Below are 57,671 nucleotides of genomic sequence, written 5' to 3'. Positions count from 1 at the left end.
GCTGCAGGCTCGCCGATGACTTCACAGATCCGCGCCCACAGGCCACGGAAGGCACGGAATTTCGCGATCTGGTTGAACTGGTCGTCAGAGGCGGTCAGCCGCACCGACAACTGGTCGATGGCCTGTTTCGGCGTCAGGCCCGCGTCGGTGAGAAGCCGGATGTAGTCGACCCCGGCCGCCAGGGTGTAGGCGATCTCCTGCGAATCGGACCCGCCCTGGTTGGAAAAAGCGGCACCGTCAACCATGATGGCCCGGATGTCACCCCCACGTGCGGCGGCCTGCTCGGCCAGCTGCACGGCCTGGTCGGTGGTGACAGTCGCACTGCCGTCAACCAGCGAGGTCAGCGGAGTGGCGCCGAAATCGACGGTGCATCTGTCACCGCAGCCCTGCGCGTCAATGACCGACAGCAGGCTGGCGGCGGACTCGGCCAGGCCGGGACCGGCCTTCAGCCGCACCGGAACATATTCCAGCAGCACCTTGTCCAGCAGCGCGGGAATATCGGCGGCACCCAATACTCCCGTGGTGTCGATGACGGCGCAGGTGGTGCCGTTCATCAACGCCTGCAACATGTTCTTGTTCGACTCTGTGGCGTTGTCGCACCCGAGTCCACCGAAGGTCTCGGTGACTCCCCATCCGGCGGCATCGGCGTCTTTGACCTCATGCCCGCGCACAAACGGGAACACGCCGGGTGCGGCGAGCTCGTCCAGATCATCGGCGCGGGTGTACAGGGGTCGGACATCAATACCGTCGTAGGTGGTCTTGATGAGTTTTTTCCACACATCAAGGGGAATCTCGGCGACGTCTGTCCGGCGCACCCGGGCGAATACTCCTGCCACCGCCTTGTACCAGTTCTGGTACCTGGCGTCGAAATCTTCTGGCAGGGCCACGGCCGGCGCATCAGCGGTCTGCGTCATAGCGGTCCTCTTCCTCTCCTCTTGGATCAGTTGGCATCGACAATCGCTCCCACCCGGGGCCGGGAGAAATCCGGGGCAATCCCAAGATCCCGTCCATGGCCGGTACGGACAACCGGTGGCATCGGTACGGTCCGCGCAGCTCTCCTCGACTGCGCGCCCACGGGCCTGACACACTGACGGGAACCTGCCGGGGCAGGTGTCCTTCGGTGTGCCAACCCGGATGCCGCGGTGCCGGTAGAAACGGTAGCGGCACAGCATCCAAGAAGCAGTGCCGGTCCACCCCGGGCGGTGCGTTTGATCGTGTTGTTGTGCAGTTGGGCAATCCGCATAATCGCCCGGGCCACAGCAGCCCGGCCGGGAATTTTTTCCGCACAGGGAAAAACCGGCGGGAGCCACACCCGAACATTCGTGCGGACACCACGTTTGTGACCCGGGGGACGCCTCCACGCCCCGCCGATAGTCACACCACGCTTTCCATGATAAACCCCTTCAGGCCTTGGCTGGGGACACATCGGGCACTAATCTCGTGCGGCCGTGACCTGCACCCGCGTGTTCGCAGTAACGTAATCACCCGGGACCCGATGGTCGGCTGCGGTGATCCGGCCGGCGGCGGTGCGGCAAGGGTCGTCGGCCGGGGTGGGCTACAGTGTCCAACCGTGACAGAAAACACCCGTCCCGGCCTGAGGGATTTTTTCCGCCAGATGGCCGTCGATGCGGCCCGGTCGTTTGCCGCCATGTCGCGGCTGAAACAAACCGCCACGATTGTGCTTGTCGGTGGAATCGTTGTGGCGGTTACCGTCACCGACACCCCGGGCCTTGGCCGCATCCGCGACTGGTCGGATGCCACCGGCAGCTGGTTTCCGGTGCTGTTTTTCTTCGCCTACATCGCCCTGACCCAACTGCCGGTACCCCGCACCATTTTCACCCTGTCGGCCGGCATCCTGTTCGGCCCCGTGGCGGGAATCATGATCGCACTGGCGGCGACAACGATTTCGGCGGCCGTGTCTTTGACACTGGTACGCCATGTTCTCGGTGAATGGATGAAACCGCACCTGACCCACCCGGCGGTGGCCACCATCAACGACCGGTTGAAAAAACGCGGCTGGCTGTCGGTTGCCTCCCTGCGGATGATTGCCGCGGTGCCGTTTTCGATCCTGAACTACACCGCCGCACTGACCAGTGTCCCGGTGGGCATGTTCACCGCCGCCACCCTGGTGGGGTCGGCACCGGGCACCATTGCCACCGTTATCTTCGGTGACGCTTTGACCGGACGGTCGAATCCGGCGGTGCTGCTGGTAACGGTGGTGCTGTTCACCATCGGCAGCCTGGGGCTGCTGCTGGACAACAAGCTGCCGGTCTAGCCCGCGCCGGCACCACCGCCGGCCCTCCCACCGGTACGGGCACACCACCCCCGCCCCGGCCCGTCTGTCATTTGTGGGTACACCGCATATCCGCCGGGGGCCGGGGGCGGCGCACGGTAAACCATCGTCTGTGACCGGCATGGTCGCAGCGGTGACATGCCCGGTAAACCCGTCGTACCCGGCACCGGGCAGGCGCAACAATCCTCCACCCGTATCGGATACATCCCCCCTTTTTCCGCACACCCGCCCGTAGTCAAGCCTTAAGAGTAGACTTTAGACGGCCTATCCGGTGGCTGGATGCTTCACCGCAGCCAGCACACCGTCTTCCCTGGTTATTTTCACCCCGTCCGCAAAGGTTTTCATGGCTGTTTTCGCTCTCCACATCCGCTACAGAGGTGACACCCCCCGCCGCGCGGAATTCGTGTCCCGCTCGGCGGAGGCTTTGTCCACCCTGGATGGCGTCGGTTCTTTCGAACATCTTGATGTGGAGAATATCCGTGCCCTGGTGGCCACCCCGCGGGCTGTGGTCGACACAACGATGGTGCTTCTCAGCGACGGGGACTGGGCGGTCGGAATCGGACACGGGGCGAGCGCGGAAACGGCCGTGGCCAAGGCAACTTCCTGCCTGACGAAAAAAGCCAAACCTGGAACGGTGGCCGCGGCCGTGGATGCGGCCGGCGGAGTCGGCCCCGCCGATATTGTGGCCGTATTCATGCTGATTGCCCAGATTCTCACCCGGCGCACCCCGGAGGGGCGGGAAGCCACCTCATTCATGCGCCGTGGCTACTCACAGATCGAAGCCGCGGAAGAACTCGGTATCTCCAAGCAGGCGATGTCCCAGCGGCTGCAGGCTGCGGCATGGCAGGCCGAAAACGCCGGTTGGCAGTTGGCCGTCAACCTTCTCACGCGCCTCGATGAGGCCACCGCGTCCCCGCCACCGCGGTAGAACCCACTGTTGCGGTCACACAGTTCACTGCCCGCCGCCCGCTCCACCGGGAGGGCGCGCCCTTTTCCGCATCGGCTGCCGCGCCCACAGATTCGAAGCGGTTCCCTACCGCCGGGTTTGTCTACACCACGTGGAAGGTGCCTTCCGCCGGGAAGTACAGCAGTGTCGCGCCAATCCCCTGCTTCGGCATCAACAGATAAATGATGGCCGCCACGACGGCCAGCAACGGCACAACCACCAGCGCAGCAATCCCGGCGCCTCCCGTCGATGATACGTCCGGTGCCGGTTCAACCCGTGGTGTTTCGGTGCCGCCACCCGGCTGCCGGTTCGGACCGGGGCGGTTGTCGTTGGTGTCCCGGCCCCCACCACCGGCAGTCGGCTGTGTCACCACCTCTGCCCGGGCATCCACATTCTGCGATGACACTGCTCCCGGTGTGCTGCCGCCGTTTTTCTGCTGCATCACTGGAAATGAGGCATACCCGTCGGCCCAGAAATGCACTCCGTAATGGTTTGTCCCGCCGCCAAACATCTCGTCGTAGGAAACGGTGCGGGTGCATTCGATGCGGCTGTTGGGTTGGAAGGGCTTATTCTCGGGAAACGACAGCAGCACACTGTGCACATCAGCGCCGCCGGTGTCGTGACGTCGTCTGTGCACAAGCTGCGGCACCACCCCACCGATGCTGGAAGGCTGGCAGGACACATGGTCCATCACGCGGGTGGGACCGACCATAATGTCTGTGGGATCAGGGGTGTCCTCCCGGGGCATCCAGCCGGCGTCATACAACTGGATTGTCGGCAGGCTGGCATTTCCGGTGTTTCTCACCGTGTAGGTGACAGTGGCGGACCGGGGGTTGTCGAATTGAAACTTCTTTGACCCGTTGATGGAAACATCACCGGCAATCTGAGCGAAAGCCACATCCCGGCAGTCATGGCCTGCACCGGAGGTCAGGCTGAAGCCGCCCTTGGTGCCGCACGACAACGTGTCCCGGTCCCTGATCAGTGCCACCGGATCGGTGACCGTGTACAGTGCCGTCACGTAGGCGGCCCGGGTGGTGTTGGGCGCAATGCCGTTGATCTCGTTCTTCCTGACTATCAGCAGGCCTGATGCGGGGTCGGTGACGACACGGGGTTCGTCGACCAGGCTGTCGTCTTTGTTTTCCAGCGGGGTAACCGACAGTGCCGTAATGGCAGTGCCGGGAAGCGTCGTTGCGGTAAAACCCAGATCCCCGGGCCGCAACGTCTCCCGGTAGTCAAAGTTTCTGACGTTGACCAACCATGTCACCGCAATCTTCTGGTCTTTGGCCCCTGTCACCACCACCGGCGCATGGCGGCTGTCACCTTGACCCTTATTGGTGATCTGTGAGACGAAGACGGATGGACCGGGCTGGCGGGCGTAAACAGTCGACTCCGCATCAAGCAAGGCCGGCGGTTCGTCGGCCACATGTCTTTTGAAAAACTTGCTGCGGATTCTCGCCGCGCTTTTCGTCTGGGAGCGATTGCCCTGCCACAGAGGTTCACTACCATTGCCGTATGCGCAGGTCACCGCTTGCCCGGGCAGCAGGCCAGTCGAGCCGAAAGTGACGGAAAAACCCTTGCCGTCGACGCTTTTTTCGGCTGTGGCCCCGTTATCGCATGTCAACGACTCCGGGATACGATTGGCCACCTCTGTGTCATTGCGCCCGTTGACGACCTGGAGATCATAATCGTGGACGATCATGTCACCAAGGGTGCTTTCACCGGTATTGCGGACAGTCCAGCCGAACCAGACACGTTGGTGGGGGGCCACCGAAAAGGGGGATCCGGGCGTGTTGGCCGCGCGCCCTGGTTGACCCTCGATTGTCGAGATCGTCCGGTGGAAACTGGCTTGTTGGAGAGCCATTGCCAGACAGGCGCTCGTCGCGCTGCCGGAATCGGTGGCCGCTGAGACAAACAAGCCGCTGTGTGGTTTGTTGTTGCACTGGCGGTGATCAGCCCCGGGAACCTTGTCCACCCGGGCGGTCACACGAACTATCGCCCGGCCGGACGAGTTCCCGGCAATGGTGTTGAGTCCCCTGGTTGTCTGCCAGATCCCTGCCGGTGTTTTGTTCAGGGGGATCTCGTCGTCGACCAGCCGGTTGCCGCCCACGGGGTTCACCGGGCTGAGCGTGACCGAGGTGACCTCGATACCGTCGGCAATTCCGGATACATCAACCGATACCGTTGTCGGGGTGTGGCTGTAGCGGGGACTGGTGTTGGACACCTCCAGGGTGAATTCGGCCGCGATTTTTTGCCCCTCGCGTCCGTCCAGCACCCGATTGTCAGGCGCCGGTCCCGTGGTGAGGGTGGAGACAAAGCGGGAGGCGTCCTGTTTTTTGAACAGGGTTGACACGCTTTTGGATACGGTGTCCTGGTTGGCCGCCAGCCTCTGCCCTTGCTCGGGCACCACTGTCGCGGTGACAGCGAACAGCCGGCGGGCATAATCGACCGTGTATTCCATCTCGTTGAGGTCAACATTGTTCAGGACACAGGTTACTGTGCCCCGGTGCCCGAGCGTGTCATTGTTGTCGAGGGTGATCGCCGCGGTTGTGTTGTCGTCTTCAACGGTGACGGTCACGGGAAGATCCTTGTCCCCCTTCTTCCCGTCCCGGGATGCTGCCGTGCATGTCAGGCCGGTTAAATCCAGCTTGGCCCGCCGCTCGGGGATTCCTGCGGCACCCGTCACCACCGCTTGGTCGACCAGGGTGAAATCCTTCAGCGGCGAGGACCCGGTGTTGACAATCGTGTAGGTGAAAATCCACCGTTTTCCGGCCGTTGCCGACAATGACCACTTCATCGTCGGTTCGAAGGTCGGCCACCGTGCGGGTGAGAGTCATTTTGGGAAACCTGATGCTGGTGCACACCGGGGAGCTTTCGTCATCGCCGACAAACCCCCGCGCCCTGACACCGTTGCCGTCACCGTCGCACCACCGCTTCAATTCTTTGGTGGCTTCCTCAAGTTTGGTGATCGTGTAGGTCACGGTCACAACCGCCGATGCCGTTTCCCCCGCGGGAACTTCACGGATCACACCGGCAGGTACCGTCTACCGCGTCCCCGCGCCGTTGTTTGTTGCCTTATGTGATCCCGGGGTGATCAGCTTTGTGCCGCTGACCCGGTCAGAGGAAAAAACCACCCGGGAAGCCTTCACCCCGTTGACCGGGGTAATGATCTGCCCGACTGATTCGGGTGCGGCCGCAGCGGGTGAATTGTTGCGCCAAACCAAGGTGGAGGCCACCGTGAAGGTCTGTCCTTCAGCGACAGCGGTCCGGTACGACTGGTTGCTGTTGAGTATCTGGACCACCGCCGGGCCGTCGGCCGGGGACGCGGCCCGGACCGGGGTGATAAACCCGGCCACCGTTGCGCAGACGGCGAGCGTGGCCACCACGGTGCAGGCCAGGAGATGGTGTGCTGTTGTTGTCTTCACGGTTGTCGGGTTTTTTCCATTCACGAAAAATTAATCGTCAAATCAGCAATTTCCAGGATAAACCCCCCCGGGGCCGGCACACCCAGCTCGGCTACCGCGATTGTGCGGCCGCGCGGGTGTGGGGCGGGGCAGACCGGTGGCGGCCCCGCAGGTGACAACACCCGTCTTTTTCCACCGCCGGTGACAGCCTGCCCCGCTGGGTGACGGGGTGTTCACCCTTCTTTACCAGCCCTGTCACCCGTGGTGTGACGCGGCTGCCGGCACACGGTCCGGGCAACCGGCGGAGGTCGGCCGGAATTGGTGCTGTGCGGCAGGGCTGGTGCCGGACACGACAGTCAGGGATGGCAAAAACCCGCAGGGCACCGTTTCGGCCCTGCGGGTGGGGATGGAACACGGGGTGGTATGCCCCGGCAGCGCTGTCAGCGTTCAGGGGTTGACATGGCCGCCGGTTGCCGGATGATGTTCCGGGATGTCGATGTCACCGTCGGTTGCCGGCGGTGCGGCATCCAGCTCGGGTGTGGTTGCCGCAGCGGAACCGGGCATCGGACGAGGTGTCGGAATCTCCGGGTCGTCGATGGGTTTGTTGGCCACGGCGTTGGCGGCGGCGACGGCTTTGGCGATTTCCGGGTCGGTCTCGGTGGAAAACCAGTCGGAGGTGTCTTCTTCCTTGGCCAGCTCGATTTCCTCCTCGGTGGGTGCCGCCGGCTCGTAGCGGAACACCCCGTCATCGTCTTTGCCGGCCAGCGCCTGGGCGAACTGCTCCAGCGAATCGCCGAATTGGCTGGGAATGATCCACGTTTTGTTGGCGTCGCCTTCGGCCATTTTCGGAAGTTTCTCCAGGTACTGGTAGGCCAGCACCTCCGGGGTGATCTGGGCGGCTTTGATGGCGGCGTTGACTTTCTGGATTGAGCGGGCCTCACCCTGGGCGCGCAGGAACTTGGCGGCACGTTCACCTTCGGCGCGCAGAATCTCGCCCTGGCGTTCGGCTTCAGCGGCCAAAATAGCGGCCGATTTTTCACCTTCCGCCGACAGCACCCGGGCCTGTTTGTCGCCCTCGGCCGTTTTGATGTCGGCTTCCCGCTGGCCTTCCGCCTGCAGGATCATCGCCCGCTTTTCACGTTCGGCCTTCATCTGCATCTCCATCGCCTGCTGGATCGAGGCCGGCGGGTCAATGGCTTTCAGTTCCACCCGCGAGATGCGCAGACCCCATTTGGTGGTGGCGGCATCGAGTTCGCCGCGCAGCCTGCGGTTGATCATCTCCCGGGAGGTCAGTGTGTCTTCCAGGGTCATGCCACCGACCACGTCACGCAGGGTTGCGACAGTGATCTGTTCAACACCGTAGATGTAGTTGTCGACCCCGTAGATCGCCCGGGCCGGGTCATTGATCTGGAAGGTGACGACCACGTCGATGCCAACGGTGACGTTTTCCTGGGTGATCACCGGTTGCGGCGGGAAGCTGACCACCCGCTCACGGGTGTCGACTTTGGCCCGCACCCGGTCAATGAAAGGAATGATCAGGGTGATGCCGCCTTCGACGGTGCGGGTGTAGCGGCCGAGGCGTTCGATGACGGCCGCTTCCCCCTGGTGGATCAGTTTCACCGACCGTGACACCACCAGGGCCACGAAGACAATGAGCACAATCCACACCAATGACGGTCCTAACAGTTCAACCATTTCGGGGCCTTCCTGGAGTCATGTTTTTTCTGGAACTATCCCGTCCACCGGGCGGTCAACGGGATGGGAACGGGATGGGATCGGCTGGCAGCCGCTGCGGGCCGTTCAGGTGTTTTTCCACACGATGGCGGTGGCACCGTCAATCTTGATCACCTGGACGATGTCGTCGGGTTCAAACACCTGGCTCGGATCCATCGATTTCGCCGACCATATCGACCCGCCCAGTTTGATTTGTCCGCCGGCGGCGCTGGTTGTTTCCAGCACCTGCGCGTGGGAGCCTTCCAGTGCTTTGGCGGAGGTATCCAGAGCTTTCCTGCTCGTCAACTGCCGCCGCATCACCGGCCGGACGAAAAACACCAGCAGAATCGACACGATGCAGAACGTGGCGCCGGTGGCCCACAGGGGCAGACCGGCAAACCCGATCCCCGCCGCAGCCAGCGCTCCACCGGCCAGCATGAGCAGGGTGAAATCCCCGGCGGCAAGTTCCAGCCCGGCAAGCGCTACAGCGGCAATCAGCCACACAACAGGTCCCATAAGCTACACCCTAACGCACCGGGCGACGGCGGGGCAGTGCCCGCCGTTGCATGCTCACCTGAGATCTTCTTTGCGCACCCCGGGCACCGTGGTGAAATCGACCAGTCTTTCCACCGCGCCAATCAGGCTCGGATCCAGATCGGCGAATGAGTTCACCGCGTTGTAGACCCGGTTGAAACCCTCCCGGCGGTCCCCCCAGCCCAGCCGGCGGCACACCCCGGTTTTCCACTCTTCACCCAGCGGCACATCCGGCCAGGAGGGGATACCGACACTGGCGGGTTTGACCGCCGCCCAGATATCGACGAACGGGTGGCCGGTGACAAACACGTCCGGCCCGAGCGAGGCGGTCAGGCGGGTTTCTTTCGACCCTTCGACCAGATGGTCGGCCAGCACGCCGACCCGTCTGCCCGGGCCGGGGCCGAATTCGTCCAGGCGCTGCTGAAGATTGTCCAGGCCCTCGAGGTATTCGACCACCACACCTTCGACCCGCAGATCATGGCCCCACACTTTCTCCACGATCGCCGCATCGTGGATGCCTTCCACCCAAATCCGGGAGGGTGCGGCGACTTTCGCCTCCACATGGGCCACTTTCCTGGAACCCGACGCCGAGCGCTGCGGACCCTGTTTTTCCACGTGGCGCACCAGGGTGACTCTTTCCCCGTCGATCATGAACGCGCCCTCGCGCAGTTTGTAGAGCTTGTCGACCCCGCGGCGGTCTTCCAGCCGGACGAACTCGCCGTCGTAGGTTTTCTCCCAGCCGGTGACCGCCCCCACCCAGCCGTCGGCCACAACTTCGGCGACCAGACCCCGCGTGGCCGGCACTTTGCGGTAGACCGGTTTTTTGCTGCGGGCGTGCCCGGCGAAAATATCTGACGAATATCTGTCATCGAAACCCATGGGTCTACACACTAACCATCCCCCACAGCCTCAAGCCCTATTCGTGGTGTCCCCGGCGTGCCGTGGTCTAGAATCGCTGGCCATGGATCCGATCGCCCAGTTGTTCACGCCCGTGCAACATGCCGCCGTGTGGCTGGGTGCGTTCATCCACCACCGTGTCGCCTACGACGACATGCACGATGCGCTGTTCACGCTGGCCACCAGCCACCGTTTCAACGGCGGCGACGGCCCGGGCCTGGCCGAGATGTGCAAGCTTGTGCGCCGCGCCTCATCCGGTGCGGCCGACAGACTGCCGCCGGGACATCCGCTGGTCCAGCTGGTATTGACCGGTCCCGGCGATATCCCGCCGGTTGCGGCCGGAACCGAGGCCGCCCGCACGGTCACTGCCACCGGTGCCGGCGCACTGGTGGTGGCCGATGCCAACCCGGCGGTTGATCATGTGTTTGTGCCGGTTCCCGAGCACCCGGTCGATCTGGCCGCCTGGGATCCGGACGATGGCCCGGCCACCGGATGGAACTGGCGCCACTTCCGTGTCGGGACCACCCCCACCCCACCGGCGGCAGTCGGTGCCGGCGATGCCGATCATCTGCTCACCACCGCCACCGACCGGGCGGCAGCCCTGGTGGCACAGGCGGGTGGGCGCACCACCCGGGCCTGGGGCGGCCCGGATCCGCGGCTCACGGTCGGCAGGCTCAGCGACTACTACGACTATCCCGGTCTTCCCCCGCACACCCCGGCCCGCACCCTGAAGCTGCTGGCCCGCGCCGACCGGGTCACCGCCATCATCCACACCACGGTCATCGCGTTGAACGACCACAGCTTCGACGGCGAGCTCTACCAGTTGGCCCGGCCGATCCGCCTGGCCCGGCAGGCCGCGGTCAACTACGCCCTGGCCGAATTCGCCAGAACCCCCACCGGGTAGGTGACGGGGTGCGCCCGACACCTGCCGCGGGAAAACCGGTGGTCAATAAAACCGGCCGGTTTACCCCGGGTGCCCGGAGCGTTTCGGCCCGGTCGGACCGTGTTTTTTCGGCGGCACGCAACATGTGCTCTCGCAGGGGGCTCCGTTGACCGAACAGCCTTTGACCGGAACGTCTCCCAGTGACTGCGGTGTCGCACCGGCGGACAGTTCCTCTATCAGATCGACAATCAGCGAGGCGAACAGGGCGGTGTGCCCGACAGTGGCCGCCCGCTGGATCGGCAGCCCGAACTCGGCGGCTTCCTCGGCAAGCTCGGAATCCAAATCCCACACCACTTCAATGTGGTCGGACAAAAAGCCCACCGGGCAGACCACCGCCGCGGACAGCTCACCGGCCTCGTGAAGGGCCGTGACATGGTCGACAATGTCGGGTTCCAGCCACGGGATATGCGGCGGGCCGGACCGCGACTGCCACACCACGTCATAGTCAGCCACCCCACAGGCCTTGGCCACCAGACGCGCGGCCTCGTGGATTTGCCGGGAATACAGGCTGCCTTCCTTGTCCACCCCGGCGGCGGCATCCATCGACAGCGGAATCGAGTGGGCGGTAAACATCAGCCGGGCGCCATCCCGCTTGTCGGCGGGCAGTTTCGCATACGCTTCCCGCACCGCGCCGGCGGTGGCGGCAATGAACTTCGGATGGTCGAAAAACTGCCGGAGCTTGGTGAAGGTGACCGGGCCGAGACCTTCCTCGGCCAGCTGGTGGGCCATCAGCTCAATATCCTCGTCATACTGGCGGCAGCCGGAATATCCCGCCCACGCGGAAGTGGCGAACACCACGGCGTTGCGGACCCCGTCCCGCGCCATGGCACAGGCCGTGTCACCGGCCAGCGGATGCCAGTTGCGGTTGCCGAAATAAACCGGCAGGTCGTGCCCGCGGCGGGCCAGCTCGGCTTCGATATTGGCGATGATTTCCCGGTTGAGGTCATTGAGCGGGGATTTGCCGCCGAAATGGTGGTAGTGCTCCTCCACCTCGTCCAGGCGGTGGGCGGGGATACCACGGCCGCGGGTGACATTTTCCAGGAAGGGACGCACATCGTCATGGCCCTCGGGTCCACCGAAGGACAACAGCATCAGGGCGTCGTAGTGCTGGGGGGCGGGAATACCGGAAACCAACATGCCCACAACCCTATCGCCGCACCGCGGCATCAACCAAAAGTATGACCGTGAGCGCTGCCTGCCACCCATCCGGACACCACAGCACCCCACCCCGGAATAAGTGACGGAATAAGTGACGAAACAAGTGGTGGTTCCGGACGGCGCCGCGGCGGGCACGGCCCACGGCCGGTACACACCACCGCCGCCGCCCGCTGGCCGGCTGCCCCACCGGGAACACACGCTGCACGCGGCCAACCGTGACCAACCAGTGTCCACGCCAGCCGGTCGCTGATGCGGGAAAGCCGGACGAGGGGTGTTTGTGCGGCGGATGGCGATCATGGGCCGGCACCGCACCCCCGTAGTGGGATGAGGGCGCAGCAGGGTGCGGTACACAAGCGGCGGTGCGTCACGTGGCCGGTGGGCGCACCGTTGACATTGTGCAACCGCGGGCTGGAACCATCCCACTGCCGATGGCTTTCCCCTTCCCCATCACCGGTAGCGAGTCCACTGTCACGGTTGGGTGTCCCCGGCAAGCCGGCCGGCACATGGACAGCACAGGCTGCCACACGCGCGGACGGCGGCGGAGGAGGGTATTCAGTTGTGGTTATTTTTCCGCACAGTGTCGCTTCCCCGGTGCGGGCGGGGTGCTTGTGGCCGAGGGGGTGATCGTCGTTTGCCGGCGGACAACAACCGGCAGGTTCAGCCGCGGAATCTCTTTAGACGTAGCGCACCGCGTAGGGGGTGATACCGGAGTAGCGCACCGGGCTGATCTTGACGACATCGCCGGACTGGGGGGCTTCGATCATCTGGCCGTTACCCAGGTAGATGGCGGTGTGGTATTCCGCGTTCGGTCCCCAAAACAGCACGTCGCCGCGGCGGATTTGGCTGATCGGGATTTTGGTGCCCTTCTGGTACTGGTATCCGGTGTAGTGCGGCAGCGCCACGCCGACACCGGCGAAGGCGTAGAGCACCAGCCCGGAACAGTCGAAGCCGATCTTGTTAAAGTCACCGTAGGAGTCGGCCACACCACCGTCGCGGATACCGCGGGTTGGTCCGGCGGCGTTGCCTCCGCCCCAGGCATAGGGCATGCCCAGCTGGGACTTGGCCCGGGCGATCGCGGCTTCGACTTTTTCGTTGGAGGTGCCGTTGAAGTTGGTGATCGAGTCACTGGTGACCAGCCCCAGATCCGCCGGGGTGACCGTGTCGAAGCCCCGGTAGAGCTGCAGCAGTGAATAGCTCTCCCCCGGGTTGGCCCGGTTGGCCCGCTGCACGGCTTCCGCCTGCGTGCCGGTCGGCGCCGGGGGTTCACTGATTACCGCGCCGCCGACAATGCCCGCCAGCTGGCTGGCATTGCCGTCACCGGCGACCGCGGTCAGGGCGGTGTCGGCGGCGCCGATCAGCGCCGGGTCGAAAGCATTGGGGGCACCGGCTGTTTCCACGGCGGTGGCAATCGTGGATGCGCCTTGGTCGATGGCGGACACGGCACTAGCGGCCCGGTCAATCCGCGACGGGTTGTCGGCCGCGCCATCACGGCTGCCGCGGCTGTCGGAGCTTCCGGCCGCACCGGTGAAGTCATTGATGACGGACAGTGCCGCGGCGGCGACGCCGACAGCAGTGGCGGCGGTTTTCAAAAGATCCCCGGCCTGCTGTGCTTTCACGGCCAGATCCCGGCTGTTGTCCTCGGCGACACGCACCGCCCGCACGGCCTTATCGGCCCGCTGCTGTTTCTCCTGCGCATCCGCACCACCGGCAGCGTGAGCCGCAGCTGCAGCCGCAACCGCGTCGTCCCGCACAGCTTCGGCAAAAGCAACCTGATCGGCAGCCTGCCGGGCCTGGGTGGCGGCGGCTGACGCCTGTGCAGCCGCGGCTTTCTGCTCGGCGCGGGCCGCAGCATATTCACGGTATTCGCGCCGCTGATCCTTCAACGCCCCGGCATTGGCCTTCGCCGCCTGCAGCCTGACTTCGGCGGCCGCGCGCTGGCCTTCCACATCGGCTTTTTCCGCCTCCGCGTCAGCGACTTTCCGGGCAATGGTCTCCAGGCGCTGTTCAGCCAGATCCCCGGCTATTTTGGCCTGGTCTTTTTTCTCATCGGCGGCAACCCGGGCGGCAGCCAGTTCGGAGGTACGGTTGGCCTGCTCGACCCGCAGCTTTTCCATCTCTCCCAAAGTCTGGTGGCTGCGGCTGGCCTGGCTTTTCAAAAACGCCGAGGCATCAAGGGCCGCTTTGGCGCTGCGCTGGCCGGCCAGCCCGGCCAGGGCCGAGTTGTCGCCTTTCAGGTAGGCGCTGCGGGAGAGTTCATGGACGTGTTTTTTCGCATCCTTGATCCGCGCGTTGGTCTCTTCGACGTCGACCTTGGCCTTGTCCAGCGCGGCCTTCGCATCGTCGGCGGCTTTCTCCGCCTCCGAATAGTCGACGAGTGCTTTGTTGACTTCCTGGCGCAAACCGGCGAGCTGATTGTTCAGCTGGGCAAGACGTGCGTCGGCATCGGCGAACCGGTTCGCCAGGGCCGCGACTTCCCGGGCGGTGGAATCGACCAGATCGTCGGCGCGGACGATGGCCTGCTCCCCCGGATCAACGGGGGCGGCGTGGACGGTGGGGGCGGCAAGCCCGAACGCCATTGCGCAGGCAATGGCTTTTGTGCTCAGCCGCGTGATGCGGCGGACTTTGGTGGTGGCCACGTGAATCAGTTCTCCTTGGGCCGCAACAACCAATTCCACAACAGTGTTGCCGGTGAACCGACCGTCTTTTCCGGGGCGTGAAAACCGAAAAAGAAAAGGCCTTTGTCCACAAACAACAATCCGTCATTTTCTCCCCTGAATCAGCAATTCCGTGGGGTTGTCCACCGGTGATTCCCTGTACTGCTGACGGTTATTTCCTCCCCAAGCGACAGGGGTGGAAAAAAGACCGGCATTAACGCTTCAGTCAAGCAGCGGAGGAAGTGTCACGATGTTGCTCTGGTGTACCGAATTCAGGCCGGGCGGAACCACGACAGGGACCCGGGAAAACCATCCGGCTATTTCAAGCCCGGAAGGTTTGTGCCTTTTGCCGGATACAGACAGAAGAAAGAGACGACGGTTGTGTGATCGGCGTGCGGTGTGCAGCGATTGATATTTTTCTGGGATAGCGCGAAAGAGACATTCATGGTCCTTTCGCTGTGGGCTCGAATGCGGCGGCGAACTCCCGGGCGCGGCACAATCTTTTTCTCTCGGCTCCGGTGCTCCGGCTGCGGCCGTAGCTGTCCCGGCTGATCCTGCAACAGGGTTGGCGGATACACCACGGCGGCCCGGTTGCGGAAAAGTCGTCTGTGGCGCCGGAGGCCTCTACGGGTGACGTTCGTCAGCCCCCTGGCCTTGTCCGGTAGCAACGACACACCGGTGGCGTGGAAGGGATGAGACAGCGTGACCCGGCATGAGGACAGCGGGGACAGTTGTGGCGGGAGAGCCACCCGGCGGTGTCGCTCGACGATCAACGGCGATGGGTGTCGCTGGATCGGAGTCTGGTCGCCTGTGTGGCCGAAAGAAAAGCGAGCCGGCTCCTTTAAAAAAAGACGGCTGTGCGCTGTGGGACAAGGACACCACAACGGTCGATTGCCATCGGCCGTGGGCCTTACGCGGGACTGGAATGTCCCCGGCGGACAAGTCCTTGTATCGCCTTTCAGCCCGGGGATGGGCGGTGAAAAACAAACACCTTGAAAAAGACTGGGAATACCGGTCGCGGCGAAACAACTCGCCCGTGGCGACAAAAAGGAATTAAGGCTTTTTAAAAAACCCGTTCCCGGCTTTGGTCGCGCCGCGAAGTTTCCGGTACCCGGACCGCACCGTCTACCGCCGCCATCGTGGGCGCCGAAGCGTGCTTCCCCGCATGCTCGACACAGTGGTGATGGAAGGCGTGGGGTGGGCCGGTGGCACAGCCGTCCGGAAAAGCCCCCACATGGCGGTGGGTTCATCCCGGTAAGCGTCAGTCCGGATCAGCTCTCGGTCCTTGACTGTTCACCGGCTATGCGGTGCAGCCGAAGGATTCGGGCGCATGATGGCCTGACACTGGTGTACTGGGTGGTGTTCGATTTTCACAGCTCACAATGTGGGCTGACGACTAAAACTCTAATGGCCGACAGCACCAGCGCAACACTTTCGTAACAGTCGTCCCACCAGTCAAGCCTTTTCACCGGACGATGGGGGCCGTGGGACCTGCGGGAATATCAGGGCAGAAAATACTTGTGACCTTTGTCACTTTGTTTGTCCACCACACCGACTTGACCACTTCCGGGGTGGGCCGCCACCGAGCCGGCCGGCGGACGGCCCTTCCTGCCTCGATTTAGTCAAGCAATAATCCTTGACAATACTCACTTATTGCTTGATATGCGTTCGGAGACCCGGTTTGACGGTCCGTATCGGTGGAGCACCCACCGAACAGCACTGCTGCACTGATGCTGCAAAACCACTCCCCTGCCGGAATAACCTGTGGTTTTCCACCCCTCTGGAGCATCCGCAGGACCCCTCCCCTCCCCTGTGCCATCCGGGACCGGGCACGCAAAAACCATCCTGCTGCCAGACTCGGCACCGCCGGCCATCCATGGGGTCAACAGATGTCAACCTCATCGTCGACACCACTTCACACTCCACCCGGAACACCGTCCGGATGGGTCGGCTCCGGATGGTCCATGGGGTGCCCGCAACCCCCCAATACACATGCCCCAGATGTGCTGCATCACGGTCGGTTCGGCGGCTTCACATCTGACAAATTCGCGCCTTCCGATGGCGCGCCACCCCCGGAAGTCACTGTCCCGTGATGGCTTCGCGACCGTTTGCCGCACAGCACAATGACGCGAGAACGGGCAATGTTTCACAGTGTCGGCCACGCCGAATATCCGCCGCCATGCGGACAGGTTAAAAACGCGAAAAAAAGCAAACAGCATCGCTTTGAACGACAATCAAAAAACAATCAACCCCGCCATGTCGCTTCGTTTAAGTTATTCTGCAATTATGCTTTTACCGTTACTTTAAAACACGACAATTGCTATAGTCCGGAATGTACTATATTTTTTCTTCAATTCCCTTTATTGTTTTTCGCAATTGACACACTAATGTTGAAGAAATTCACTTTTATTTTCTTCACAGCGCTACCGTGTTAGTCAAGGTCGATCTTTTTTTGAAACAATGACGGCTATTTTCCACGCCGATGGAAAAACCCACCTTCCCCGGTGCGGTGCACGGACATAGGCGGGTTTTTTATATTCGGGACTTCCCGTAAAAAGGCGGGGCGAAAAAACAGTCAGACTGCAGGCGTGGTGACAGTGTCGTCGGCGGCGGCACCATCACGCAGGCGGCGCAGCGATGCCGATGCCACAGAGACTATGACGGCGACCACGACAACCACGGCGAGAACAATATTGATCCATTGCCAGGGGGTCGTATCGGCGCGAACCTGCCCGGCAAACTCGGCGACCGAGCCGGCGTAGTCGGGTGAGGCAATCATCTGGAACTGGTGGCTCTCGATGGCTTTGCGGGAGTAGGTGTCAGAGACAATGTCGCCACCGACAGAACTGCGGACGATCACCGTGTTGCAGTCGGTATCGCGCAAAATCTGTTCGGCGACATCACGGTGGTCGGCAACCCGGGCCGGCGGCTGATCAAGGTGGACAACACACAAGTTGCCGAAGCCTTCTTGTTTGGCGTGGGCGACCGTGCCCGCCAGATCACCGATCAGCTCCGGGTACTGCTCCCCCAGCTCGCCCAGGTGCACGCCATCATCTGCCAGGCCTTCATTGATGGCATCCAGGTCTGTACCCGCGGGGATCACTGTCGGCCGTCTCCTTGTGTCGAACAACTTGTCTCAACGAACATGCGGCAACCGGGTCGCGCTCGTTTAATATTTAAGGGTGGCGGCCGGTTGCAGCGGTATGGAGTTTACCGCGGATTGACCCTTGCGCCGGGGACCCAGCAGCCAGCGGTCCGGTGTGTCGTCAGCCGACCACTCCGGATTGTGTCAATCAATCAACAAGACTGCCCCTTATTCATTGGGGCAATATATGCGCAGCCCAGCCTGTGACACCTCAGGCCAACGTCCCTGACAGCGGCCGGGGGCGGGGTGGGGTCATGATTTACGGCACTCAACGGCATAAACGCCGGTGGAGCAACCGGTTCGGGGGTAGTCGTTTGGTGGAGTTCGGCGTGTTGTCGAAACAGAACGCCCGTACTGTTATACTCGGAGATTGGTATACGGCCGCTTTCGGCCGCGGGAGGTCCCCTCCCCATCTGACTCATATACAACACCCAAGGAACTGGAGCTTACGTGACTGAATCGAAGAACTCCTTTGGCGCCAAAAGCGAGCTGAAGGTCGGAGACAAGTCCTACGACTACTTCGCACTGTCCGCCGTTGACGGCATGGAGAAGCTGCCCTACTCGCTGAAGGTTCTCGGGGAGAATCTGCTGCGCACCGAGGACGGCGCGAACGTCACCCGGGAGCACATCGAGGCCATCGCCAACTGGGATCCGAAGGCCGAGCCCTCGGTGGAAATCCAGTTCACGCCGGCTCGCGTGCTCATGCAGGACTTCACCGGTGTGCCCTGTGTGGTGGATCTTGCCACCATGCGTGAGGCAGTCGGACAGCTCGGCGGCAACCCCGACGACGTCAACCCGCTCAACCCCGCCGAGATGGTCATCGACCACTCCGTGATCGTCGAGGCTTTCGGCGCCCACGATTCACTGGCGAAAAACGTCGACATTGAATACCAGCGCAACGAGGAGCGTTACCAGTTCCTGCGCTGGGGTTCGAAGGCCTTCTCGAACTTCCGTGTGGTCCCCCCGGGAACCGGTATCGTCCACCAGGTCAATATCGAAAACCTGGCCCGCGTCGTCTTCGACAACAAGGGTCTGGCGTACCCGGACACCTGTATCGGCACCGACTCCCACACCACCATGGAAAACGGCCTGGGCATCCTGGGCTGGGGTGTCGGCGGCATTGAGGCCGAGGCAGCCATGCTCGGCCAGCCTGTGTCCATGCTGATCCCCGAGGTTGTGGGCTTCAAGCTGACCGGCTCGATTCCCGCCGGCGTGACCGCCACCGACGTGGTGCTCACCATCACCGAAATGCTCCGCGAGCACGGTGTTGTCCAGAAGTTCGTCGAGTTCTACGGCAACGGCGTCAAAGAAGTGCCGCTGGCCAACCGCGCCACCATCGGCAACATGAGCCCCGAGTTCGGTTCCACCTGCGCGATCTTCCCGATCGACGAGCAGACCATCAAGTACATGGAACTGACCGGCCGCCCGAAGGAGCAGACCGAACTGGTCGAGGCCTACGCCAAAGCCCAGGGCATGTGGCTGGAGCACGACGCCCCCGAGGCCGAATACTCCTCCTACCTGGAACTCGACCTGGGCGATGTGGTCCCGTCAATCGCGGGTCCCAAGCGTCCCCAGGACCGTATTCTGCTCAACGAAGCCAAGGAACAGTTCCGCAAGGATCTTCCCAACTACTGCGATGGCGAAGTGTGCGAGGAAGACTCCCCCGCCGCGCTGCGTATGGAAGCCGAAGGCGAAGTCGACGACTTCGAGGGTGCCGAAGCACACGACTACAACCGCTCCCGTGAGGGTCACGGCGAAACCGCCGCGATCACCCCGAAGGGCCGCGCAGCCAAGCCGGTGACCGTGAAGTCCCCCAACGGTGGTGAATACACCCTTGACCACGGCATGGTTGCGATCGCCTCGATCACCTCCTGCACCAACACCTCCAACCCGTCGGTGATGGTCGGTGCCGGCCTGATCGCCCGCAACGCCGCCGCCAAGGGTCTGATGTCCAAGCCGTGGGTGAAAACCATTTGTGCCCCCGGCTCCCAGGTGGTCGACGGCTACTACCGCCGCGCCGACCTGTGGAAGGACCTGGAGGCTCTGGGCTTTTACCTCTCCGGCTTCGGCTGCACCACCTGCATCGGCAACTCCGGTCCGCTTCCGGCAGAGGTCTCGGATGCCATCAACGAGCATGATCTGACCGCCACCGCCGTACTGTCGGGCAACCGTAACTTCGAGGGCCGCATCTCACCGGACGTGAAGATGAACTACCTGGCCTCCCCGATCCTGGTCATCGCCTACGCGATCGCCGGCACCATGGACTTCGACTTCGAAACCCAGCCGCTCGGCCAGGACCAGGAAGGCAACGACGTCTACCTGAAAGACATCTGGCCGTCCACCGAGCAGATCGAGGAAACCATCGCCTCCTGCATCACCCGCGAGATGTACGAAGAGGACTACAAAGACGTCTTCCTGGGCGACGAGCAGTGGCAGAACCTGCCCACCCCCGAAGGCGCCACCTTCGAATGGGATGAAAGCTCCACCTACATCCGCAAAGCCCCCTACTTCGACGGCATGGAAATGGATCCGGAACCCGTCAAGGACATCAAGGGCGCCCGCGTTTTGTGCAAACTCGGCGACTCGGTCACCACCGACCACATCTCCCCGGCTTCATCCATCAAGCCCGGCACCCCGGCGGCCCAGTACCTGGACAAAAACGGGGTCGCCCGCGAGGACTACAACTCGCTGGGTTCGCGCCGCGGCAACCACGAAGTGATGATGCGCGGCACCTTCGCCAACATCCGCCTGCAGAACCAGCTGGTCGACATTGCCGGCGGCTACACCCTGGACTTCACCAAGGATGATGCCCCGCAGTCGTTCATCTTCGATGCCTGCGAAAACTACAAGGCCGAAGGTATTCCGCTGGTGGTTCTGGCCGGTAAAGAGTACGGCACCGGTTCTTCCCGTGACTGGGCTGCCAAAGGCACCCTGCTGCTGGGTGCGAAGGCCGTCATCGCCGAGTCCTTCGAGCGTATCCACCGCTCGAACCTGATCGGCATGGGTGTTATGCCGCTGCAGTTCCCCGCCGGTGAATCCCACGAATCCCTGGGGCTGACCGGCCACGAGGTCTTCGACATCGAAGGCATCGAGGAACTCAACGAGGGCACCACCCCGAAGACCGTGAAGGTCACCGCCCACCGGGAAGACGGCGACGACATCACCTTCGATGCGGTTGTCCGTATCGACACCCCCGGTGAAGCCCTCTACTACCGCAACGGCGGCATCCTGCACTACGTGCTCCGCAATATGGCGCGCGCCGAGCAGTAATCCGCCAGCGGAAACATAAGGTGCAGCGCAACGGTTATCACCGCCCGGCTGCACCGCCCACGGGCCGGTACAACCCGTGACAAACGCACAACCACCCGGCGGGAGATGCGACAAGCGTCTCCCGCCGGTGGCGGCTGTGCCCCCCCTTACCCCAAGCTTCCGCGTGCTTTTCCCGTGCCCCCGCAACAGCCATCCGTGGTGCGGTGGAAAACACCCGCTGCTACCGCCAAATCACCGACGAAACACGGAAAGGATGTCCTGCCACCGTGCCTCGAGTCACCCCGAAAGACCTGTCGAGTCGGCGCAGTGAGATTCTCGTCGGCGCCAGGAAGTGTTTCGCCGAATACGGCTACGACGGTGCCACCGTCCGGCGGCTGGAAGAAGCAACCGGTAAATCCCGCGGCGCGATCTTCCACCACTTCGCCGACAAGGAATCACTGTTTTTCGCCCTCGCGAAACAAGATGCCGCCCGCATGGCGCAGACCGTCGCCGAGGAGGGTCTGGTCGAAGTCATGCGGGAAATGCTCGACAATCCCGGCACCTACGACTGGTTTTCCACCCGCACGGAAATAACCCGGCTGATCAAAACGGATCCCGCCTTCGCCGCCCAGTGGAAATCCCACCAGGAAATCCTCGACAGGGCCGTGCGTGCGCGTCTGCAGCAGGGCGTCGACGAAGGCCGTATGCGCACCGATGTGCCGGTGGAAGTCATCCACACCTATCTCGAGGTGTTCATGGACGGCATGATCGCCCGACTGGCCGCAGGTGACGGCACCGCCGTGATGGACCGGGTCCTCGACATGGTCGAGGATTCCGTACGCCGCAAAAACTAGCGGCTTACTCCTTCCACCACCCGCCCCAGGGCGGCTGGTGCACCTGCACCGTCTGTATCATTTTCACTTATCCGGCGGCACTAGACCTTCTTGTCCGGTCACCAGCCACCGGAGTTGGTGCCATCCCACCTTCGCCCCGGCCGACCGGCGGGTCAGCCGCACGGCCGCGACAGCGGCAGGGATACCCCGACCATTTTTCGCGCCCCGATTATCTCCCAACGGAAGTGACCTCATGGTGAGCACGCCCACGACCAAACCTTTCCTGCTGTTGTCGACCCGTCCCGAAGATGACATGGCCGCCCAGGAGCATCAATCGTTTATCCGTTTGACGGGGCTGAGCGAGAACACCCTCATCCAGCACCGGGTGGAGCAAACCCCCCTCGGCGAGGTCGACCTGTCGCAGTGGGCCGGGATCTTTTTGGGCGGCAGCCCCTTCAACTCGACAGACACCGACAAGTCGGATTTGCAGCTGCGTGTGGAAAACTGTCTGCGCAGCGTCGTCGGGCAGGCACTTGAGGTTGATTTTCCCGTCTTCGGTGCCTGCTTCGGTGTCGGCACCATCGCCGGTATCGCCGGTGGCATTGTCGACCGGACCTACGGGGAACCGGCCGGATGCATCACCATCCACCAAACTCCCGCGGGCCGGGAGGATCCAATCCTGGCCGGGATGCCGGATCGTTTCGCCGCACTGGTCGGCCACAAGGAAGCCTGCTCGAGGTTGCCGGAAAATTCGGTTCTGCTGGTCGAAGGTGAGGCCTGTCCGATCCAGATGTTCCGTATCGGCGCCAACATCTACGTCACCCAATTCCACCCGGAGCTGGAACGTGATTCTTTCATTGCCCGTCTCAACGCCTACAAACACGGCGGATACTACGGCCCGGACGAATACGACCGGGTGGTGGCCACATTGGACGGCCATGACCTGTCGGTGGCGCCGACCATGCTGAAAAACTTCGCCCGCATCTACGCCACCGGCGCCTAGCCCAAACTTGTCCTCCCCTCCCGCCGGCCGCATCAGGCATCCGGCCGGCAGGCTGCGGGCGTTCAAAGGCACCGGGCTGTGGAATGTCCGGCATCCTGAACAAAAAACCCAGGGCGCGGCCCCCGCTTGATGCGGGTGGGCGTGCCCCGGGTGGTGGTGGCGGGGACCGAGGTTGTTCCCGGTTATTTCGGAATCATATTGTTCAGGTACCGGCGGGTGATCATTTCCTGGATGCGGTGGGCCACAGGCGAGGCGACACGGGCGGCGAACCAGGCGTGTTTGGAGAAAGCACCCACCCGGGCGGTCGCCAGGCCGGAGCCGTCACGGGTGAGCATGAACGCCTCTTCCCCGTTTTCGATGTGCCCTGCCGTGGTGCCGTACACCAGCGAAATCTGGTCTTCCGTCACCGTCGCATCAACCACGATGCACGGGGAGATCGTCGGGCCGTATTTCAATTTGATGTGCTGGTTCAGCTGCGCCGGACCGGCCGGTGCCTCGACATGCACCCCGGAGGCCTCATGAACCTCCCAGTTGAGCAGCTTCTTTCCGATTTCAAGAAATGTCGGGTCGTCAATGAGCACCGTCTTGGAGGCGTTGAACACCCGCCAGGTACGGTCCAGCACGCTCCGGGGTTTCATCCCCTGGGCAATCGACATCGACGCCCCCAGATACTGCACAGGGTAGGTCAGCTGGGCGGGCCATTCGCGCACAATGCGGCGACCGCGTTCAGCGAGTCTCTCGGCCGATTTCGGGTCGAGGATTTCTTCGCCGCGCACTGAACGGATAATCACCCCGCCGTCGGGCGTCCTCTTCACAGAAGCGGCACCACAACCGACGTCGGTGAAGTCATCTTCATTGAAACGGATGTAGTTTCCGACTTCACCGGCGGCGGCCTGGCCCATCCTCAGACGGGAGGGGCCGACCAGTGCGACGGCCAACGCACTGTCGACCGGGACCTCTGAATGGGAGAACAGCTTGAGCATGAAACTTATTTTAAGCCACACATCCCCGCGGATAGGAAATGCCCGTGACACCGGCCCGAAGGGACGGGCCATGCCGGATTAACCGGGCCTGATAAGCGGGGACGAAAACTCCGAGAAGGCTCCGCTCCGCCCTTTTCAGGGGTGGGCCGATCAGCGGGATCAGGCCAGCTCGACGATCTCCATGTAGTCCTCGCTCCACAAATCCTCAGTGCCGTCGGGCAGTACGATGACCCTTTCCGGATCCAGGGCTTTGACCGCACCGGCATCGTGGGTGACCAGAACAACCGCACCGGTGTAGGTGCGCAACGCGTCAAGAACCTGTTCCCGCGAGACGGGATCGAGGTTGTTGGTCGGCTCGTCGAGCAGCAAAACATTGGCCCGGGAGCTGACCAGACCGGCCAGCGCCAGGCGGGTTTTCTCACCACCGGACAATGTTCCGGCGGGTTGTTGGAGCTGGTCACCGGAGAACATGAAAGCACCCAACAGCCCGCGCAGGTCCTGCTCCCCGGCATCCGGGCAGGCGGCGATGGTGTTTTCCCACACTGTCTTGTCCGGGTCAATGGTGTCGTGTTCCTGGGCGAAGTAGCCGATCTTCAACCCGTGACCGTAGACCAGGCCACCTTCACCGTCGGTGCGTTCCACTCCGGCGAGCAGTTTCAGCAGCGTGGTTTTTCCGGCACCGTTGAATCCGAGAACAACCACCCGGGAGCCTTTGTCAATGGCCAGATCAACCCCGGTGAACACCTCCAGTGAACCGTAGACCTTGGTCAGGCCCTCAGCCATCATCGGTGTTTTGCCGCAGGGCGCCGGTTCGGGGAACTTGATGTGCGCCACTTTGTCGGCGCGCCTGATTTCGTCGGTGCTGTCAATCATTTTTTCCGCCCGCGCCAGCATCTGCTTCGCGGCGGCGGCTTTGGTGGCTTTCGCCCCCAGTTTGGCGGCCTGTTTTTTCAACGCGGAGGCTTTTTTCTCGGCATTGGCCCGCTCCCGGCGGCGGCGTGCCTCATCGGTGGCGCGGGCGTCGATGTATTTGCTCCACCCCATGTTGTAGACATCCACCTCCGAGCGCACCGCATCAAGGAACCACACCTTGTTGCACACTTCCGCGAGAAGATCCACGTCGTGGGAGATGACCACCAGGCCACCCTCGTGTTTTTTCAGAAAATCCTTCAGCCACGCAATCGAGTCGGAATCCAGGTGGTTGGTGGGTTCGTCAAGCAGCAGGGTGGTTGCGGATTTACCGGTTCCCTCGGTCGCCGCGAACAGAATCTGCGCCAGTTCCACACGCCGCCGCTGCCCGCCGGACAGTGTCTCCAGCTGCTGGTCGAGCACCCGGGCCGGAAGCCCCAGGCTGTCACAGATGCGGGCCGCTTCGCTGGCGGCCTCGTATCCGCCGAGAGTGTGGTAACGCTCCTCGAGCCGGGAGTATTTGCGCACCGCAGCGTCCCGTTTGGAGTCATCGAGGGTGGTTTCCATGATTTCCTGCTGCCGGTCCATCGACGCCTGAATCCGGTCCAGGCCCCGCGCCGAGAGCACCCGGTCGCGGGCGGTGACATCGATCCGTCCTTCCCGGGAGTCCTGCGGCAGATACCCGACGGGACCCGACTGGGTGACTTTCCCGCCGTAGGGTTCGTTTTCCCCGGACAAAATCCGCATGGTGGTGGTTTTTCCGGCACCGTTGCGCCCCACCAGCCCGATACGGTCACCCGGCTGCACCCGCAAATGATCGCCGGGCGCGTTGACTAGGGTACGGGCTCCGACTCTGACCTCAAGGTCGCTGGCTACAATCACAACGCGTAACTGTAGCAACCGCCCATCCGACCATCTCTATCCGACACAACCTGCCCACCCTTGTTCGCCGCTGTCAGCGGTCTGTAGTTGGCCGGCAGCCTGCGCACACTGCGGCGGGCTGTACCGGATCCCGGCAGTTTCCTGCACCAAGGTCCTCCCCCATGACTGATTCCACCACCACCCTGCCCGCGGCAGTAGATGTGATTGTCCTCGGGGCGGGGCCGGCCGGTCGCACCCTGGCCCACCGGGCGGCCGCGCGCGGCTGGCGTGTTCTGGCGGTTGATCCGGTCACACAGTGGACCAACACCTACGGCATCTTCGCCGATGAGCTTCCCGACTGGTTGGATGAGTCGGTTTTTTCCACGGTCAACCGCGCGATCGTCATCGGAAGAAACTGGCTGCACCCTCTCGACAGAAAATACGGCATTGTCGACAATGAGCGGCTGCGGCGGGCACTGGGCGGGTTCAGGGTGGTCCACGCGCATGCGAGGGTCACCGGACAACACAGTGTGGATATCTCCGGCACCACAGTCACCGCACCCGTCATCGCCGATGCCCGGGGGCTGCCGTTAAGCCCCGGCTGCGCCCGCCAGGTGGCCCGCGGGGTGTTCACCGACCCGTCCGAGCGCGATCCTTTCACCTCAGCCGCGGGGACCCAGCCTGTGTGGATGGATCTCACACAAGTTGCCGCAGATTCCACCATCCCGCCGTCGTTTGGCTACACCATGCAGGTTGGCGGGAAACTCCTGGTGGAAGAAACGGTACTGGCCACACGCCACCCGGTGGAGCCGGGGGATCTGGCAGATCGGCTAGCCGAAAGACTCGGCTACACGCCCACGGATGAGACGACCGAAGACGTGGTCATTGCCTTGACCGGGCATGTTGATTCACCTGCCACCGTCTGTTTCGGCGCCAGGGCCGGGCTTGTCAACCCGGTGACCGGCTACAGTCTTGCCGCCGCCCTCAACAACGTCGACCGGGTCCTTGACGCGCTCCGTCCCGTCTTCGCGGGCAAACCCCCCGGCCGGATGCCCTGGCAGGAACCCGCCTGGAGGGTCGACCGGTTGTTGACCGACAACGCCCTGAATGTCCTCTGCGCCTTCAACGGCGCGGAGTTGTCCGATTTCCTGGAACCGGTTTTCACCCTGGATAGCCGGGCGCAGAAGCGATTTTTCACTCTCGGCGATCCGGTCGGCACCATCACCGGGATGATCCGGGTGTTTTCCGGCGCTGACTACCGTTTGAAGCGCACAATTATGCGGGAATTTTTCCGTTCCCGCGGTTGACCCGTTATCCCCGGGTGGCCGCGGCGGGCGGAAAGAAAAACCATCCGGGTGTTTATCCGGACGGCAATTGTTACGCGCAGCGAACGCCGGACGACCCCGGCTGCGGGGTGGCGCCGCCGGTACTGTGGGATACCGCGGTGGCCACAAGCGATAGCAGCAGATCCACATAAAACAGGCCCATGTACAGCGGCATCAGCGCCGGTGGCAGACCCGGAACCCGCAGGCACGGGCGCTGGGTGGCCGCCTGTGCGGCCGGGGTGGGCACCACGGTGGTGGTTGCGAACACAAGCGACAGGGCGGTGGCGGCGGCGATGGTCCGGCGCCGGGTGGTGGCGGAAAAAACCATGGTGAACTTTCACGATCGTGGGCTTTACTGGACCCCGGCAACAATGGGGGCCGCGGAATCAATGCACAAACGCCACCACCGCCGCTATCCCGCGGGCGGGCGGCAGGTGACGGTGGTGGCACCACAGGGGCGTTGCACTGTGCCGGTAAAAATCCGGGACTGTATGACGCCGATGATTTTATACGGAAAAACCGAGCGCCCGCAGCTGTTCGCGGCCGTCCTCGGTGATCATGTGCGGACCCCACGGCGGATTCCACACCCACTGCAGGGTCAGCTTGGAGCAGCACCCCGATTCCACGACCGCCGCCTTCGACTGTTCCTCCAGCATGTCGGTCAGCGGGCAGGCCGGCGAGGTCAAGGTCATATTGACCACGCACTCGTTGTCGTTTTCAATCCAGATGTCGTAGACCAGACCCAGGTCAACGACATTGATGCCCAGTTCCGGGTCGATGACATCCCTCATCAACTCCTCAACCTCGCCGGCTTTGGCCAGCTGTTCCATCGACTGGTCGTCGGGGCGGATTTTCTCCTCCCTCTCCCCCTTGTCGGAAAGGGTGTCGTAGCTGTCCATGGATGCGTCGTCGCTCACGAAAGGTGTCCTTAGCGTCGGTGGTGTGGCGTGTGGTGGTAAAGAAAAAAACTTGTGTCCGCGGGGGGATTGGCGGGGTCCGGCCGGAAACAGCGGCTACTGCGCGTTTTTGGTCTCCAGGGTTTCCGCGGCCGCGGCCTGGAAGGCTTTCCAGCCCAACAGCGCACATTTGACCCTGGCCGGGTACTGGGACACGCCGGAAAAAGCGATCCCGTCGCCGATGAGATCCTCGTCGCCCTCTTCTTTGCCGCGGGAGAGAATCATTTTTTCAAACGAGCCGAGTTTCTCCATGGCTTTGTCCACCGGCTGGCCGATGAGTTCCTCCGCCATCACAGAGGTTGAGGCCTGGCTGATCGAGCACCCGATGGCGTCATAGGAAATATCGTCGACGACTGTGCCGTCCTCGGACAGCTTCACCCGCAGCGTCAGCTCGTCGCCGCAGGAGGTGTTGACATGGTGGACTTCCCGGTCAAAGGGTTCGCGCAGACCTTTGTGCTGCGGATTGCGGTAGTGATCGAGGATCACTTCCTGGTACATCTGTTCAAGTTTCACCGTGGATCGCTTCGCTTGTGTTGGGGAACGTTGGGGTTGCTGGGGTATGCCGTTAAAAAAGGCGGTGGTCTTCGTGCTCAGGCTACCGTGCGAAAAACGACCGGGCGCGTTCGATGGCCCGAGCCAGCCGGTCAATTTCCTCTTCGGTGTTGTACAGGTACAACGATGCCCGGGCGGTGGCCTGCACGCACATCGCCCGGTGCACCGGCCAGGCACAGTGGTGGCCCACCCTGATGCACACCCCGTCATCATCGAGGACCTGACCGAGATCATGCGGGTGAATGCCCTCAACATTGAAACTGATCGCCGAACCCCGCTGCGCGGTGGTGGCCGGCCCGAGAATCGTCAGTCCCGCAATCGCCGACAGGGATTCGAGGGCGTAGCCGGTCAGTTCTTTTTCGCGGGCGGCGATGGTGTCCATGCCGATAGCGGAAAGATAGTCGCAGGCAGCACCCAGCCCCACAACCTGGCTGGTCATCTGGGTTCCCGCCTCGAAACGCTGCGGTGGCTCGGCGTAGGTGGTGTGATCCATGTGGACCAGCTCCACCATCGATCCGCCGGTCAAAAACGGCGGCAGAACGCGAAGGTGCTCTTTCTTGCCGTAGAAGACACCCACCCCGGTCGGCCCGCACATTTTGTGCCCGGAGAAAGCCGCGAAATCGACATCCAGTTCATGGAAATCGACCGGTTGGTGGGGAACTGACTGGCAGGCATCCAGGACGGTGACGGCACCGACTTTTTTCGCTTTGGCCACCATGGCGCGCACATCGGTGACGGCACCGGTCACATTCGACTGGTGGGTAAACGCCACCACTTTCACTGATTCATCCAGCTCAATTGAATCGGTGTCGATGCGGCCGTCGTCGGTGACGCTGAACCAGGTCAGCTTCGCCCCGGTCCGCCGCGCCAGTTCCTGCCAGGGAACCAGGTTGGCGTGGTGCTCGAGCTGGGTGACAACAATGGTGTCGCCAGCCCCGACGGTCAGGTCACCGGAACGGTCATCGCCGAGAAGATAGGCGATTTCGTTCAGTGCGGCGGTGGCGCCGGAGGTGAAAGCAATCTCTTCGTCATCGGCACCGACGAAACGGGCAATGGTCTGCCGGGCGTGTTCGTAGGCATCGGTGGCTTCTTCCGCCAGTTGGTAGGCGCCCCGGTGCACCGGGGCATTGGTGGACAGCACGAAGTTTTCTTCCGCCCGCCACACCTTCTCGGGCCGCTGGCTGGTGGCACCGGAATCCAGGTAGGCCACCGGTTTACCGTTGCGGACGGTGCGCGCAAGCACCGGGAAATCCTTCCGGATCGCCGCAATCTCTGCCGGGGACAGTGTACTGGAAGAAAAAGTCACAGATGTTGCCTTACGGGAAAAACAGTCCTGCGCCGACTGCCCGGCGGTGGGACACCTGATTGCGACCAGGGTGTCCCACCGTCGGCGACACGTCGGCCGGGTGGCTGTGGGAATGGTTGCCGGGCTTTAGTTGATGAAACGGTCGTAGCCGTGCTCTTCGAGCTCGTCGGCCAGTTCCGGGCCACCGGAGGTGACGACTTTGCCGTCGGCGAACACGTGCACGAAATCGGGGCGCACGTAGTTGAGAATCCGCTTGTAGTGGGTGATCAGCAGCACACCACCGTCGTTGCGGTCCCGGTAGTTGTTGATGCCTTCGCTGACCACGCGCAGCGCGTCCACGTCGAGACCGGAGTCGGTTTCATCGAGGATGGCGAACTTGGGTTTGAGCAAGTCCAGCTGCAGGATTTCGTGGCGCTTTTTCTCGCCGCCGGAAAAGCCCTCGTTGACGCTGCGCTCGGAAAACGCTTTGTCGATGTGGAGTTCTTCCTGTGCCTGGCGCACTTCCTTGACCCATTCGCGCAGTTTCGGGGCGTCGCCGCGCACGGCGGTGGCGGCCGACCGCAGGAAGTTGGCCATGGACACACCCGGGATTTCCACCGGGTACTGCATGGCCAGAAACAGGCCCGCGCGGGCGCGCTCATCGACTTCCATCTCCAGCAGGTTCTCCCCGTCCAGCAGCACTTCACCGCCGGTGACCTCATACTTCGGGTGCCCGGCAATGGTGTAGGACAGGGTGGATTTCCCGGAGCCGTTCGGCCCCATGATGGCGTGGGTTTCACCGGACTTGATCGTCAGGTTCACGCCTTTGAGGATCTGCTTCGGTTCGGTTTTGCCGTCAGTGGCAGCGACCTGGGCGCTGAGATTCTTGATTTCCAGAGTGCTCATAGGTTTTGTCTTCGACCCGTCTGTTGTCGTTTGTTCTGCTTTGGGTTTGTGTCTCGCCTGGTGGTGCAGGTGGCCGGTGGTGTTACAGGGCCGTGCTGCGCAGTTCTTCGGCGATCTGGTCTTCCAGCTGGTTGCGGACGTTTTCCACGGGGATACGCCCGATGACCTCGGAGAAGAATCCCCGCACAATGAGTTTGCGGGCGTCAGCTTCCGCAATACCGCGGCTCATCAGGTAGAACAGCTGTTCATCGTCGAAACGGCCCACGGTGGCGGCATGTCCGGCACCGACGATTTCACCGGTTTCGATCTCCAGGTTCGGCACCGCATCGGCCCGGGCACCTTCGGTGAGCACCAGGTTGCGGTTGGTTTCGTAGGTGTCGGTGCCCTGCGCGTTCGCGCGGATGAGCACATCGCCCACCCAGGCGGTGCGGGCTTCCGGCTTGCCGGAGTCTTTGTCGGCCTGCAGCGCACCTTTGTAGAGCACATTCGACCGGCAGTTCGGCTCCGAGTGGTCAACCAGCAGCCGCTGCTCGAAGTACTGTCCGTCGTCGGCGAAGTAGACACCGAGCATTTCGGCGTCCCCGCCCTGGTCACGGAATTTCACCTGCGGGATCAGCCGCACCACATCTCCGCCGAAGCAGGCCACATTGTGTCGCAGCACCGCATCGCGGCCCAGGGACGCCCGCTGGTTGCTCAGGTGGACGGCGTCATCGGCCCAGTTTTCGTGCACCACGACAGTCAGTTTCGCGCCGTCGTCGAGCCAGTATTCATGGTTGTCGGCGTGGGTGCCGGAGCCGGTGTAGCGGATGGTGACAAAGCCCTCGCAATGCTGCTCGCCGCGGATGACCACCGCACCGAAACTGGTGGCATCATCACCTTTCCCGTTGATGGTGACAGTCACCGGGCCTGCCGGCCGGGCGTCTTTGCCGAAGGTCACCAGGGTGACGGTGTTCATCGAGGTCCAGGCCTGGGCGCCGACCCGGTCGACGGGGGCGGACACGTTTCCCACGCGGGGATCGTCTTTGCCGACGGTTTCAACGCTCACGCCATCCTGGTCGGCACCGTCGACGGTGACATCCGCATCCACCGGGTTGACGAACGATCCGTCGTGCAGGCCTTTCAGGCGCCGCAGCGGGGTGAAACGCCACACTTCGTCGCGGCCCTGCGGCACATCAAAGTCGTCGACGTTGAAGGAGGTGAAAATGTCACCTTTGTTGTTGTGGTAGGTGGCGTTTTTCACCGGGGCGGAGGTGTCAGTAGTTTGAGTTTGTTGCATCTCGGATTTCTTGGTTGTTGTTCCGTTCGCGGATTCACTCACCGTCTATCCCACCGACCCTTCCATCTGCAGTTCAATCAGGCGGTTGAGTTCGAGGGCGTATTCCATCGGCAATTCCTTGGCAATCGGCTCGACGAAGCCACGGACGATCATCGCCATCGCGTCTTCCTCGCTCAGCCCGCGGCTCATCAGGTAGAACAGCTGGTCTTCGGAGACCTGGCTGACTTTCGCCTCATGGCCCAGCGACACATGGTCGTTGCGGATGTCGTTGTAGGGGTAGGTGTCCGAGCGGGAAATATTGTCCACCAAAAGCGCGTCGCATTCCACGTTCGAGGTGCAGTGGTGGGCGTCTTTGTTGATTTTCACCAAACCACGGTAGGCGGCGCGCCCTCCGGAGCGGGCCACCGATTTCGAGATGATGTTCGACGATGTGTGCGGCGCCATGTGCACCATTTTCGCCCCGGTGTCCTGGAACTGGCCCTCGCCGGCGAACGCGATCGAGAGCACCTCGCCCTTGGCGTAGGGGCCGGTCATCCACACGGCCGGGTATTTCATCGACACTTTCGAGCCGATATTGCCGTCGACCCATTCCATGGTGGCGCCTTCTTCGCACTTGGTGCGTTTGGTGACCAGGTTGTAGACGTTGTTCGACCAGTTCTGGATGGTGGTGTAGCGGCAGCGGCCACCCTTTTTGACGATGATCTCAACGACTGCGGAGTGCAGCGAGTCGGTCTTGTAGATCGGCGCGGTACAGCCTTCCACGTAGTGGACGTAGGCGTCTTCCTCAACAATGATCAGGGTGCGTTCGAACTGACCCATGTTTTCGGTGTTGATGCGGAAGTAGGCCTGCAGCGGAATATCGACGTGCACGCCTTTGGGCACGTAGACGAACGAGCCGCCGGACCACACCGCGGTGTTCAGCGCGGCGAACTTGTTGTCGCCGGCCGGAATGACGGTGCCGAAGTACTGTTTGAAAATATCCTCGTGCTCCCGCAGGGCGGTGTCGGTGTCGAGGAAGATAACACCCTGTTTTTCCAGGTCCTCACGGATTTTGTGGTAGACGACCTCGGACTCGTACTGGGCGGCGACGCCGGCGACCAGGCGCTGTTTCTCCGCCTCCGGAATTCCCAGTTTGTCGTAGGTATTTTTGATGTCGGCGGGAAGATCGTCCCAGGTCTGGGCCTGCTTCTCGGTGGAGCGCACGAAGTATTTGATGTTGTCGAAATCAATGTCCGACAAATCCGCGCCCCAGGTCGGCAGCGGTTTTTTGCCGAAGACCTTCAGCGCTTTCAGCCGGTTGTTGAGCATCCATTCGGGTTCGTCTTTCAGTCCCGAGATATCGCGGACCACAGCTTCGCTGAGTCCGCGGGTGGCGGCGGCCCCGGCGGCGTCGGGGTCGTGCCAGCCGTAGGAGTAGCCCCCTGACATGGATTCAATGATTTCGTCGTCTGTCTGCGGTGTCCCGGGGGCCGGTTTTTCGGTGGCCTGGGTCATAAAGCCGCTCCTTTCGTTCACGAGGGGCGCTGGTTGGAAAAACGTGGGTGATGGCACCTGGCGGCCGCACAGCGGCCGGGTGTTGGTGTGGTTGTGGTGGTCGACGCGGTGGCGGGTTCCCCCGTACCGATCTCACCGGGTCGGTGGCCCGGCCCGGTCATCGGTCGGGGTGTCGGGATCCAGCAGCGGAATATTGGTGGTGCACACCCCGTGGCCGTCGGGAATGGTGGCCAACGGCTGGATGTGGTGGCCCACCAGGTTGCCGATCACGTCGTGTTCGGCTTCGCACAGTTCCGGGAACTCGTGCGCCACTTTCGCTATCGGACAGTGGTGGTGGCAAATCTGCACCCCGTGTCCGGCCCGCTGCACCGTGACAGAGTAGCCGTTGTCGGTGAAAGCATCGGCAATCAGGTGGGCGATTTGCTCCGGATCGCCCGAGCACTGCGCAGGCGACACCGACCCGGTGATGCGTTCGGCACGCGTGCGGGCAAAGCGTTTGACCGCCGCACGTCCACCGGATTCTTCCAGCGCGGCCAAAGCCTGGGTGGCCAGAAGATCGTAGGCGTGGCCGAAGATGGCGCGGCCGGATTCGGTGAGGCGAAACGCTTTGGCCGGTCGGCCCCGGCCCGGTTTCGTGCGGGCTTTGACCGCCTCCACCAGGCCTTCCTCCGACAGGGCCGACAAGTGCCGCCGGACACCGGCGGTGGTCAGTGACAGGCTGTCGGCCAGCTGGGCGGCGGTGTAGCGCGGATGGGCCAGCAGGGTCTGCAGGAGAAGATGGCGGGTGCCGTGGTCGTCGTGGGTTGTGCCGGCGGGCATGCCCGTCACCTCCTTCAGGAAAAAAGCCGGGAAAACTGTTGCTGGTTGTGTGACAAAAAACGTGCTTTTCGTGTGTGCAACGGGGCGCGGTGCGCCGGGCCGCCAGACACAGTGGCGGGGCGCGCAGCAGGAGAACACCGCCGGGGACGAAAAGCCGCGGCGGCACCCGGCTGCAAGCGCCCGTGCCCCATTTACAAAACACTAGTGTTGCGTAAATACCGCCCCGTGTCCACAAAGGCGAACCTAACCGTGAGCTGGCAGGTCCGGGATGGTTTTTCCGGCACGCGTGGCCGGTGGCGCCCGCCAGCGCGGCGGCGGCAGCAGCTGTGACAGTGGTTGCGGGCGCCACGGGGCGGTGGCACACCCGGAATCCGGTGTCGGGTTGGTAATCTTCGGGTGTGTCCCCACGCCCCGGAAAACTCGCCTCGTTGGTGGGTGCTGTCGCGCACACCCTCCCCCGCATGGGCACCCCCGGCTCCCGCTCGGCCGGTCTGCACGACTCTGGGGCGCACAACACCCGCGGCCTGTCCCCCCGGGAGATGTCCCGGTTTGCCGCCCTGCGGCTTATCGGCACCGTCGGCGCGTTACTCATCGGCGCCGGGGGTTTGGGCGCCGGGGCACTGCCGGTAACAACCAATCCCTACCGTTCCTTCCCGCTGGGAAGCCTGTTTTTCCGGCTTCTGCAGACCTCCACGGTGCTGGTGTTCATCGGTATCGGGATGGTCACCCTGGCCTGGATTCTCATCGGCCCGTTCACCGGCGCCCGGCTCACCCCGGCAAAGACTTCCTCGGCCCGGGTTCCCACCGGCATGCTGGTGCGCACCATCATCGCCTGGATGATTCCGGTGGCGGTTTCGGCACCGATGTTCACCCAGGACATCTATTCCTATCTGGCGCAGGGCAAAATCGTGGCCCGGGGGCTGGATCCCTACCGCGCCGGACCGGTGGATCTGCTCGGGGTGTCCGATCCGCTGGCGCGCAGCGTGCCGTTCATCTGGTCACACTCCCCCAGCCCCTACGGGCCGGTGGCGTTGAGTGTGTCGGCACTGGTCAATCTGGTGGCCGGGGATTCGATTCTGGCCGGGGTGATGCTCCACCGGATCATCTCGGTGGCCGGGGTGGCGCTGGCCGCCTGGGCGGTGGCGGCACTCGCACGACGCTGCGCAGTGGAGGTCACCGCCGCCCTGTGGCTGGGGATCGCCAACCCGTTGGTGCTGTTGAATCTGGTCGGCGGAATCCACAATGAGGCGATTTTGATGGGCCTGGCGCTGGCCGGGACGGAGTTGTCCCTGCGCGGCTGCTCGTTGATCAGCGGCGTGATGGGCAGAAAAGGCCGGACCACCGGCTGGCTGCTGTTTGTTTCCGGCGGGGTACTTGTCGCCATGGCCGGACTGGTCAAGGTCACCGGTTTCGCGGCCCTCGGTTTCACCGGGGCCGCCCTGGCCCGGGCGCTGCTGCGTTCCCGCGGCCGCACACAACCCGCGGCCCGCACTGCCGGGAAGGCACCGCAGGCATCCACCCCGGCCGTTATTGCGGCGCTGGCCCTGTGCGCGCTCCTCCAGCTGGCGGTGCTGGTGGCGGTGACAGCCGTGGTTACCGCCGTGTCGGGAATACCGTTGGGATGGATCACCGGGCAGGGCGGGGCGGCGAGTGTCCGGTCGTGGCTGTCGCTGACCACCGCCACCGGGGTGATCGCCGGATTTTTCGGCATGCTCGCCGGACTCGGTGATCTCACCGACGCCGCACTGGTGCTCACCCGCGGCGCCGGAATCTTTGTCGCCTGCCTGTTCGCGGTGCGCATGCTCTACGCCACCGCGCGCGGCGCCATCGACCCGGTCGGCGGCTGGGGGGTGGCCATGATTGTGCTGGTGGTGCTGTTTCCGGTGGTGCAGCCCTGGTACATGCTGTGGGCGATCATTCCGCTGGCGGCCTGGGCCAACCGGCCCGCGTTCGTCGGCGCGGCCGCCGCCTACAGCGCGGTGGTGTCCTTTCTGGTTCTCCCCCGCGGCCTGGGTCTTCCCCCGTCGACGATCATCGGGATCTACCTCACCGCACTGCTGCTGTTCGCCGCCACGCTGCCGCTGGCCCGGTGGCTGGTGTCAAGGAACTGACCCGGTCTGCCCTAGACTTGTCGGCGTGACTGTCAAAACACCCCAGCAGCCGTTAGCGGGCGCCCCGGAACCGGATGTGGCCGTACGCATCACCGATCTGGTGAAAAACTATGGCTCCGTCACCGCGGTCGACCATCTGAGCCTGCGCGTCGACCACGGTCAGGTCGTCGCTCTGCTGGGACCCAACGGGGCGGGGAAAACCACCACCATCGAAATCTGCGAGGGATTCACCCAACCGAGTTCCGGGACCGTGGAGGTTCTCGGCGCCAACCCGGTGACCGATCCGCAGACGGTGCGCAACAACATCGGCATCATGCTGCAGGGCGGCGGCGCCTACCCGGGAATCCGGGTGGGTGAAATGCTCGATTTGGCCGCCAGCTACTGCGCCCATCCGCTGGACACCGCCTGGCTGCTGGACACCGTCGGCCTGGCGGGGCTGAAAAAATCCTCCTACCGGCGCCTGTCCGGCGGGCAGAAACAACGCCTGTCGCTTGCTTTGTGCCTGGTGGGCCGCCCCCAGCTGGTGTTTCTGGATGAACCGACCGCCGGCATGGACACCCAGTCCCGGCTGGCGGTGTGGGATTTGATCGATTCACTGCGCCGCGACGGCGTGACAACCGTCTTGACCACCCACCTGATGGACGAGGCGGAAGCCCTGGCCGACAAAGTCGTCATCATCGACTCCGGGCGCACCGTCGCCGAGGGCACCCCCGCCGAACTGACCAGCGGACAGGCGGAAGCCACCGTGGCCCGCATCCGGCTGGACACAGCCACCCCGCTCGATCCCGGGCGCGCCACCGCTTTTCTGCGCGGCGGCGACGATACAGCCAGCAACCAGCCGCAGCCGACGGTCACCGCAGTCAAACCGTTAACCTACCGGATATCGGGCACCCCCACCCCGGAGCTGGTCGAAAAGGTTGCCGCCGCAGCCCGGGAACAAAACGTCCTGGTCAGGCATCTGGCCGTCGACCACCGCAGCCTGGAGGATGTGTTCCTCGATATCACCGGCACCAGCTTGAGGAGCTGAAGTTTTTCCACCATGACCGATCACCGAGCACCCACCCGGCCGCACCGTGGCACCGGGCGTTTTCCCGCCAACACCTTCACCCCGGATCCGGCCCGCGCCCCGATCGGGCGGATGATCGCCCACCAGGCCCGCATTGAATCCCTGCTGTTTCTGCGCCACGGCGAACAGCAGCTGCTCAGCCTGATCATCCCCTTCCTCCTGCTGGTCAGCCTCACCGTGGTGCCGGTTGTCGACCTGGACAATCCGGTCGACTACGTCTTCCCCCTGACCATGGCGATCAGCGCCATGTCGGCGGGTTTTACCGGCCAGGCCATCGCCGTGGCCTTCGACCGCCGCTACGGGGCACTGAAAAGAATCGGCGCCTCCGGGGTGCCGGCCTGGGCGATCATCACCGGCAAAGTCATGGGGGTGTGGGGGGTGTCGGTGGTGCAAACCCTCATTTTGGGCGCCACCGCCCTGGTCCTCGGCTGGCGGCAACCCCCACTGCACGTGCTGCTCGGACTGGTGGTGCTGGTCATCGGGGTGGCCTGTTTCACGGCCCTCGGTCTTCTTCTGGGCGGAACACTGTCCAGCGAAATCGTGTTGGCGCTGGCCAACCTCATCTGGTTCCTGCTGGCCGGGGCGGCCGGTTTCGCCCTGATCACCTCCGGCGGTCAGGTGGCGGTGTGGTACCACATCGTGCCCTCCATCGCGCTGGCCGAAGGGACCTTCACCGCCTTGAACGGGCAAGTCCCCTGGCTTGATGCCGCGATCCTGGTCATCTGGACCATCCTCGGGGCACTGGCGGCCAACAGATGGTTCTCCTTCACCATGAAATAACCCTTGTCCTCCGGCCGGCTTTCTGACGCACCGGCCGCCGCACATCCGCGGCTGCTTTTGTCGGGCGCCGCGCCGCGGCGGATCCCCGCCGCAATCCCCAGATGTGGACCCTGTCACGTTGCGCCGCCGCGACCTGCGCAAAAGCCGCCCCATCCGCGACAGGTGCGGTTAGCATAGCCAAAAATAATTCGGGAAGCAGGGTTGCAACCCGCTACACTCGGTGGGCGTGAATGGTGTCTTTGCTCCCCTGAAAAAAACGCCCACGATCGCCCGGCAGAAAAAATGGGCGCTGGCCATGCTCATCGCCCAAACCGGCATCCTGGTCAGCGGTTCCATTGTCCGTGTCACCGGATCGGGACTCGGCTGCATCACCTGGCCGGAATGCCATCCCGGGTCGCTGGTTCCGGTGGCCGGTGCCGCCCCGCTGGTGCACCAGGCCATCGAGTTCGGCAACCGTCTGCTGACCTTTGTGCTGGCCGGGATTGCGATCGGATTGTTCGTCTCGGTCCTGCGGTCCAAACGCCGCCGCATGATCATTGTGCTGGCGCTCATCCAGGGCCTGGGCATTGTGGTGCAGGCCATCCTCGGGGCCATTTCAGTGAAACTGCAGCTGGCCTGGTGGACGGTGGCCATGCACTTTCTTCCGTCGATGGTCCTGGTGTGGCTGGCCGCCGTGCTGTGGGTGCGCATCGGCGAACCCGATGACGGCACACGGGTGCGCGCCTACCCGCGGACACTGGCTGTCCTGGCCGCCGTCAGCGGGGCCGCCCTGGCGATGGTGCTGATCACCGGCACCATGGTCACCGGGGCCGGCCGGCACGCCGGTGACGCGGTGGCCGCCGAAGAGGGACGCCTGCAGCTGGATTTGGCCTACATCGCCCAAATCCACGCCCACTTCATGTACCTCTACCTGGGCATGACCATCGGTCTGCTGTTCGGCCTGTACACCATCAACGCCTCCACCAGGGTCCGCAAACAGGGGCTGTGGCTGATCGCCATGATTGTGGTGCAGGCCGCCATCGGCATTATCCAGTACAACTTCGGCATCCCCCGCTGGACGGTTCCGGTGCATGTGGGACTGTCCGGTGTGGTGTGCGGCCTGACCGCCATCGTGTGGGCTATGGCGCACACCACCACCGGTGGCGGCACCTGGCGCACCGGTTCCCGGTCGGGTGACGCCAGACTGTCCGCAGGCAGAGTGCACTGACGTCACCTCCCCGCCCGCCCGGAGCCCCCACCACCCGGTGGGGGCTGGCCATCGGCCGTCTTCTCCTGCGCCCCCGGTCAACTCCCGGGGGCGTTCCGGTGTGGCTGACCGGCAGCCGGATAAAGCCACGCGCAACCGCCCCAGTGGTCTACCATCGACAGCATGCATGCAATAGTGGTGGACGCACACGGCGGACCCGGGGTTTTGTCCTACCGGGAGATCGAGGATCCTGTACCGGGTGACGGCCAGGTGCTGGTGGCTGTCGATGTCGCCGGCGTCAACTACATCGACACCTATATCCGGGAAGGCATCTATCCGCGGCCGCTGCCGCTGATTCCCGGTTTCGAGGGCACCGGCACCGTCATCGACGACCCCTCCGGCACCATCGCCCCCGGCACCCTGGTCGCCTGGTGCGATGGTTTCGGCTCCTACGCGGAGAAAGTCTGTGTTCCCTCCGACAGGCTGGTCGCCGTACCGCAGGGCATTGGCCCGGCGGTGGCCGCCAGCATGTTGCTCCAAGGCATGACCGCACACTATTTGACCCACGGGGTCTGCCGGCTGGGTCCCGGTGACAGCTGTGTGATCACCGCCGGGGCCGGCGGGGTGGGACTGATTGCCACCCGCATGGCCACAAACCTGGGCGCCCGGGTGATCACCGTGGTCTCCAGCGACGACAAAGAACAGCTCTCCCGGCAGGCGGGGGCCGATGTGGTGCTGCGCTACGGCGATGATCTGGCCGCACAGATCCGTGACGCCACCGACGGACAAGGGGTGACGGTGGCCTACGACGGGGTGGGCAAAGACACGTTTTCCCAGCTGCTTGAAACCGTCGCCCCGCGGGGAACCCTGTGCCTGTTCGGGGCGGCCTCCGGGCCGGTGGATCCGGTTGACCCGCAGCTGCTCAACAGCCACGGCTCGCTGTTTTTGACCCGCCCCACCCTGGCCGACTACACCGCCAGCGCCGAGGAATTCGGCAAACGCGCCCAGGCGGTCACCCGGGCGATTGTCGACGGCGAAATCGATATCCGTATCGGCGCGACCTTCCCGCTCGAGCGGGCCGCCGACGCCCACCGGGCGCTGCAGTCACGTGCCACCACCGGCTCAGTGGTGCTGGATGTCACCGGCACGCTGCACCAGCGGTGACATCCGCCTGAAAAGCACCACCACCCCGCCCATGGACGACGGCACCCGCCCACCCGCTGCCGCGGAATAGTTCGCGGGGTTGGATCGGGTGGGCGGGAAAGGAAAAATCCGCGGGCTTTCTCACCGCCGCAGGCGGGGGGGTGGGGTGCGGGTGTTCTTTTTTAAAGACCGGCTGCCGCCGCCAGCGGCTGCATATTGAGAAACGCGTCGATCGACAGGGCCACGAACACGACTGCCAGGTAGTTGTTGGAGAGCAAAAACAGCTTCATCGGCTTGACTTCCTCGCCCTTTTTCACCCCGGCGTGCAGCATGTGGGCGCGGACGATGAACCAGATGCCCGCCCCGGCGGCAACAGCCGCGTACAGCCATCCCGCGGCGGGAACCAGCAGCAGGGTGGTGATGACGGTGGCCCAGGTGTAGAGCACAATCTGGCGGGTGACCTCGGCGGGGGGACGCACCACCGGCATCATCGGTACCCCGGCGGCCTCGTAGTCGTCTTTGTATTTCATCGCCAGCGCCCAGGTGTGCGGCGGTGTCCAGAAGAAAATCACCATAAACAGCACAATGGCCTGCCACCACTGGTGCGGCACCCCGGGAGCGAGATGATCGGTGATCACCGCCCAGCCGACCATCACCGGCATGCAGCCGGCGGCGCCACCCCACACGACGTTTTGCGGCGTGGAGCGTTTCAGCCACTTGGTGTAGACGAAAATGTAGAAAGCAATCGTCAGCATGACGAACACGGCCGCCAGCAGCGATCCGCACAACAGCCACAGCCAGAAGAAACTGACCACTGTCAGGGTCCAGGCGAACACGGTGGCCTGCGTGTTGGTCACCGAATGCGCCGCCAGCGGGCGGCGTTCGGTGCGTTTCATCTTCTGGTCGATGTCGCTGTCGGCGATCATGTTGAAGGTGTTGGCCGCCGCCGCCCCCATCCACCCGCCGATGACGGTGAGCAAAATGAGACCGACGTGGTTGGCCCCACGGTCGGCCTGCAGCATCGCGGGAAACGACGCCACGAGCAACAGCTCGATGACCCTCGGCTTCGTCAACGCGAAGTAGGCCTTGATCGTCTCCAAGAAATCCCTCACACAACTGTCATTGGTTTTCCGTTGGCCGTGACCGGCCGGCGGCGGGCGTGGACACCCCCGCGCCACACCTGCGGCCCGGACACCCGCGGACGGGTACCCCAACACAATAGTCCGGCAGTCCCGGTTTCACGCCAACCACCCCATACCGGCATGCCCGAAACGGGGTCAACCGGCAGCTCGCAGCGACACTCCACGGGCGCTGCCGCAGCCTGCCGCCCGTCCCCTGCGCCACCGGTGACCTGCCGGGCCGCGGTGAGACAGCGGCCGGGCTGGCACGGTAGAGTAATGACAGTGGCCCACCACCCCCTTCTGCGAGGAAGCGATGCCGGTGCGGCCGTTCAACAACCAGCAATCATCCCGACAGTCAGCTTAAAAGGACACTCAACCACCGTGACTCACCCGGACTTCGACGCCCTGACCACACGCTCCTACCCCGACGACTGGTCCGACCTGGACACCCGGGCGGTGGACACCGCGCGGATTCTGGCGGCCGACGCCGTGCAGCGGTGCGGCTCCGGCCACCCCGGCACCGCCATGTCGCTGGCGCCGCTGGCCTACACCCTCTACCAGAAGGTGATGCGCCACGATCCGGCCGATACCGAATGGATCGGCCGGGACCGCTTCGTGCTGTCCTGCGGGCATTCCTCGCTGACCCAGTACATCCAGCTGTTTCTCGGTGGTTTCGGACTGGAGATGGAGGATCTGAAAGACCTGCGCACCTGGGGTGCGCTGACCCCGGGGCATCCGGAGTACGGCCACACCAAGGGCGTGGAGATCACCACCGGCCCGCTGGGCCAGGGCCTGGCTTCCGCAGTCGGCATGGCCATGGCTTCCCGCCGGGAACGCGGCCTGTTCGATCCCGCGGCACCGGCCGGCACCTCCCCCTTCGACCACTACATCTGGTGCATCGCCTCCGACGGTGACCTGCAGGAGGGTGTGACCTCCGAGGCCTCATCGCTGGCGGGAACCCACAAACTGGGCAACCTGATCGTGTTCTGGGACGACAACCGGATATCCATCGAAGATGACACCCAGATCGCCTTCACCGAGGATGTCTGCGCCCGCTACCGGGCCTACGGCTGGCAGGTCATCGAAGTCGAGGGCGGCGAAAACGTTGCCGCCATCGTCGATGCGGTGGACCAGGCCAAAGCCGACACCACCAGACCGACCTTCATCCGGGTGCGCACCATCATCGGCTACCCGGCGCCTACCATGATGAACACCGGTGCCTGCCATGGTGCGGCTTTGGGCGCCGAGGAAGTGGCGGCCACCAAAAAGGAACTCGGCTTTGATCCCGAGGTCCACTTCCCCATCGACGAGGAGGTGCTGGCCCACACCCGCACACTCACCGAGCGCGGCGCCGCGGCACACGCCTCCTGGCTTCAGGCATTCAACCGGTGGGCAGAAAACAACCCGGAGAAAAAGGCGCTGCTCGACCGGATCAGCAAGCGGGAGCTGCCGGCCGACTTCGACGCCGATCTTCCCTCCTGGGATCCGGATCCGAAGGGGGTGGCCACCCGCAAAGCCTCTGGCATGTGCCTCAACGCCCTGGCGGCGAAGATGCCGGAACTGTGGGGCGGATCAGCCGACCTGGCCGGCTCGAACAACACCGTCATCGACGGGGAGAACTCCTTCGGACCCGAGGACATCACCACCGGCACCTGGTCGACCCACCCCTACGGGCGCAACATGCACTTCGGTATCCGTGAGCACGCCATGGGGTCGATCATGAACGGCATCTCCCTGCACGGCGGCACCCGCCCCTACGGCGGTACCTTCCTGATTTTCTCCGACTACATGCGTCCGGCCGTGCGTCTGGCCGCCCTGATGGGCACCGACGCCTACTACGTGTGGACCCACGATTCCATCGGTTTGGGCGAAGACGGCCCCACCCACCAGCCCGTCGAGCAGCTGGCCAGCCTGCGGGCCATCCCGAATGTCAGCGTGTTCCGGCCTGCCGACGCCAACGAAACGGCCGCCAGCTGGGCCGCCGCCCTGGAGATGGGTCCCTCACCGAAGGCGCTGGCCCTGTCACGGCAGAACCTTCCGGTACTCGAAGGAACCAAGGAGAAAGCCCGGGAAGGTGTCGCCCGCGGTGCCTACATTCTGGTTGAACCGGCCGACCGGACACCGGATGTCATCCTCATGGCCACCGGCTCCGAGGTGCACCTGGCCGTGGAAGCCGCTGACACGCTGGCCGCCGACGGCGTTGCCGCCCGCGTGGTGTCGGTTCCCTGCCTGGATCTGTTCCTCGCCCAGGACCGGGCCTACCGGGAAAAGGTGCTCCCCCACGCCATCCGCGCCCGGGTCAGCGTCGAAGCCGGAATCGCCATGCCGTGGTACCAGTTGCTCGGGGAAGCCGGCCGGGCCGTCTCGCTGGACCACTTCGGCGCCTCCGCCCCGGCGGAGAAACTGTTCGAGGAATTCGGCTTCACCGCGGACGCCATTGCCGCGGCGGCCACCGAATCGCTGGCCGCCACCAAGTAGCACCACCCGTTTTGTGCTTGTCCCCAGCATCATCCGCCCCGTCGGCACCCAGGCCGGCGGGGCGGAGTTTTTTCTTCCCGCCCCGCCCGCGCCGGCGCAGAAACAACTAGGGTGGGAGCCAACCGGATGCACCGCGTCCCGCGGCCATCCATGACACGTCCAGCAGCAGTAAGGATATTTCCATGACAGCCATTGATGATCTTGCCAAGGCAGGCACCTCCACCTGGTTGGACGACCTGTCCCGCGACCGTCTGACCTCCGGCAATCTCGCCGAACTGATTGAGACCAAATCCATCGTGGGTGTCACCACCAACCCGGCGATCTTCGCCTCCGCCATGAGCAAGGGCAGCGCCTACGACGCCCAGATCAATGAGCTGAAAAAACAGGGTGCCGCGGCAGATGACGCCGTCTACGCCATGGCCATCGACGATGTGCGGCGGGCCTGCGACATCTTCCAGGAGGTCTACCGCAGCTCCGGCGGCAAGGATGGCCGGGTCTCCATCGAGGTGGATCCCCGTATCTCCGAAGACACCGACAAAACCATCGCCCAGGCCCGCGATCTGTGGAAACGGGTCGACCGGCCCAACGCCATGATCAAAATCCCGGCCACCCCCGGATCACTCCCGGCGGTCACCCAGGCCCTGGCGGAGGGAATTTCGGTCAACGTCACCCTGATTTTCTCCGTCGAGTGCTACCGCAAAGTATGGGCCGCGTTTTCCGAGGGTATCCGCCAGGCGAAGGCCAACGGCCTGGATCTGACCGCCATCCACTCGGTGGCGAGCCTGTTTGTCTCCCGGGTTGACACGGAAGTCGACAAAAGGCTCGACGCCATCGGCACCCCGGAGGCGGAAAAACTCAAGGGCACCGCGGGGCTGGCCAACGCCCGCCGCACCTACGCCGCGTTCAAACAGCTCATCGTTGACGACCAGGTTCCCGCCGGGGCCAATATCCAGCGGCCGCTGTGGGCGTCAACCGGGGTGAAGGATCCGGCCTACCCCGCCGACATGTACGTCGTGGAACTGGCCGGCCCCAACACCGTCAACACCATGCCGGAGCCGACCATTGACGCCGCCATCGCAGGTGACAACATCACCGGTGACACCCTGACGCCGAATCTTCGGCAGGCGGAGGAAATCTTCCGCCAACTCGAAGCCGTCGGAATCGACTTCGACGATGTTTTCGCCGTCCTGGAGCGGGAGGGCGTGGAGAAATTCGTCGACTCCTGGAACGGGCTTTTGTCCTCCATGGCCGACCAACTGAAAGCCTGACGGGGTCTTTTCCCCGTTGGCGACGGAGTTTTTCCACCCACCCCGCGTTCCCGCCCGACGGTGAGGCACCTTCGCCGCACCCCGGGCGCCACGCGGGGTTTTTGTCGCCCAACAGAAAATTGACCGGACTGCCCTGCAACCGGCCCCGGGGCGCCGCTAAGATGGTGCCATCTTTAGTTTTTGTTGTCCCCCCGCCGGCCGAGACCGTACGGCGGCTGACATTTCACCACCCCGACACCCAGAAGAAGGTTTCTCCCCCATGCGCCTGTCCCTCGCCGCCGTCGCCCTTGCCACCGCCACCGCCACCGGCCTGACCGCTGCGGCACCTGCGGTGGCCGAGACTCCGCAGCAACCCGCGGTGGTACAGGCTGTCCCGGCCGCCGGTATGCCGGTGCCGCAGCTGGATTTCGATCTGTCACGAATCGCCGTGGTGCCCTCGCTCGTTGCCACCATCCTCGCCTCGGTGGTGGCCACCCTGATCATCAACGACCCCCAGTTCGGTTCCACCGGGGCCAAAGCCGGTGATTCGCTCAGCTCCAACACCTTCATCGACGACACGCCCGCCTAACCCCGGCAGGGGCCACCGGATTGCAGCCGGCCCCATCCCACGACACTGTCCCCTTCTTTTCCCACAGACAAGTAATCGACGTGACAAACACTCTAACCGGCGCCATGGACCGTTCAACCTGGTTCAATCCGCTGCGTGACCCCCAGGACAAGCGGCTTCCCCGTATCGCAGGCCCGTGCGGCATGGTCATTTTCGGTGTCACCGGAGACTTGGCGCGCAAAAAACTTCTGCCCGCTATCTACGATCTGGCCAACCGCGGTCTGCTGCCGGCCGGTTTCACCCTCATCGGTTTCGGCCGCCGCGACTGGGACCATGACGATTTCTGCGACTACGTGAAAAAAGCGGTGGAACACGGCGCCCGCACCGCGTTCCGGGACAATGTGTGGCAGCGCCTGGCCGAAGCCATTATCTTTGTCCGCGGCACCTTCGACGACGACGCTGCCTTCGACACCCTCAACGCCACTGTCGCCGAAGTCGACAACACCCGCGGCACCGCCGGCAACTGGGCGTTTTATCTGTCGATTCCACCGGACTCGTTTTCCCCGGTGTGCCATCAGCTGCAGCGCTCCGGGCTGGCAGAGGCAGCCGACGGCCAGTGGCGGCGGGTGATCATCGAAAAGCCCTTCGGCCATGATCTGGCCTCGGCGAAAGAACTCAACGAAACCGTCAACGCCGTCTTCCCCGAAGACGCGGTTTTCCGCATCGACCACTATCTGGGCAAAGAAACCGTCCAGAACATTATGGCGCTGCGCTTTGCCAACCAGCTGTTCGATCCGCTGTGGACCTCCCACTACGTCGACCATGTGCAAATCACCATGGCCGAGGACATGGGATTGGGTGGCCGGGCCGGCTACTACGACGGTATCGGGGCGGCACGCGATGTCATCCAGAACCACTTGATCCAGCTGTTGGCTTTGACTGCGATGGAAGAACCCATCGAATTCACCCCGTCTGAGCTGCAGGCGGAAAAAATCAAGGTGCTGCGGGCCACCAAACCGGTGCTGCCGCTGGCGAAAACCACCGCCCGCGGCCAGTACACGGCCGGTTGGCAGGGCAGTGAACAGGTGCGCGGTCTGACCGAGGAAGACGGCTTCGATCCGCAATCAACCACCGAAACATTCGCCGCCCTGACCCTGGAGATCAACTCCCGGCGGTGGGCCGGGGTTCCCTTCTATCTGCGCACCGGCAAACGCCTGGGCCGCCGGGTCACCGAAATCGCCCTGGTGTTCAAACAGGCCCCCCACCAGCCCTTCGGTGATGTGATGACCACCGCGCTGGGAAAAAATGCCATGGTCATCAGGGTGCAGCCCGATGAGGGAGTGACCATGCGCTTCGGGTCGAAGGTTCCCGGATCGACCATGGAGGTGCGCGACGTCAACATGGATTTCTCCTATTCGGAAGCCTTCACCGAACAGTCGCCGGAGGCCTATGAGCGGCTGATTCTGGATGCTCTGCTGGATGAATCCAGCCTGTTTCCCACCAACGAGGAAGTGGAGTTGTCGTGGAAAATCCTCGATCCGATTCTCGACTACTGGGCAACGCACGGAAAACCCGAACCCTACAAAGCGGGAACCTGGGGCCCGGAATCGGCCGAAAAAATGCTCTCCCGGGAACACCGGACCTGGCGCAGACCCTAGATCAAGGCGGCCTGTGACCACCCCGCCGGGAGGAATGTTGCCCTCCGCACCACTGGTGATCCAGCCGCTTTCTCCCTAACAGACACAGCAGAAAAACACGACACACCATGATCTTCACACTGTCCGACACAGACACCCGGCAGATCGCCAAGAAGCTGGTCACCATCCGCGAGGCCCACGGCCAGGCGACCACCGGACGGGTGCTCACCCTCATTGTGGTGGCTGATCCCAACGACGATATCGAAGCCATCAGCGGCGCCACCGCCGATGCTTCCCGGGAACATCCCTCCCGTGTGCTGGTGATGGTTCCGGTCGCAGACGAGGCGGACAAACCGTCCCTGGATGCCGAAATCCGGGTTGGCGGGCATGCCGGGGCCACGGAAATGGTGTTGATGACCGTGCGGGGTGGCGCGACCAACCATCTGGCTGCTGTGGTGACTCCGCTTCTTCTTCCCGACACCCCGATTGTGGCCTGGTGGCCGTCAACCGCACCGAAGGATCTCGCCAGTGATCCCATCGGCCGTCTGGCGCAGCGCCGCATCACCGACTGCCAGCACACCGGCGCCACATTGCCGCTGCAAATCCGGCGCGACAACTATGCTCCCGGAGACTCCGACATGGCCTGGTCCCGGATCACCCCGTGGCGTGGGGTCGTCGCCTCCACCCTCGACCAGCCCCCGCACGACGAAATCTCCTCCGCCGCAGTGTGGGGACCCGCCGGTAACCCGTCGGTGTGTCTGGCGGCCGGCTGGCTGGCCGACCGTTTCGGGTTACCGGTGACCCGCCACAATATCGACGGACCGTCCGTACCTGTCGACGACGACGGAAATGAATTGCCCCCGATCCACAAACTGGTGCTGGAACGCAACTGTGGTGCCATCACTGTTGTCGTCACCGACCACCAGACACTGACGGTCACCAATAACGCCACCGGACGCAGTTCCCTGGTTCCGCTCAACCGGCGTTCGGTGGCTGACTGCCTGACAGAAGAGATGCGTCACCTGGCCCCCGACAACGCCTACGCCAAAGCGCTGCGCGCCCTGGGCCGGGTCACACAGCAGTAAAATGCGCGGACTACCGCAGCCTGTTTACTGCCGGTGCCCGCAGGTAGTCGGCGGGTTCGCCCCCGCAGCCGCTTTTTCTAACACAACCCGTCACAGAAAGACCATGATGGACATAATTCGTCTAGCCGACCTCAACGCCCTGACCGACCGTGCCGCAGCGGATTTTCTCACCGTTTTAGCGGCCGCCCGGAACCGGGGTGGTGTCACCGGTGACGGCCGGCTCAAGGTAGTGCTCACCGGCGGCGGCGCCGGGATCATGTTCCTTGAAAAGCTGGCTGGGTTGGCCGCCGACTCCGGACTGGAACTGGATTCCATCGATTTCTTCTTCGGTGATGAGCGCAACGTGGGCGTCGACGACGAGGAATCCAATGAAGGTGCCGCCCGCCGGTGTTTTCTGGACCCTGCCGGGATACCGGAAGACAATATCTTCAGCTGGAATCTTCCCCGGGATGATCTTGCCGCGGCGGCCGCCGACTATGCCCGGCTGATTGACGAACACGCACCGCGTGGCTTTGACCTTCATCTGCTGGGCATGGGCGGGGAAGGCCATATCAACTCGCTGTTCCCCCACACCGCAGCCACCGCTGAGACCACCGTGTTCACGGCCGCGGTCACCGATTCCCCGAAGCCGCCGCCGCAGCGCTGCACCCTGACACTGCCTGCCGTACGCGCCGCGGAACGGGTGTGGCTTCTGGTCGCCGGGGAAAACAAAGCCGACGCAGTCAAACAGCTTGTCGACGGTGCCGACCCCCTTGATCTTCCGGTCGCCGGGGCCACGGGCCGCACCCAGACCAGGATCTATCTTGATCAGGCGGCAGCCGGTCTACTCGATTAGCACCAACACCATCCGCGTGACTGCCAGGGCACTGCCGCACAGCGACCGTGCCCTGGCACTGCTGTATCGCCCACCGCAGTGTGTCACTGCGCCGGTTGCCCGCCGGTACCACTGTTGGCGATGGGCGCCAGGGTCTGCCCCTTCGCCGCTGCTTCCGCCCTTTCTTTCTGCTTGTCGGGCCGCAGCCGCGGATGAAGGTAGGCAAACACGACGGCCGCAACCGCCAGAACAATGACAAAGGTGAATGCCGCCTGCGGATTGATGCTGTAGAGCGCCGTCGAGATCACCGGTGCCACGGCATAGGTGACACCGTTGTTGGAGTTGATGATCCCAGCCAGGGATCCCTGCTCGTCACCGTTCAGATACAGGGTGGGTCCGGCTGTGTAGCCGGTCATCGCCGCACCGGAACCCAGGCCGAACAAAACAACACCGACTGTCAGCAGCACATACGAACCGGTGGGCCACACCATGACCGCCGAGATAGCCATCACCACCAGTCCGCGGCGCAGAATAACCCTCGAGGGCCAGGGCAGTTTCGGCACCAGCACCCCCTGGGTCAGCACCATCGTCACCGCCATCACCGACATGAACACAGCAGTCATGCCCGCGGTTTGTTCCGCCCCCAGACCGAACCGGTCCTGAATCGTGAACCCGAACAGCACCTGCAGGGAAGAAAAAGCCAGAAACAACAGAAAACCGCTGATCAGGTAACACATCACCCGCGGATCGGTGTAGGCGATTTTTTTCGGCTCCAGGTAGCGCCCCCGCGCCGCCACCGGGTGAAAGCCCACGCCCACGTATCCTATGGCGGCCAGCACGATCAGCGGCATGACGACAAGCGGCGCCATCAACCCGAAAAAATACCCGAGTCCCCCACCAACCAACCCACCCACTATGGCCGACAGGCCCTGGGCGGCGCCGATCGCCCCCATCGCCTTCAACCGCTGGGCTTCCGTGGTGGTGTTATCGACCAGATAGGCCTGTGAGGAGGGCGCGACCGCCGAGATTGTCGCACCGTAGGCGACACCGCGGAGAACAGCGATGGCGGCAAACAGCACACCACCGGTGACAAGCCCTGTTGTACCGGCCCAGGCCACCAACCCAAACAGCGCCAGCGACACAGCCGCCCCTGCCAGCGAAAGCATGAGCACCTTTTTCACGCCGATGCGCTGGCTGGTTCTCCCCCACTTCGGTGACAGAAGCGCCAACACCACCGCCGACAAAGAGATCACCGCGCCGATCTGCCAGGCCTTCAGACCCATCGCGCGGGACAAGGGGGCGATGATCGGATTGAGCAGCATCTGCCCCATATAAGCCAGAAACACTGTTGCCAGCACCACGGGTGCCTGCACCCGGGACGGCATACCGGAACCGTTGTCGCGCTCCCGGTCGTTGCCGCTGTCACGCCGCGTATCCATCACTACCAACTTTCTTTTCGACACAGGGCAGCCTTAGCTTTTGGACATCCTCCATACTAGAACTGTGTTCTACCATCGGCAAGAGCTACTACAATGGGCAACCATGGCTGGACAACCGGGACCAACAAGCAGGCGGGCGGGCCTTTCCCCCGATACCGTCATCGATGCCGCCATTTCTTTGGCCCACATCCACGGCATCGATGGCTGGTCGGTCAGGGCACTTGCCGCGGAACTCGACGTGGTGCCGTCCGTGATCTACCACTATTTTTCCACCAAGACCGACCTGATCGATGCCGTCACCGACCGTATCTACGCCTCGGCACAGCTGCCGGATGATTCTCTGGAGTGGAAACAGTGGTTCCGGCAGCTGGCGCACAACCTCCGGCCGGTACTGCTGGACTATCCCGGGCTGGCCGACAGGATGATGCGCGCCCACATGCCGGACTCCGCTTTCAGCACCCTCGATACCGGCCTGAGGAAACTGGAGGACGCCGGATTCGGCGATACGGCGGTGATGGTCTACTCCATGATCCTCAACGTCGCCGTGTCATCGGTGGTGATCCGGGACGCGAAATCACCCAACTATCCCGGCCCCCGCCAGGACATGGATGCCCTGGTCGCGAAACTGGAACCCATGGCCGCCACCAGTGGGCCAATTTCCCGTTTCCTGGACACCTTCGTCGGATTGATCCGCAATGATCAGCAGGCGGCCGAGGACATTTCCACCACCTACTACACAATGACCATCGATGCGGTTTTGGCCGGTGTGGAACAGACCATTCTCACACCGCTGCTGGAACAGCGCTAGCCGTGCGGCTTTTTCCGGGAAGCGGCGCGGCACCAGACAAAATTACCGGGGCGGGTTGCTGGTGGAGCGCCGCTGGGTGTGTCACGGCCAGCGGCGGAGCAGGTGAAAAATACGGCGGGAAAAGATTGGGACACGAAAAACCGGGTCCATCAGGCGCTCACGCCCGGTGGTACCCGGTTGAGATGTGGTCGATGCCGGCGGCCGCGGGGCCGGCTGGTTATTTCTAGGTGGCGTAGGCCTGCAGCAGATTCAGTGCCACAATGCAGGCCAGCCAAATCAGACAGCAGATAATGGTCACGCGGTCGAGGTTTTTCTCGACGACAGTGGAACCGGACAGGTTCGACTGGACGCCACCACCGAACAGGCTCGACAGACCGCCACCCTTGCCCTTGTGGAGCAGGATGAAAATCGTCATGAGCACGGCGGCAATGACCAAAATGATCTGGAGAGCGAGAACCATCGGTGTCCTTCGTTGGTTTTTATTCGTGCGAAAAGTATGTGTTGTTTTCTGTACCGGCCGCAGCGGAATATCACGCTGCCCGGCACAGACACCCGGCCAATTATACATAACCGGCCGGGTGGGTGGACGCGGCGTGTCTTAACCGGAGTTCCGCAGTGCGGTAGCCAGACCGTTCATGGTCAACCGGATGCACGGCCCGACCAGTTCCCCGTCGTCACCGGCGCGGTAACGCCGCAGCATCTCGGCCTGGATGCAGTTCAGCGGCAAAAGATACGGGAAGCGTTTGCGCGCCGAGCGTTCCAGCTCCGGGTTGTCGTCGAGCAGCGTGTAGGACTCGGTGATCTCGTAGAACATCCGCCGGGTCAGTTCGTATTCGTCCCGGATGGTCTCAAACACCCTTGCCTCGACCCCGTCGTCATCGACCAGGCCGGCGTAGAGCTTGGCCAGGGCCATGTCGGCTTTACTCATCACCTGCGCCATATTCGACAGCACCGACCGGAAGAACGGCCAGCGTTCATTGAGTTCCTGCAGTCGGCGCAGCTTGTCCTCATCACCGTCGATCCACTGTTTGAAAGCGGTGCCCACACCGAACCAACCGGGCAACATGACACGGGACTGGGACCAGGCCAGAACCCATGGGATGGCACGCAGGTCACTGACAGTCGAGGTTTGTTTGCGGGTGGCCGGGCGGGAGCCGATATTGAGGCTGCCGATCTCGGCCAGGGGTGTCGACGAAGTGAAGTACGGGATAAAGCCCGGATCGTCGTGAACGAGTTCGGCGTATTTTTTCTGCGACAGCGCCGAAATCTGGCGCATGATCTGGTAAGCCTCTTCCGGCTGTTCCAGGTCGGATACCTCCAGCAGGGATGCTTCCAGGGTGGAGGCAACCAGCGCTTCGAGGTTTCGTCTGGCTGATACGGCAGAGCCGTATTTCGCGGAGATGATCTCCCCTTGTTCGGTCACCCGCACAGATCCGGTGACTGCTCCCTTGGGCTGGGCCAGGATGGCGTCGTAGCTGGGTCCACCGCCACGGCCGACGGTACCGCCGCGGCCATGGAAAAACCGCAGACCCACTCCGGCTTTCTGGGAGGCCTTGACAATCGCCAGCTCCGCGTCGTAGAGCGCCCAGTTGGCTGCGAAATATCCGCCGTCCTTGTTGGAGTCGGAGTATCCGAGCATCACTTCCTGGGTGTTGCCGCGCTGCGCCAGATAGTTGCGGTAGACCGGCTCACCCCACAAGTCCTGGAGAATATCGGCGCCCGCCTGGAGGTCGTCGATGGTTTCAAACAGCGGAATGATGTCGATGCTTCCGGTCGGTTTGTCACCGTTGGGCCGGATGAGGCCGAACTCTTTGAGCAGCACCATCGGCTCGAGCACATCGGTGACCGAGGTGGCCATGGAGATAATGCAGTGCGGCACCATCCGCGGGCCGAACCGGTCGACGGCTTGTTTGGCCGCCTCGATAAGCTTCAGCTCCCGCACCGTCGCCTCGGAGAAATTGTTGTCCCCCACCGGGATCAGTGGCCGGGGGCTGGCCATCTCCGCCAGCAGCAGAGCACGTTTGGCCGTCTCATCAAGATCCCGGTAGCTGGTGGCCACCCCGGCGGCGGCAAACACCTCGTCGAGCACATCCTCGAAGGAGTCCGAGTTCTGGCGGATATCCAGCGAGTACAGGTGGAAACCGAAGGAGAACACCGCGGCGCGCAGGCGGGCCAACCGGTCGTCGGCGATCAGGTCGTCGTGGCTGGCGCGAAGCGACGCGTCGAGCACGTTCAAATCCCTGGTGAACGTCTCCGCATCCGGGTAGGCCTGGTGGTCCTGGTACCAGTTGCCTTCCACGGAATCTTTTCCGATCAACTCGCAGCAGGTTTTCATCATCCGGCCGCGCATACCGTGTACGGCCCGCCGGTAGGGTTCATCGACCCGGGAGGGCACATCGTTGCGGCCCTTGGCGGCCAGGTCGACAAGCTCATCGCTGACCTCGGTCAACCTGTCCGAGAGGGACAATTCGTGTTCCAGGGCATGCAGCTCCCGGATGTAATGGCGCAGCACCGTCTGCGCTGCCCTGGTGGTGGCGTAGTGCAGGGTGTCAGCTGTCACATAAGGGTTGCCGTCATGGTCGCCGCCAATCCAGGAGCCGGGTTTGATGACCGCGGATTTGGGTACCTGCGGGCCGAAACGGTCCCTCAACTCGCGGGACACATCCTGGTTGATCCTGGGAATGGTCTGCAACAGCGACAGTTTGTAGTAGCGCAACCCCACCTCGACTTCGTCTTCGATACGGGGCCGGGCCACACGGACCAGGGCCGTCTGCCACAGCACGGTGATGGTGCGGCGCAGTGCCCTGTCGATTTTCTCCAGCCGAGGGCGGGTGCGGGCGTTTTCCGGCCGACTGAGAATCGAGTGGCGCTCAATCATCAGCCGGGTAATGTCTTTTTGCACGTCGAACACGGTACGTCGCCGGGTTTCGGTGGGGTGTGCCGTCAGCACCGGGGCGATTTCCGCGCCCTCGATCATCCGGGTGACTTCCTCGCCGGAAATATCGGCATTTTTCAGTTTGATCCAGGTTGCCGCCAGTGTGGAATCCTTTGGCATCTCCCCGGCGTCAAGCCCCTTCTGCCGTTCAGATTCGTCGGAAAGGTCCTCGGCCAGGTTGACTAACAGCGCGAAATGGGAGAAAGCCCGGACCACGGGAAGCAGCTGTTCGGTGGGCCGTCCGGCAAGCAGCTCATTGAGGGTCGACAAATCCTCCCCTCCCAGGGAAACGCCGAAAGCGCGGCGCCGGGCCTGCTCGACGAGGGCAAAGATGTCCTCGCCCTCCTGTTCGGCGATCACATTGCCCAAAATCCTGCCCAAATGACGGATGTCTTCACGGAGTTGATCGTTCACGGTGGGTACTTGTAATCCTTCCCCGGACTCCCTGAGCACCTGACGCAACGCACCGGAAACCGAGAATGGCTGAGGCAATTGGCCTGTGGTGCGAAAAGACATCGATGCGCGCTCCCGAAATCGTGCGGGTCCGGTGGGTTATTGAAAATAATATTGAATAGTTGGGTGTGCCGCCACAAGTCTAGGCGAAACCGACGGGCTTGCCCCCGAACAGCACAAACCCCGCCCGGGGCACCTTCGCACGCCGGGCGGGTGTGTTCCCGCTGGTGGGCAGGTTCATCGTCTCCGGTACCGGCCGGTGGTGGCCCGGCCGGTGGAACACATATCCGGAAAAAGATGGGTGGTGTTACTGGGCCGCGTTGGCGACCAGCTTGGCGAAGGCTTCACCGTCCAGGGAAGCACCGCCGACCAGACCACCGTCGACATCGGGTTGGCCGACCAGTTCTGCCACGGAATCGGCCTTGACCGAGCCGCCGTAGAGAATGCGCATGCCGTCGGCGATGCTGTCGCCGGCAATTTCACGGATGGTTTCGCGGATGGCGTGGCAGACTTCCTGCGCGTCGGCGGCCGAGGCAACCTTGCCGGTACCGATGGCCCAGATCGGTTCGTAGGCGATGACGGTGTTTTCCAGGTCCTTGTTGTCCAGGCCTGCCAGGGAGGCTTTCACCTGGGCAGTGACATGGTCGACGTGGGTGCCGGCTTCGCGGATTTCCAGCGGCTCGCCGACACAGACAATCGGTTTCATGCCGTTGTGCAGCGTGGCCTTGGCCTTGGCGGCAACCAGTTCATCGGATTCATTGTGGTAGTCACGGCGTTCGGAGTGGCCGACAACAACCCACGTGCAGCCGAGCTTGGCGAGCATGCCGCCGGCGACCTCACCGGTGTAGGCACCGGATTCGTGCTGGGAGATGTCCTGGGCGCCGTAGGTGACCTTCAGCTTGTCACCCTCGACCAGGGTCTGTACGGAGCGGATGTCGGTGAAGGGGACGATCACGGCCACATCGACCTTGTCGTAGTAGTCCTGGGGCAGGGCGAAAGCCAGCTTCTGCACACAGGAGATGGCCTCCAGGTGGTTGAGGTTCATCTTCCAGTTACCGGCAATAAAGGGGGTGCGTGCCATGGTTCGAAAAGTCCTTTCCGGAGGTTTTCTTCGGTTGTGTCAATTCCGTTTGAACGGTGTGTTGTGACTATCTGGCGGGGCGTGGTGCCCCATGGTGTCGCCCGGGCAGTTGAATCCCGGGGCGGGTGTCATCCCGCTGCCCGATCACGGGCGGCGGGATGACGGTTGCGGCCGCGGCAACGTAGCGTGCACGGCCGGTAAAACCGGGCGCGGAGTGTTTTTCCTTGCGGGCAAAATCCTTCACCCCACACAGTTGTGGGCGCCGCACCCGGTGACGGGTTTTCTAAGCTTCCAGCACGGCCACGCCGGGAAGCTTTTTGCCTTCCAGGAATTCCAGGGAAGCGCCACCGCCGGTGGAGATGTGGGAGAAGCCGTCCTCGTCCAGGCCGAGGGTGCGCACGGAGGCCGCGGAATCGCCGCCGCCGACCACGGAGAAAGCACCGTTGGCAGTGGCTTTGATCATCGCCTCCGCAACACCCTTGGTGCCGGCGGCAAATTTCTCGAACTCGAACACACCCATCGGGCCGTTCCAGAAGATGGTCTTCGCGCTCGACAGACGCTCCTCGAACAGCTCCACCGACTTCGGTCCGATATCCAGGCTCATCCAGCCTTCCGGAATGCCGTCCAGGTCCACGACCTTTGATTCGGCGTTCTTGTCGAACTCGCTGGCGGCGATCAGGTCGACCGGCAGCACGATGGCGTCACCGTAGGTTTCCATCAGCTGCTTGCAGGTGTCGATCATGTCTTCCTGCAGCAGGGACTTCTGGACGTTGTGGCCCTGGGCGGCGAGGAAGGTGTAGCACATGCCGCCGCCGATGATCAGGGCATCGGTCTTCGGTGCCAGGGCTTTGATCACGCCGAGCTTGTCGGAGACCTTGGAGCCGCCGAGAACGACAACGTAGGGCTTGTCCGGATTCTCCGCGACCTTGGCCAGAGTGGAGATTTCCTTGTTGACCAGCTGGCCCGCATAGTGCGGCAGCAGCTTGGCGACATCGTAGACGGATGTCTGGGCACGGTGGACGACACCGAAACCATCAGAAACGAAAGCGCCGTTGTCACCGGTCAAACTGGCCAGCTGGGTGGCGAACTCCTTGCGCTGCTCCTCGTCCTTGGAGGTTTCACGCGGATCGAAGCGAACATTTTCGATGAGCATGACATCGCCATCGTTGAGTCCGTTGGCACGCTCATGGGCGTCCTCGCCGACCACATCGCCGGCCAGAGCCACATACTGGTCGAGACGCTCGGAGAGAGCCTCGGCCACCGGAGCGAGGGAGAACTTCGGGTTGACTTCGCCCTTGGGGCGGCCCAGGTGGGCCATGAGAACAACGCGGGCGCCACCGTCGACCAGGGCCTTGATCGTCGGCAGGGATGCGTCGATACGGCCCGGGTCGGTGATCTCGCCGGCGTCATTGAGCGGAACGTTGAAATCGGAGCGAACCAGCACGTGGCGTCCGGTCACGCCTTCGTCGAGCAGGTCTTTGAGTGTTTTCACGGTCATTGTTGTGGTGTGTCCTAGCTGTCGCGGAACGGGTGCGGAAAAAGCGGTTGGAAAGCACGGGGTGGTGCTTGTTGTTGCGGTGGCGG

44 protein-coding genes (1 of these 44 cut by a window edge) are annotated in these 57,671 nt (G+C 63.4%); 19 read left to right on the top strand and 25 right to left on the bottom strand.

The genetic code is table 11. The annotated features are described in order from the left end of the window. Positions 1–914 carry the 5' end (the start) of a methylmalonyl-CoA mutase family protein gene (locus tag JZY06_RS02380; protein WP_207118184.1) on the bottom strand. The gene continues 967 nt to the left of window position 1, outside the view, so only the first 914 of its 1,881 coding nucleotides appear in the window; its start codon is at positions 912–914; its stop codon lies beyond the left edge, outside the window. 656 nt (positions 915–1,570) lie between these two features. Between JZY06_RS02380 and JZY06_RS02375 the strand changes: the two genes are divergently transcribed. Next, positions 1,571–2,275, top strand: coding sequence for a TVP38/TMEM64 family protein (locus JZY06_RS02375; protein ID WP_330617031.1), 705 nt, complete (start codon positions 1,571–1,573; stop codon positions 2,273–2,275). Between the two features lie 361 nt (positions 2,276–2,636). Further along, entirely contained in the window at positions 2,637–3,221 is a 585-nt protein-coding gene (locus JZY06_RS02370) for a MarR family transcriptional regulator (protein WP_207118183.1), read from the top strand. 121 nt (positions 3,222–3,342) lie between these two features. Here the strand turns inward: JZY06_RS02370 and JZY06_RS02365 are convergent, their stop codons facing one another. The 5 genes from JZY06_RS02365 to JZY06_RS02345 all read right to left on the bottom strand — a co-directional run bounded on the left by JZY06_RS02365 (position 3,343) and on the right by JZY06_RS02345 (position 9,766). Further along, entirely contained in the window at positions 3,343–6,033 is a 2,691-nt protein-coding gene (locus tag JZY06_RS02365; RefSeq protein WP_207118182.1) for a hypothetical protein, read from the bottom strand. 247 nt (positions 6,034–6,280) lie between these two features. Continuing rightward, positions 6,281–6,661, bottom strand: coding sequence for a hypothetical protein (locus tag JZY06_RS02360; RefSeq protein WP_207118181.1), 381 nt, complete (start codon positions 6,659–6,661; stop codon positions 6,281–6,283). 426 nt (positions 6,662–7,087) lie between these two features. Next, positions 7,088–8,335: an SPFH domain-containing protein gene (locus JZY06_RS02355; RefSeq protein ID WP_207118180.1), complete on the bottom strand. Its 1,248-nt coding sequence runs from the start codon at positions 8,333–8,335 to the stop codon at positions 7,088–7,090. A 105-nt stretch (positions 8,336–8,440) separates the two neighbouring features. After that, a complete protein-coding gene (locus JZY06_RS02350) occupies positions 8,441–8,869 on the bottom strand; it encodes an NfeD family protein (RefSeq protein ID WP_207118179.1) in 429 nt (142 codons plus the stop codon). Positions 8,870–8,923: 54 nt separating this feature from the next. Beyond that, positions 8,924–9,766 (bottom strand): DUF3097 domain-containing protein, encoded by an 843-nt coding sequence (locus JZY06_RS02345; RefSeq protein ID WP_207118178.1) that lies wholly within the window; start codon positions 9,764–9,766, stop codon positions 8,924–8,926. An 82-nt stretch (positions 9,767–9,848) separates the two neighbouring features. Here JZY06_RS02345 and JZY06_RS02340 point away from each other — a divergent pair, with 82 nt between their 5' ends. Further along, on the top strand, positions 9,849–10,688 hold the full coding sequence (locus JZY06_RS02340) for a hypothetical protein (protein ID WP_207118177.1): 840 nt from the start codon (positions 9,849–9,851) through the stop codon (positions 10,686–10,688). 60 nt (positions 10,689–10,748) lie between these two features. Here JZY06_RS02340 and JZY06_RS02335 read toward each other — a convergent pair whose 3' ends face one another. From JZY06_RS02335 to JZY06_RS02325, 3 genes are all read right to left on the bottom strand, one after another. Next, the gene (locus tag JZY06_RS02335) at positions 10,749–11,864 is read right to left on the bottom strand and encodes a ferrochelatase (RefSeq protein ID WP_207118176.1); all 1,116 of its coding nucleotides are present in this window, start codon (positions 11,862–11,864) and stop codon (positions 10,749–10,751) included. 695 nt (positions 11,865–12,559) lie between these two features. Then, entirely contained in the window at positions 12,560–14,521 is a 1,962-nt protein-coding gene (locus tag JZY06_RS12525; protein WP_207118175.1) for an NlpC/P60 family protein, read from the bottom strand. 2,593 nt (positions 14,522–17,114) lie between these two features. Further along, entirely contained in the window at positions 17,115–17,642 is a 528-nt protein-coding gene (locus JZY06_RS02325) for an Rv1476 family membrane protein (RefSeq protein ID WP_207118174.1), read from the bottom strand. Positions 17,643–18,134: 492 nt separating this feature from the next. Here JZY06_RS02325 and can point away from each other — a divergent pair, with 492 nt between their 5' ends. From can to JZY06_RS02310, 3 genes are all read left to right on the top strand, one after another. Continuing rightward, positions 18,135–20,954, top strand: coding sequence for an aconitate hydratase (gene can, locus JZY06_RS02320; protein WP_207118173.1), 2,820 nt, complete (start codon positions 18,135–18,137; stop codon positions 20,952–20,954). Between the two features lie 266 nt (positions 20,955–21,220). Continuing rightward, entirely contained in the window at positions 21,221–21,787 is a 567-nt protein-coding gene (locus tag JZY06_RS02315; protein ID WP_207118171.1) for a TetR/AcrR family transcriptional regulator, read from the top strand. Between the two features lie 235 nt (positions 21,788–22,022). Continuing rightward, positions 22,023–22,769 (top strand): glutamine amidotransferase, encoded by a 747-nt coding sequence (locus tag JZY06_RS02310; RefSeq protein ID WP_330617030.1) that lies wholly within the window; start codon positions 22,023–22,025, stop codon positions 22,767–22,769. Between the two features lie 182 nt (positions 22,770–22,951). On the opposite strand, the gene JZY06_RS02305 is transcribed toward JZY06_RS02310, so the two are convergent. Continuing rightward, a complete protein-coding gene (locus JZY06_RS02305) occupies positions 22,952–23,752 on the bottom strand; it encodes a DUF1990 family protein (RefSeq protein ID WP_207118167.1) in 801 nt (266 codons plus the stop codon). Between the two features lie 159 nt (positions 23,753–23,911). Beyond that, positions 23,912–25,543 carry an ABC-F family ATP-binding cassette domain-containing protein gene (locus JZY06_RS02300; RefSeq protein WP_207118165.1) on the bottom strand — a complete coding sequence of 544 codons (1,632 nt, stop codon included), beginning with the start codon at positions 25,541–25,543 and terminating at the stop codon, positions 23,912–23,914. A 161-nt stretch (positions 25,544–25,704) separates the two neighbouring features. On the opposite strand from JZY06_RS02300, the gene JZY06_RS02295 reads away from it, so the two are divergent. Further along, a complete protein-coding gene (locus JZY06_RS02295) occupies positions 25,705–26,829 on the top strand; it encodes a lycopene cyclase family protein (protein WP_207118163.1) in 1,125 nt (374 codons plus the stop codon). A gap of 70 nt (positions 26,830–26,899) precedes the next feature. On the opposite strand, the gene JZY06_RS02290 is transcribed toward JZY06_RS02295, so the two are convergent. The 8 genes from JZY06_RS02290 to JZY06_RS02255 form a co-directional block, all read right to left on the bottom strand. Further along, positions 26,900–27,175: a hypothetical protein gene (locus tag JZY06_RS02290; RefSeq protein WP_207118161.1), complete on the bottom strand. Its 276-nt coding sequence runs from the start codon at positions 27,173–27,175 to the stop codon at positions 26,900–26,902. A gap of 178 nt (positions 27,176–27,353) precedes the next feature. Beyond that, on the bottom strand, positions 27,354–27,746 hold the full coding sequence (locus tag JZY06_RS02285) for a metal-sulfur cluster assembly factor (RefSeq protein WP_207118314.1): 393 nt from the start codon (positions 27,744–27,746) through the stop codon (positions 27,354–27,356). Positions 27,747–27,860: 114 nt separating this feature from the next. Beyond that, on the bottom strand, positions 27,861–28,316 hold the full coding sequence (sufU, locus tag JZY06_RS02280) for a Fe-S cluster assembly sulfur transfer protein SufU (RefSeq protein WP_207118159.1): 456 nt from the start codon (positions 28,314–28,316) through the stop codon (positions 27,861–27,863). Positions 28,317–28,398: 82 nt separating this feature from the next. Beyond that, a complete protein-coding gene (locus JZY06_RS02275) occupies positions 28,399–29,661 on the bottom strand; it encodes a SufS family cysteine desulfurase (protein ID WP_377768864.1) in 1,263 nt (420 codons plus the stop codon). Positions 29,662–29,787: 126 nt separating this feature from the next. Further along, entirely contained in the window at positions 29,788–30,546 is a 759-nt protein-coding gene (sufC, locus tag JZY06_RS02270) for a Fe-S cluster assembly ATPase SufC (RefSeq protein WP_207118157.1), read from the bottom strand. Between the two features lie 82 nt (positions 30,547–30,628). Continuing rightward, positions 30,629–31,822: a Fe-S cluster assembly protein SufD gene (sufD, locus tag JZY06_RS02265; RefSeq protein WP_207118312.1), complete on the bottom strand. Its 1,194-nt coding sequence runs from the start codon at positions 31,820–31,822 to the stop codon at positions 30,629–30,631. Positions 31,823–31,867: 45 nt separating this feature from the next. Next, entirely contained in the window at positions 31,868–33,316 is a 1,449-nt protein-coding gene (gene sufB / locus JZY06_RS02260; protein ID WP_207118155.1) for a Fe-S cluster assembly protein SufB, read from the bottom strand. Positions 33,317–33,448: 132 nt separating this feature from the next. Beyond that, entirely contained in the window at positions 33,449–34,135 is a 687-nt protein-coding gene (locus JZY06_RS02255) for a helix-turn-helix transcriptional regulator (RefSeq protein WP_207118153.1), read from the bottom strand. 398 nt (positions 34,136–34,533) lie between these two features. Here JZY06_RS02255 and mptB point away from each other — a divergent pair, with 398 nt between their 5' ends. The 5 genes from mptB to JZY06_RS02230 all read left to right on the top strand — a co-directional run bounded on the left by mptB (position 34,534) and on the right by JZY06_RS02230 (position 40,442). Continuing rightward, positions 34,534–36,246, top strand: a complete 1,713-nt coding sequence (gene mptB, locus JZY06_RS02250; RefSeq protein ID WP_330617029.1) for a polyprenol phosphomannose-dependent alpha 1,6 mannosyltransferase MptB — start codon at positions 34,534–34,536, stop codon at positions 36,244–36,246. A gap of 25 nt (positions 36,247–36,271) precedes the next feature. Then, a complete protein-coding gene (locus JZY06_RS02245) occupies positions 36,272–37,273 on the top strand; it encodes an ABC transporter ATP-binding protein (RefSeq protein ID WP_330617028.1) in 1,002 nt (333 codons plus the stop codon). A 12-nt stretch (positions 37,274–37,285) separates the two neighbouring features. Further along, a complete protein-coding gene (locus tag JZY06_RS02240) occupies positions 37,286–38,092 on the top strand; it encodes an ABC transporter permease (RefSeq protein ID WP_207118151.1) in 807 nt (268 codons plus the stop codon). A 226-nt stretch (positions 38,093–38,318) separates the two neighbouring features. After that, on the top strand, positions 38,319–39,299 hold the full coding sequence (locus JZY06_RS02235; protein WP_330617025.1) for a COX15/CtaA family protein: 981 nt from the start codon (positions 38,319–38,321) through the stop codon (positions 39,297–39,299). A 162-nt stretch (positions 39,300–39,461) separates the two neighbouring features. After that, the gene (locus JZY06_RS02230) at positions 39,462–40,442 is read left to right on the top strand and encodes a quinone oxidoreductase family protein (RefSeq protein WP_207118149.1); all 981 of its coding nucleotides are present in this window, start codon (positions 39,462–39,464) and stop codon (positions 40,440–40,442) included. Between the two features lie 161 nt (positions 40,443–40,603). Here the strand turns inward: JZY06_RS02230 and JZY06_RS02225 are convergent, their stop codons facing one another. After that, positions 40,604–41,533, bottom strand: a complete 930-nt coding sequence (locus JZY06_RS02225) for a heme o synthase (RefSeq protein ID WP_207118147.1) — start codon at positions 41,531–41,533, stop codon at positions 40,604–40,606. Between the two features lie 390 nt (positions 41,534–41,923). On the opposite strand from JZY06_RS02225, the gene tkt reads away from it, so the two are divergent. The 6 genes from tkt to pgl all read left to right on the top strand — a co-directional run bounded on the left by tkt (position 41,924) and on the right by pgl (position 49,392). After that, positions 41,924–44,020: a transketolase gene (gene tkt, locus JZY06_RS02220; protein ID WP_330617024.1), complete on the top strand. Its 2,097-nt coding sequence runs from the start codon at positions 41,924–41,926 to the stop codon at positions 44,018–44,020. 182 nt (positions 44,021–44,202) lie between these two features. After that, positions 44,203–45,288, top strand: a complete 1,086-nt coding sequence (gene tal, locus JZY06_RS02215; RefSeq protein ID WP_207118143.1) for a transaldolase — start codon at positions 44,203–44,205, stop codon at positions 45,286–45,288. Between the two features lie 259 nt (positions 45,289–45,547). Then, entirely contained in the window at positions 45,548–45,856 is a 309-nt protein-coding gene (locus JZY06_RS02210) for a hypothetical protein (RefSeq protein ID WP_207118141.1), read from the top strand. Between the two features lie 104 nt (positions 45,857–45,960). Then, positions 45,961–47,493, top strand: a complete 1,533-nt coding sequence (zwf, locus tag JZY06_RS02205; RefSeq protein WP_207118308.1) for a glucose-6-phosphate dehydrogenase — start codon at positions 45,961–45,963, stop codon at positions 47,491–47,493. Between the two features lie 107 nt (positions 47,494–47,600). Continuing rightward, positions 47,601–48,557, top strand: coding sequence for a glucose-6-phosphate dehydrogenase assembly protein OpcA (locus tag JZY06_RS02200; RefSeq protein WP_207118139.1), 957 nt, complete (start codon positions 47,601–47,603; stop codon positions 48,555–48,557). 103 nt (positions 48,558–48,660) lie between these two features. Next, a complete protein-coding gene (gene pgl / locus JZY06_RS02195) occupies positions 48,661–49,392 on the top strand; it encodes a 6-phosphogluconolactonase (RefSeq protein WP_207118137.1) in 732 nt (243 codons plus the stop codon). A gap of 83 nt (positions 49,393–49,475) precedes the next feature. On the opposite strand, the gene JZY06_RS02190 is transcribed toward pgl, so the two are convergent. Then, a complete protein-coding gene (locus tag JZY06_RS02190; protein WP_207118135.1) occupies positions 49,476–50,810 on the bottom strand; it encodes an MFS transporter in 1,335 nt (444 codons plus the stop codon). A 103-nt stretch (positions 50,811–50,913) separates the two neighbouring features. Here JZY06_RS02190 and JZY06_RS02185 point away from each other — a divergent pair, with 103 nt between their 5' ends. Continuing rightward, positions 50,914–51,618: a TetR/AcrR family transcriptional regulator gene (locus JZY06_RS02185; protein WP_207118133.1), complete on the top strand. Its 705-nt coding sequence runs from the start codon at positions 50,914–50,916 to the stop codon at positions 51,616–51,618. 223 nt (positions 51,619–51,841) lie between these two features. Here the strand turns inward: JZY06_RS02185 and secG are convergent, their stop codons facing one another. From secG to JZY06_RS02165, 4 genes are all read right to left on the bottom strand, one after another. Beyond that, positions 51,842–52,078, bottom strand: a complete 237-nt coding sequence (gene secG, locus JZY06_RS02180; RefSeq protein ID WP_207118131.1) for a preprotein translocase subunit SecG — start codon at positions 52,076–52,078, stop codon at positions 51,842–51,844. Positions 52,079–52,216: 138 nt separating this feature from the next. Beyond that, on the bottom strand, positions 52,217–54,967 hold the full coding sequence (ppc, locus tag JZY06_RS02175) for a phosphoenolpyruvate carboxylase (protein ID WP_207118129.1): 2,751 nt from the start codon (positions 54,965–54,967) through the stop codon (positions 52,217–52,219). Positions 54,968–55,313: 346 nt separating this feature from the next. Further along, positions 55,314–56,087: a triose-phosphate isomerase gene (gene tpiA / locus JZY06_RS02170; RefSeq protein ID WP_207118127.1), complete on the bottom strand. Its 774-nt coding sequence runs from the start codon at positions 56,085–56,087 to the stop codon at positions 55,314–55,316. A gap of 283 nt (positions 56,088–56,370) precedes the next feature. Next, complete coding sequence (locus JZY06_RS02165; RefSeq protein WP_207118125.1) at positions 56,371–57,585, bottom strand: phosphoglycerate kinase; 1,215 nt, start codon at positions 57,583–57,585, stop codon at positions 56,371–56,373. Positions 57,586–57,671: the final 86 nt, after the last annotated feature.

Source organism: Corynebacterium mendelii, assembly GCF_017307055.1.
Taxonomy (GTDB): domain Bacteria; phylum Actinomycetota; class Actinomycetes; order Mycobacteriales; family Mycobacteriaceae; genus Corynebacterium; species Corynebacterium mendelii.
Note: the sequence above shows the minus strand (reverse complement) of the source record. Positions and strands in the feature narration are given on the sequence as shown.

Coding starts and splice junctions, on each gene's coding strand:
- zwf (WP_207118308.1), top strand. CDS start 45,961: ATGGACCGTTCAACCTGGTTCAATCCGCTGCGTGACCCCCAGGACAAG.
- JZY06_RS02350 (WP_207118179.1), bottom strand. CDS start 8,869: ATGGGACCTGTTGTGTGGCTGATTGCCGCTGTAGCGCTTGCCGGGCTG.
- pgl (WP_207118137.1), top strand. CDS start 48,661: ATGATGGACATAATTCGTCTAGCCGACCTCAACGCCCTGACCGACCGT.
- sufC (WP_207118157.1), bottom strand. CDS start 30,546: ATGAGCACTCTGGAAATCAAGAATCTCAGCGCCCAGGTCGCTGCCACT.
- JZY06_RS02335 (WP_207118176.1), bottom strand. CDS start 11,864: ATGTTGGTTTCCGGTATTCCCGCCCCCCAGCACTACGACGCCCTGATG.
- JZY06_RS02290 (WP_207118161.1), bottom strand. CDS start 27,175: ATGGTTTTTTCCGCCACCACCCGGCGCCGGACCATCGCCGCCGCCACC.
- tal (WP_207118143.1), top strand. CDS start 44,203: ATGACAGCCATTGATGATCTTGCCAAGGCAGGCACCTCCACCTGGTTG.
- JZY06_RS02295 (WP_207118163.1), top strand. CDS start 25,705: ATGACTGATTCCACCACCACCCTGCCCGCGGCAGTAGATGTGATTGTC.
- JZY06_RS02340 (WP_207118177.1), top strand. CDS start 9,849: ATGGATCCGATCGCCCAGTTGTTCACGCCCGTGCAACATGCCGCCGTG.
- JZY06_RS02210 (WP_207118141.1), top strand. CDS start 45,548: ATGCGCCTGTCCCTCGCCGCCGTCGCCCTTGCCACCGCCACCGCCACC.
- sufD (WP_207118312.1), bottom strand. CDS start 31,822: ATGCAACAAACTCAAACTACTGACACCTCCGCCCCGGTGAAAAACGCC.
- JZY06_RS02355 (WP_207118180.1), bottom strand. CDS start 8,335: ATGGTTGAACTGTTAGGACCGTCATTGGTGTGGATTGTGCTCATTGTC.
- JZY06_RS02185 (WP_207118133.1), top strand. CDS start 50,914: ATGGCTGGACAACCGGGACCAACAAGCAGGCGGGCGGGCCTTTCCCCC.
- tpiA (WP_207118127.1), bottom strand. CDS start 56,087: ATGGCACGCACCCCCTTTATTGCCGGTAACTGGAAGATGAACCTCAAC.
- JZY06_RS02305 (WP_207118167.1), bottom strand. CDS start 23,752: ATGCTCAAGCTGTTCTCCCATTCAGAGGTCCCGGTCGACAGTGCGTTG.
- JZY06_RS02165 (WP_207118125.1), bottom strand. CDS start 57,585: ATGACCGTGAAAACACTCAAAGACCTGCTCGACGAAGGCGTGACCGGA.
- sufB (WP_207118155.1), bottom strand. CDS start 33,316: ATGACCCAGGCCACCGAAAAACCGGCCCCCGGGACACCGCAGACAGAC.
- JZY06_RS02345 (WP_207118178.1), bottom strand. CDS start 9,766: ATGGGTTTCGATGACAGATATTCGTCAGATATTTTCGCCGGGCACGCC.
- JZY06_RS02230 (WP_207118149.1), top strand. CDS start 39,462: ATGCATGCAATAGTGGTGGACGCACACGGCGGACCCGGGGTTTTGTCC.
- JZY06_RS02285 (WP_207118314.1), bottom strand. CDS start 27,746: ATGGACAGCTACGACACCCTTTCCGACAAGGGGGAGAGGGAGGAGAAA.
- JZY06_RS02240 (WP_207118151.1), top strand. CDS start 37,286: ATGACCGATCACCGAGCACCCACCCGGCCGCACCGTGGCACCGGGCGT.
- JZY06_RS02190 (WP_207118135.1), bottom strand. CDS start 50,810: ATGGATACGCGGCGTGACAGCGGCAACGACCGGGAGCGCGACAACGGT.
- JZY06_RS02365 (WP_207118182.1), bottom strand. CDS start 6,033: ATGAAGTGGTCATTGTCGGCAACGGCCGGAAAACGGTGGATTTTCACC.
- JZY06_RS02255 (WP_207118153.1), bottom strand. CDS start 34,135: ATGCCCGCCGGCACAACCCACGACGACCACGGCACCCGCCATCTTCTC.
- JZY06_RS02370 (WP_207118183.1), top strand. CDS start 2,637: ATGGCTGTTTTCGCTCTCCACATCCGCTACAGAGGTGACACCCCCCGC.
- secG (WP_207118131.1), bottom strand. CDS start 52,078: ATGGTTCTCGCTCTCCAGATCATTTTGGTCATTGCCGCCGTGCTCATG.
- JZY06_RS02200 (WP_207118139.1), top strand. CDS start 47,601: ATGATCTTCACACTGTCCGACACAGACACCCGGCAGATCGCCAAGAAG.